The sequence below is a fragment of the Mesorhizobium sp. P170090 genome, assembly GCF_057786115.1.
The window spans coordinates 1,117,763-1,174,420 of record NZ_JBYNWH010000001.1 but is presented as its reverse complement, the minus strand read 5'-3'; the positions used below and the strand labels follow the sequence as shown (position 1 = coordinate 1,174,420).

At 64.4% G+C, this 56,658-nt stretch carries 50 protein-coding genes and 1 tRNA gene (1 of these 51 running past the window's edge); 15 read left to right on the top strand and 36 right to left on the bottom strand.

Translation table 11 applies throughout. The annotated features are described in order from the left end of the window. Positions 1 to 1,135, top strand: the 3' portion of a protein-coding gene (locus AC3EML_RS05900; RefSeq protein WP_023671330.1) for a cytochrome P450. Its footprint begins 236 nt before the window's first position; only the last 1,135 of its 1,371 coding nucleotides appear in the window; its start codon lies beyond the left edge, outside the window; its stop codon occupies positions 1,133 to 1,135. A gap of 15 nt (positions 1,136 to 1,150) precedes the next feature. Here the strand turns inward: AC3EML_RS05900 and AC3EML_RS05895 are convergent, their stop codons facing one another. From AC3EML_RS05895 to AC3EML_RS05860, 8 genes are all read right to left on the bottom strand, one after another. Beyond that, the gene (locus AC3EML_RS05895; RefSeq protein WP_023671329.1) at positions 1,151 to 2,131 is read right to left on the bottom strand and encodes a complex I NDUFA9 subunit family protein; all 981 of its coding nucleotides are present in this window, start codon (positions 2,129 to 2,131) and stop codon (positions 1,151 to 1,153) included. A gap of 104 nt (positions 2,132 to 2,235) precedes the next feature. Next, complete coding sequence (locus AC3EML_RS05890) at positions 2,236 to 2,688, bottom strand: DoxX family protein (protein ID WP_023671328.1); 453 nt, start codon at positions 2,686 to 2,688, stop codon at positions 2,236 to 2,238. A gap of 197 nt (positions 2,689 to 2,885) precedes the next feature. Next, a complete protein-coding gene (locus AC3EML_RS05885) occupies positions 2,886 to 3,167 on the bottom strand; it encodes a hypothetical protein (protein ID WP_023671327.1) in 282 nt (93 codons plus the stop codon). Positions 3,168 to 3,404: 237 nt separating this feature from the next. Next, positions 3,405 to 4,406: an Ldh family oxidoreductase gene (locus AC3EML_RS05880; protein ID WP_023714560.1), complete on the bottom strand. Its 1,002-nt coding sequence runs from the start codon at positions 4,404 to 4,406 to the stop codon at positions 3,405 to 3,407. Between the two features lie 112 nt (positions 4,407 to 4,518). Further along, a complete protein-coding gene (locus tag AC3EML_RS05875) occupies positions 4,519 to 5,328 on the bottom strand; it encodes an ABC transporter permease (protein WP_023703668.1) in 810 nt (269 codons plus the stop codon). After that, on the bottom strand, positions 5,328 to 5,993 hold the full coding sequence (locus AC3EML_RS05870) for an ABC transporter permease (RefSeq protein WP_031253443.1): 666 nt from the start codon (positions 5,991 to 5,993) through the stop codon (positions 5,328 to 5,330). The genes AC3EML_RS05875 and AC3EML_RS05870 overlap by 1 nt, the downstream gene beginning before the upstream one ends. A 208-nt stretch (positions 5,994 to 6,201) precedes the next feature. Then, the gene (locus AC3EML_RS05865; protein WP_023671323.1) at positions 6,202 to 7,002 is read right to left on the bottom strand and encodes a transporter substrate-binding domain-containing protein; all 801 of its coding nucleotides are present in this window, start codon (positions 7,000 to 7,002) and stop codon (positions 6,202 to 6,204) included. Between the two features lie 54 nt (positions 7,003 to 7,056). Further along, a complete protein-coding gene (locus AC3EML_RS05860) occupies positions 7,057 to 7,872 on the bottom strand; it encodes an ABC transporter ATP-binding protein (RefSeq protein ID WP_023693139.1) in 816 nt (271 codons plus the stop codon). 226 nt (positions 7,873 to 8,098) lie between these two features. Between AC3EML_RS05860 and AC3EML_RS05855 the strand changes: the two genes are divergently transcribed. The 4 genes from AC3EML_RS05855 to AC3EML_RS05840 all read left to right on the top strand — a co-directional run bounded on the left by AC3EML_RS05855 (position 8,099) and on the right by AC3EML_RS05840 (position 12,081). After that, complete coding sequence (locus AC3EML_RS05855; protein ID WP_023742302.1) at positions 8,099 to 8,971, top strand: dimethylarginine dimethylaminohydrolase family protein; 873 nt, start codon at positions 8,099 to 8,101, stop codon at positions 8,969 to 8,971. Then, positions 8,941 to 9,609: a TetR family transcriptional regulator C-terminal domain-containing protein gene (locus tag AC3EML_RS05850; protein WP_352520586.1), complete on the top strand. Its 669-nt coding sequence runs from the start codon at positions 8,941 to 8,943 to the stop codon at positions 9,607 to 9,609. Before AC3EML_RS05855 ends, AC3EML_RS05850 begins: the two co-directional genes overlap by 31 nt. After that, positions 9,606 to 11,186 carry a 5-guanidino-2-oxopentanoate decarboxylase gene (locus tag AC3EML_RS05845; protein WP_352520587.1) on the top strand — a complete coding sequence of 527 codons (1,581 nt, stop codon included), beginning with the start codon at positions 9,606 to 9,608 and terminating at the stop codon, positions 11,184 to 11,186. The genes AC3EML_RS05850 and AC3EML_RS05845 overlap by 4 nt, the downstream gene beginning before the upstream one ends. A gap of 187 nt (positions 11,187 to 11,373) precedes the next feature. Further along, entirely contained in the window at positions 11,374 to 12,081 is a 708-nt protein-coding gene (locus tag AC3EML_RS05840; protein WP_352520588.1) for an SDR family NAD(P)-dependent oxidoreductase, read from the top strand. 135 nt (positions 12,082 to 12,216) lie between these two features. Here AC3EML_RS05840 and AC3EML_RS05835 read toward each other — a convergent pair whose 3' ends face one another. The 4 genes from AC3EML_RS05835 to aroA all read right to left on the bottom strand — a co-directional run bounded on the left by AC3EML_RS05835 (position 12,217) and on the right by aroA (position 17,446). Then, complete coding sequence (locus AC3EML_RS05835; RefSeq protein WP_352520589.1) at positions 12,217 to 13,038, bottom strand: MOSC domain-containing protein; 822 nt, start codon at positions 13,036 to 13,038, stop codon at positions 12,217 to 12,219. Between the two features lie 247 nt (positions 13,039 to 13,285). Beyond that, positions 13,286 to 14,983, bottom strand: a complete 1,698-nt coding sequence (rpsA, locus tag AC3EML_RS05830) for a 30S ribosomal protein S1 (RefSeq protein ID WP_023671316.1) — start codon at positions 14,981 to 14,983, stop codon at positions 13,286 to 13,288. A 204-nt stretch (positions 14,984 to 15,187) separates the two neighbouring features. Then, complete coding sequence (cmk, locus tag AC3EML_RS05825; RefSeq protein WP_352520870.1) at positions 15,188 to 15,838, bottom strand: (d)CMP kinase; 651 nt, start codon at positions 15,836 to 15,838, stop codon at positions 15,188 to 15,190. 249 nt (positions 15,839 to 16,087) lie between these two features. Continuing rightward, positions 16,088 to 17,446: a 3-phosphoshikimate 1-carboxyvinyltransferase gene (gene aroA / locus AC3EML_RS05820; RefSeq protein ID WP_352520590.1), complete on the bottom strand. Its 1,359-nt coding sequence runs from the start codon at positions 17,444 to 17,446 to the stop codon at positions 16,088 to 16,090. A gap of 206 nt (positions 17,447 to 17,652) precedes the next feature. Here aroA and AC3EML_RS05815 point away from each other — a divergent pair, with 206 nt between their 5' ends. From AC3EML_RS05815 to AC3EML_RS05805, 3 genes are all read left to right on the top strand, one after another. Then, positions 17,653 to 18,045, top strand: coding sequence for a TIGR02300 family protein (locus AC3EML_RS05815; RefSeq protein WP_023683538.1), 393 nt, complete (start codon positions 17,653 to 17,655; stop codon positions 18,043 to 18,045). A 173-nt stretch (positions 18,046 to 18,218) separates the two neighbouring features. After that, a tRNA-Ala gene (locus AC3EML_RS05810) sits at positions 18,219 to 18,294 on the top strand. A gap of 102 nt (positions 18,295 to 18,396) precedes the next feature. Then, a complete protein-coding gene (locus AC3EML_RS05805; RefSeq protein WP_023683541.1) occupies positions 18,397 to 18,786 on the top strand; it encodes a hypothetical protein in 390 nt (129 codons plus the stop codon). A gap of 48 nt (positions 18,787 to 18,834) precedes the next feature. Here the strand turns inward: AC3EML_RS05805 and AC3EML_RS05800 are convergent, their stop codons facing one another. The 5 genes from AC3EML_RS05800 to msuE are packed head-to-tail and all read right to left on the bottom strand — an operon-like array spanning position 18,835 to position 23,527. Further along, on the bottom strand, positions 18,835 to 19,599 hold the full coding sequence (locus AC3EML_RS05800; RefSeq protein ID WP_023671311.1) for an ABC transporter ATP-binding protein: 765 nt from the start codon (positions 19,597 to 19,599) through the stop codon (positions 18,835 to 18,837). Positions 19,600 to 19,623: 24 nt separating this feature from the next. Then, positions 19,624 to 20,622, bottom strand: coding sequence for an ABC transporter substrate-binding protein (locus AC3EML_RS05795; protein WP_023732650.1), 999 nt, complete (start codon positions 20,620 to 20,622; stop codon positions 19,624 to 19,626). Between the two features lie 42 nt (positions 20,623 to 20,664). Next, positions 20,665 to 21,513 (bottom strand): ABC transporter permease, encoded by an 849-nt coding sequence (locus tag AC3EML_RS05790; RefSeq protein ID WP_023711343.1) that lies wholly within the window; start codon positions 21,511 to 21,513, stop codon positions 20,665 to 20,667. 24 nt (positions 21,514 to 21,537) lie between these two features. Then, positions 21,538 to 22,914: an LLM class flavin-dependent oxidoreductase gene (locus AC3EML_RS05785; RefSeq protein WP_023683544.1), complete on the bottom strand. Its 1,377-nt coding sequence runs from the start codon at positions 22,912 to 22,914 to the stop codon at positions 21,538 to 21,540. 55 nt (positions 22,915 to 22,969) lie between these two features. Then, positions 22,970 to 23,527, bottom strand: a complete 558-nt coding sequence (msuE, locus tag AC3EML_RS05780) for an FMN reductase (protein WP_352520591.1) — start codon at positions 23,525 to 23,527, stop codon at positions 22,970 to 22,972. Positions 23,528 to 23,866: 339 nt separating this feature from the next. Between msuE and AC3EML_RS05775 the strand changes: the two genes are divergently transcribed. Next, a complete protein-coding gene (locus AC3EML_RS05775) occupies positions 23,867 to 24,886 on the top strand; it encodes an LLM class flavin-dependent oxidoreductase (RefSeq protein WP_023689211.1) in 1,020 nt (339 codons plus the stop codon). An 81-nt stretch (positions 24,887 to 24,967) separates the two neighbouring features. Here AC3EML_RS05775 and AC3EML_RS05770 read toward each other — a convergent pair whose 3' ends face one another. From AC3EML_RS05770 to AC3EML_RS05750, 5 genes are all read right to left on the bottom strand, one after another. Then, positions 24,968 to 25,813 carry a fumarylacetoacetate hydrolase family protein gene (locus AC3EML_RS05770; protein WP_352520592.1) on the bottom strand — a complete coding sequence of 282 codons (846 nt, stop codon included), beginning with the start codon at positions 25,811 to 25,813 and terminating at the stop codon, positions 24,968 to 24,970. Between the two features lie 146 nt (positions 25,814 to 25,959). Beyond that, the gene (locus AC3EML_RS05765) at positions 25,960 to 26,691 is read right to left on the bottom strand and encodes an SDR family oxidoreductase (RefSeq protein ID WP_023745837.1); all 732 of its coding nucleotides are present in this window, start codon (positions 26,689 to 26,691) and stop codon (positions 25,960 to 25,962) included. Between the two features lie 293 nt (positions 26,692 to 26,984). Further along, entirely contained in the window at positions 26,985 to 29,357 is a 2,373-nt protein-coding gene (locus tag AC3EML_RS05760) for an aldehyde dehydrogenase family protein (RefSeq protein ID WP_352520593.1), read from the bottom strand. A gap of 226 nt (positions 29,358 to 29,583) precedes the next feature. Further along, a complete protein-coding gene (gene deoC / locus AC3EML_RS05755; RefSeq protein ID WP_023806231.1) occupies positions 29,584 to 30,633 on the bottom strand; it encodes a deoxyribose-phosphate aldolase in 1,050 nt (349 codons plus the stop codon). Positions 30,634 to 30,850: 217 nt separating this feature from the next. Beyond that, positions 30,851 to 31,678, bottom strand: a complete 828-nt coding sequence (locus AC3EML_RS05750; RefSeq protein ID WP_023683551.1) for a ferredoxin--NADP reductase — start codon at positions 31,676 to 31,678, stop codon at positions 30,851 to 30,853. Between the two features lie 221 nt (positions 31,679 to 31,899). Here AC3EML_RS05750 and AC3EML_RS05745 point away from each other — a divergent pair, with 221 nt between their 5' ends. Further along, positions 31,900 to 33,984: a hydantoinase/oxoprolinase family protein gene (locus AC3EML_RS05745; RefSeq protein ID WP_352520594.1), complete on the top strand. Its 2,085-nt coding sequence runs from the start codon at positions 31,900 to 31,902 to the stop codon at positions 33,982 to 33,984. A 1-nt stretch (position 33,985) separates the two neighbouring features. Beyond that, a complete protein-coding gene (locus AC3EML_RS05740; RefSeq protein ID WP_352520595.1) occupies positions 33,986 to 35,668 on the top strand; it encodes a hydantoinase B/oxoprolinase family protein in 1,683 nt (560 codons plus the stop codon). A 22-nt stretch (positions 35,669 to 35,690) separates the two neighbouring features. Here the strand turns inward: AC3EML_RS05740 and AC3EML_RS05735 are convergent, their stop codons facing one another. Further along, complete coding sequence (locus AC3EML_RS05735) at positions 35,691 to 36,581, bottom strand: SGNH/GDSL hydrolase family protein (protein ID WP_023671297.1); 891 nt, start codon at positions 36,579 to 36,581, stop codon at positions 35,691 to 35,693. Positions 36,582 to 36,835: 254 nt separating this feature from the next. Here AC3EML_RS05735 and AC3EML_RS05730 point away from each other — a divergent pair, with 254 nt between their 5' ends. Together AC3EML_RS05730 and AC3EML_RS05725 are read left to right on the top strand one after the other, a co-directional pair. Next, complete coding sequence (locus AC3EML_RS05730; RefSeq protein ID WP_488505167.1) at positions 36,836 to 37,606, top strand: ABC transporter substrate-binding protein; 771 nt, start codon at positions 36,836 to 36,838, stop codon at positions 37,604 to 37,606. Positions 37,607 to 37,676: 70 nt separating this feature from the next. Beyond that, entirely contained in the window at positions 37,677 to 38,792 is a 1,116-nt protein-coding gene (locus AC3EML_RS05725; protein WP_023832562.1) for an aminomethyl transferase family protein, read from the top strand. Position 38,793: 1 nt separating this feature from the next. On the opposite strand, the gene AC3EML_RS05720 is transcribed toward AC3EML_RS05725, so the two are convergent. Genes AC3EML_RS05720 through AC3EML_RS05695 form a run of 6 tightly spaced genes read right to left on the bottom strand, consistent with a single transcriptional unit; the run spans position 38,794 to position 46,089 of the window. Beyond that, the gene (locus AC3EML_RS05720; RefSeq protein ID WP_023711349.1) at positions 38,794 to 39,255 is read right to left on the bottom strand and encodes a MarR family winged helix-turn-helix transcriptional regulator; all 462 of its coding nucleotides are present in this window, start codon (positions 39,253 to 39,255) and stop codon (positions 38,794 to 38,796) included. Further along, complete coding sequence (locus AC3EML_RS05715; RefSeq protein ID WP_023832561.1) at positions 39,252 to 39,836, bottom strand: amino acid synthesis family protein; 585 nt, start codon at positions 39,834 to 39,836, stop codon at positions 39,252 to 39,254. Before AC3EML_RS05715 ends, AC3EML_RS05720 begins: the two co-directional genes overlap by 4 nt. Then, complete coding sequence (locus tag AC3EML_RS05710) at positions 39,829 to 40,713, bottom strand: UPF0280 family protein (protein WP_023832560.1); 885 nt, start codon at positions 40,711 to 40,713, stop codon at positions 39,829 to 39,831. Before AC3EML_RS05710 ends, AC3EML_RS05715 begins: the two co-directional genes overlap by 8 nt. Then, positions 40,713 to 42,254: a hypothetical protein gene (locus AC3EML_RS05705; RefSeq protein WP_023695902.1), complete on the bottom strand. Its 1,542-nt coding sequence runs from the start codon at positions 42,252 to 42,254 to the stop codon at positions 40,713 to 40,715. Before AC3EML_RS05705 ends, AC3EML_RS05710 begins: the two co-directional genes overlap by 1 nt. Then, positions 42,251 to 45,214: a molybdopterin-dependent oxidoreductase gene (locus AC3EML_RS05700; RefSeq protein WP_031193907.1), complete on the bottom strand. Its 2,964-nt coding sequence runs from the start codon at positions 45,212 to 45,214 to the stop codon at positions 42,251 to 42,253. The genes AC3EML_RS05705 and AC3EML_RS05700 overlap by 4 nt, the downstream gene beginning before the upstream one ends. 11 nt (positions 45,215 to 45,225) lie before the next feature. Continuing rightward, on the bottom strand, positions 45,226 to 46,089 hold the full coding sequence (locus tag AC3EML_RS05695) for an FAD binding domain-containing protein (protein ID WP_352461893.1): 864 nt from the start codon (positions 46,087 to 46,089) through the stop codon (positions 45,226 to 45,228). A 385-nt stretch (positions 46,090 to 46,474) separates the two neighbouring features. Between AC3EML_RS05695 and pncA the strand changes: the two genes are divergently transcribed. After that, positions 46,475 to 47,089, top strand: a complete 615-nt coding sequence (pncA, locus tag AC3EML_RS05690; protein WP_352461895.1) for a bifunctional nicotinamidase/pyrazinamidase — start codon at positions 46,475 to 46,477, stop codon at positions 47,087 to 47,089. A gap of 85 nt (positions 47,090 to 47,174) precedes the next feature. Next, positions 47,175 to 48,542 carry a sodium:proton antiporter gene (locus AC3EML_RS05685; RefSeq protein ID WP_352461896.1) on the top strand — a complete coding sequence of 456 codons (1,368 nt, stop codon included), beginning with the start codon at positions 47,175 to 47,177 and terminating at the stop codon, positions 48,540 to 48,542. Between the two features lie 162 nt (positions 48,543 to 48,704). Here AC3EML_RS05685 and AC3EML_RS05680 read toward each other — a convergent pair whose 3' ends face one another. The 7 genes from AC3EML_RS05680 to pncB all read right to left on the bottom strand — a co-directional run bounded on the left by AC3EML_RS05680 (position 48,705) and on the right by pncB (position 56,556). Beyond that, positions 48,705 to 49,442: an ABC transporter ATP-binding protein gene (locus tag AC3EML_RS05680; RefSeq protein WP_023736901.1), complete on the bottom strand. Its 738-nt coding sequence runs from the start codon at positions 49,440 to 49,442 to the stop codon at positions 48,705 to 48,707. Beyond that, a complete protein-coding gene (locus tag AC3EML_RS05675; RefSeq protein WP_023695898.1) occupies positions 49,439 to 50,164 on the bottom strand; it encodes an ABC transporter ATP-binding protein in 726 nt (241 codons plus the stop codon). The genes AC3EML_RS05680 and AC3EML_RS05675 overlap by 4 nt, the downstream gene beginning before the upstream one ends. Beyond that, positions 50,161 to 51,123, bottom strand: coding sequence for a branched-chain amino acid ABC transporter permease (locus AC3EML_RS05670; RefSeq protein ID WP_352510614.1), 963 nt, complete (start codon positions 51,121 to 51,123; stop codon positions 50,161 to 50,163). The genes AC3EML_RS05675 and AC3EML_RS05670 overlap by 4 nt, the downstream gene beginning before the upstream one ends. Continuing rightward, positions 51,120 to 52,001 (bottom strand): branched-chain amino acid ABC transporter permease, encoded by an 882-nt coding sequence (locus AC3EML_RS05665; protein WP_023683565.1) that lies wholly within the window; start codon positions 51,999 to 52,001, stop codon positions 51,120 to 51,122. Before AC3EML_RS05665 ends, AC3EML_RS05670 begins: the two co-directional genes overlap by 4 nt. Before the next feature lie 159 nt (positions 52,002 to 52,160). Continuing rightward, complete coding sequence (locus tag AC3EML_RS05660; protein ID WP_023671283.1) at positions 52,161 to 53,465, bottom strand: ABC transporter substrate-binding protein; 1,305 nt, start codon at positions 53,463 to 53,465, stop codon at positions 52,161 to 52,163. 152 nt (positions 53,466 to 53,617) lie between these two features. After that, a complete protein-coding gene (locus AC3EML_RS05655; protein WP_027049172.1) occupies positions 53,618 to 55,060 on the bottom strand; it encodes a hypothetical protein in 1,443 nt (480 codons plus the stop codon). A 191-nt stretch (positions 55,061 to 55,251) separates the two neighbouring features. Continuing rightward, positions 55,252 to 56,556 (bottom strand): nicotinate phosphoribosyltransferase, encoded by a 1,305-nt coding sequence (gene pncB, locus AC3EML_RS05650; RefSeq protein WP_023683568.1) that lies wholly within the window; start codon positions 56,554 to 56,556, stop codon positions 55,252 to 55,254. Between the last annotated feature and the right edge of the window lie 102 nt (positions 56,557 to 56,658).

Below are 56,658 nucleotides of genomic sequence, written 5' to 3'. Positions count from 1 at the left end.
GACGGTGCGCCAGATGATCCTGCGACCGATCTTGCGCGACGGGCTGTTGACCGCCGAAGGCGAGGTGTGGAAGCGCTCGCGCAAGGCGATGGCGCCGGTGTTCACGCCGCGGCATATCTTCGGCTTCGCCGAGCCGATGCTGCGCCGCACGATGCAGTTCGTCGCCCGCTATGACGAAGGCGGCATGACCGATGTCGCCCATGACATGACGCTGCTCACCTACGATATCCTGGCCGAGACGCTGTTTTCGGGCGAGATTGCGGGCGAGCCCGGCAGTTTCGCGCAGGAGATCGACCGCCTGTTCGAGACCATGGGCCGCGTCGATCCGCTCGACCTGTTGCGCGCGCCCGAATGGCTGCCGCGGCTGACCCGCATCCGCGGCCGCAAGACCATGGCCTATTTCCGCAAGATCGTCACCGATACGGTCAAGATGCGCGAGGAGCGGCTGAAGCGCGACCCCGACACCGCGCCGCAGGATTTCCTGACGCTTCTGCTGCGCGCCGAAGGCCCCGACGGGCTGACGCGGGCGGAAGTCGAGGACAACATCATCACCTTCATCGGCGCCGGCCACGAGACCACCGCGCGGGCACTGGGCTGGACGATCTACTGCCTCGCCGAAGCGCCGTGGGAGCGCGAAAAGGTCGAGCGCGAGATCGAGGCCGTGCTGGCGCGCGAACCCGACCCAACGAAATGGCTCGAGGCAATGCCGTTCACCCGCGCCGCCTTCGAGGAGGCGCTGCGGCTTTATCCGCCGGCGCCGTCGATCAACCGCGAGCCGATCGAGACGGAGACCTGGAACGATCTGGTGCTCCCCAAGCGCGCGGCCGTACTGGTGATGCCTTGGGTCGTCCACCGCCACAGAAAACTGTGGGACATGCCCGACGCCTTCATGCCCGAACGCTTCCATCCGGGAAACCGCGAGAAGATCGACCGCTTCCAGTATCTGCCGTTCGGCGCCGGTCCGCGCATCTGCATCGGCGCCAGCTTCGCCATGCAGGAGGCGATCATTGCGCTGGCCATCATGCTGTCGCGCTTCCGCTTCGATGTGACCGCCGAGACCAAGCCGTGGCCGGTGCAGAAACTGACGACACAGCCGCAGGGCGGCCTGCCGATGCAGGTCACGCGGCGCGTTTAACGGCGCAACGCCTTGTTACGCGATACCGGCGGGCTTGCGCTGGAACTGGCCTGCGGCGCGGAAGCGCCAGAGATAGCTGGGCAGGATGGTGCCGATAGACTGCGGCTGGATGTCGAGGCCGGCAAGGTTCCGGTTGGCCTTGTTGGCCTCCTCCGACACGATGTTGGGCTGGCGCAGCAGCAGCACCTGGTCCTTGGTCAGCAACGGGTTGGGCAGCAGGCCGAGGATCGAGGCCTGCAGATTGGCCATCCACCACGGCACCGGTACCAGGAGCCGCTTGCGCTCGATGACGGTCAGCAGCTCTTCCATGCACTGCTTGAAGGTGAGCACTTGCGGCCCGCCGAGTTCATAGATCTGGCCACCCTTGACCTTGCCCTCGACCGAACGCGCCACGGCTTCGGCGACATCGCCGACATAGACCGGCTGGAACTTGGTCTGGCCGCCGCCGATCAGCGGCAGCACCGGCGAATAGCGCGCCATGTCGGCGAAGCGATTGAAGAAACTGTCCTCCGGTCCGAAATTGATCGACGGACGGAAGATGACGGCGTCCGGGATCGTCTCCAGGACGGCCTTTTCGCCGAGCGCCTTGGTGCGGGCATAGTCGGATTCGGCGTTGAGGTCGGCGCCCAGCGCCGAGATGTGGGTGAGCCCTGCGCCGACCGAGCGTGCGGCTTCGGCGACGGCGCGGGCGCCGAATTCGTGCACGGTGTTGAATTTCTGCCGGCCGCTTTCATGCGGGATGGCGACCAGATTGATGACATGGTCGGCGCCCTGCACGGCGCGGTCGACCGACCAGCGCACGCGCACATTGGCCTGCACCGGCTGGATCTGGCCGACATTGCCGAGCGGCTGCAGATGTCCCGCCAGATCGGGCCGGCGCACCGCCACCCTGATGCGGTAGCCGCGCTTGGCCAGCGCCCGCACGATGTGGCGGCCGACGAAGCCGGAGCCGCCGAAGACGACCACGAGCTTGGGGATCTGCAGGATTTCGGTCATGGCTGGCTCCGGCGCTCGAAAGCTTGGCTGAAGCCGTTTCATAGTCCGTTTTGGGCCAAAGGCAAAGGGTGACGCGTCGTCGCTGCCACCCTCTTATAGACCCTTCAGAACGCCTTGCCGAGGCGCGCGTCGACCGACTGGCGGTTGCCGCCGCGGATAACGAAGAACAGCAGGATCGCCGCCCATAGAAGCGACTTTTCAGCGCCGGAAAAGCCCTGGCCGACAGTGATCCAGTGGAACCAGACGGTGACCAGCAGCACGATCATGCCGGCAAAGGCGGCGGGCCGAGTCAACAGGCCGATGGCGATCAGAATGCCGCCGAAGAATTCGGTGCAGGACAAAAGCAACGACCAGAACGCGCCGGGATAGAAGCCGAGGCCTTCGACCATCTCGGCGGCGCCGAAAGGGTTGGTGATCTTCTGCGAGCCGTGAATGGTGAGAAACCCGCCGGCGACGACGCGCAGAAGGGTTTCGGCGCCGTCATGCAGCGACGAGTACAGGCGGCCAAACACCGGAATGATCAGTCTGCCGCGGGAGGCGTCGGTGGTTGCGGACATCGTAGCTCCTGTTGTTGTGATGACCTCTCGCAAACGCCCGATGGTCCCATCAAGTCAAGTTAACAAAAGTTAACTTTCACCGTCATGTTTATTGCTCACGGAGGGATGAAACGCAGAAAACCCCGCCGAAGCGGGGTTTTCCGGGCAGCATCAGGACGAAGCCAGGGGCCGACGGAGCGGCCTGACCTGAGACGGTATCAGGAGGGCGTGAAGCAAGTACGCCCACCCCAGCCCTGGACATCCGACATGGTGCCGCCGACCTGCTTGCAGGCCGCGATGAAGTCGGCGCTGCAATTGGCAAATTTGGCGTGGCCGTTCTTGCAGTAATGGTCCTCGGTTGCACCGCCGCTCGGAGCCGTGATGACGCCGGCCGAAGATGGCTTGACCGGCGCGGCCTTCAGGGAGGCCGCCTGGGTGGCGCCCATGAAAGAACCGAGCAGAAGGACTGCTATCAGCAGGGTGGTCTTGGTGTTGGTCATGATGATTTCCTTTGATTGCGGTTGATGTTTCCGGAGCGCAAAGGGCACACCCTTCGCGTGAAGCAGGCTTTCGATTTGGTTGGGTGTTTCCTCCGGTCTGGTTCGGGCAAGCTCACCTTGCCCTGGACAAGGATGGGTCGCCGCAAGACGCAAGAAGGTTCAGCAGGCGGCGCAAATGCGCGCCTGCCCGTCGCCAACCGGAAGGTCAGTTTAAATTGTTTGATAAAGAAGGATTCTTCAGCCCGAATAGCGCTCGGCGAATTCGGAAATGCGCTGCACCACGGCTTTGGGGGCGTTGATGCCGCGCGCCTGCGCCTTCTCCGCCGCTTCGGCCCGCGCCCGGCCCGGCACGTGCACGCCAAAGCGCCGGCGCAGCCGGTCGAGCTGGTCCTTCATGCGCTGCTCAAAATCCGGGTCGAGCAGCTTGGGCTCGACGGCGAGCACGAACAGGCCGGTTCCCGGGCTGTCCGGTCCGCCGGAGAACCAGGGCGCGTCGAGCGACCAGTTGGCGCCCGACAGGCCAGCCGCCAGCACTTCGACCATCAGCGCGATGTTGGCGCCGCGCTGGCCGCCGAAGGCCAGCATGGCGCCCTTCATGGCCGCGGCCGGATCGGTGGTCGGGTTGCCGCTGGCGTCCAGCGCCCAGCCTTCGGGGATCTTCTTGCCGTCCTCGGCCGCCTTGCGGATGTTGACGAACGCCGTGGCGCTCGACGACTGGTCGATGACCAGCGGCGCGCCATCGGCGGCGGGTGCCGCAAACGACATCGGGTTGGTGCAATAGACCGGCTTGACCGAGCCCGAGCCTGCCAGCACCGCCGGCCCGTTGGTGGCGGCGAAGGAGACCAATCCCAGCTGCGCCAGACGCCCGGTGAAATAGCCGAGCGCGCCGCAGGTATAAGCGTTCTTCTGCGAGAAGATGGCGACGCCGAACAGCTTTGCCGCCTTGGCAAGGTCATCGATGGTGCGGTCGAACCCGGTATGGGCGAGGCCGCCACGCGCATCGGAGAGATAGACGGCGAGCGCCGGCCTGGTGATCACCGGATCGGCATTGCCGTCGATGCGGCCGGCTTCCAGCGCTTCGAGGTAATCGATGAAATGGGTCAGCCCGACGGTCGAAAGCCCTTCCGCCTCGGCGGCAATGATCGAGGCGGTGAGCGACCGCGCCGCCTCCTCATTGGCGCCGGCGCCGAGCGCCGCCATCCGGCACAGCCCTGTTGCCTGATCGAGAGAGAGTTGCATGTTGCGGACCCGATTGGTGGTGAGTGAGTAGGGAGTAGTCAGTAGGGAGTAGCGAAAGCAAGCGGTTTCCCGGTCATATGCTGACTACTCACTACTGCCTACTCACTATTCCCTAGCCCACCTTGTTCGGTATGCGCGCCTCGATCTTGCTGAATGCAAACACCAGAAGGCCGGTGATGATCATGTAGATCAGCGCCAAAAGCAGCAAGGGTTCGTAGGTGAGGTAGGTGTCCTGCCGGACCTTGGACGAGACTGCGAAGATGTCGATGACGCTGATCGTCGCCACCAGCGGCGTCGACTTCAGCTGCAGCACGGTTTCGCCGGTCAGCGTCGGCAGCGCCCGGTAGATGGCCTGCGGCAGCCAGATGCGGCGGAAAATCTTCCAGCGGCTCATGCCGAAAGCGCGGGCCGCCTCTAACTGCCCCTTCGGCACGCCGGCAAAGGCGCCGCGCATCACTTCGCCCTCATAGCCGGCGAAGGACAAGGTCAGTGCCAGCACTCCATAAGGCCAGGCTTGCCTCAGATACGGCCACATCCAGGATTCGCGGATCCAGGGAAATTGCGGAAACAGCGAGCCTAGCCCGTAATAGAGCAGCCATAGCTGGATCAGCAGCGGCGTGCCCCTGATGACGGTGCAGAATGTCCTGGCGGGCGCGGAAAACCAGAAAGAGCCGGCGGCCTGCGCCAGCCCGAGCGGCACGGCGAGCAGGAAGCCGAGAAAGCAGGTGACGGCCAGGATCCACAGCGAGCGCCAGATGCCGATCAGTCCCATTTCATAATATTGCGGAAGCCAGTCCCAGCGCATGAAAAAGGCGGCACCGAAAACCAGCGCGATTGCGACCAGGATCAGCACGATGCGATGCGGCTGCAGCCACAGCGACGTCCGCGCGGCAGCGTTGATGATGGTCGCTTCTCCGGCCATCAGCGCGCATCCTTGAGCGACGGCATACCGCGCCGCGACCAGGCCTCGACGCGGCCGATGAGCAGGTTGGAAACCAGCGACAAGATGAGATAGAGCACGCCCGCGGCGAAAAAGAAGGTGAAATAGGCTTTGGTGACCCCCGCAGCCTGCCGCGTCGCCAGCGCCAGCTCGTAAAAGCCGACGACCGCCAGAAGGGCTGTGTCCTTGGTGGCGATCAGCCACAGATTGGCGAGCCCGGGTATGGCGAAGGGCAGCATCGCCGGCAAGGTGATGCGCCGCAGCATGAGCCCGGGTGACATGCCATAGGCGCGGGCGGCTTCGATCTGGCCCTGCGGTATGGCCAGGATGGCGCCGCGGATCACTTCGGTCGAATAGGCACCCTGGACAAAGCCGAGCACGGCGATGCCCGCGGCAAGGCCGCTGATGTCGACGCGCTGGTAGCCCATTGCCGTCAGCGCCTGGTTGATCAGGTCTGTTCCGGCATAATAGAGCAGCAGGATCAGCACCAGTTCGGGCACGGCGCGCACGATGGTGGTGTAAACCGCCAGCAAGTCGCGTACGACCGGCCCGCCGTAAAGTTTGCCAAAGGCGCCACCGGTGCCGATCAGGAGACCAAGGACCGTGGCGCCGAGCGCGATCTCGATCGAATGGAGCAGCCCAAGCAACAGCGTGCCGCCCCAGCCCGGCGGATTGGGCGAGAGAAGTTCTATGATGCCGGCCGCCGAGGCCGAAAGAAGTGCGTCGATCAGCGTCGCCCCCGGATTGCTGGCTTCAACCACCGCCGACGGCAGCGTCGGTGGCAGCATGTCTGGGAAAGGTCGGGCAGGAGGGGCATGGCGTTGGCGCCATGCCCCTCAGCTCATGCGAGGATCGTCAGTTCGACTGCGCGCCGCCACCACCGTAAATGTCGAAATCGAAGTATTTCTTCGATATCTCGTCATATTTGCCGTTCGAGCGGATCGCCTTGATGCCGGCGTTGATCTTGGCCTTAAGGTCGGTGTCTTCCTTGCGCACGCCGGCGCCCACGCCCGGTCCGAGCACTTCATCGTCCGGAGCCACCATGCCCTTCAGATCGCAGCAGGCCTTGCCCTGGTCCGACTTCAGAAATGCGTCGAGCGCGATCGAATCCGCCTGGACGGCGTCGAGGCGGCCTGCGGCCAGATCGTTGTTGGCTTCGTCCTGCGTCTGGTATTCCTTGATCTCGGCAGCCGTGGGCCCGAAATGCTTCTTCGCATAGGCCGAATGGGTGGTCGACACCTGCACGCCGAGCACTTTGCCCTTGAGATCGTCCGGCGTGGCGCCGAATTTCTGGTCCTTCGGTCCGATGATGGCGGTCGGCGTGTTGTAGTACTTGTCCGAGAAGTCGATGGTCTTCTCGCGTTCGGCGGTGATCGACATCGAACTGGCGATGACGTCGATCTTCTTGGTCGTCAGCGCCGGGATGATGCCGTCCCAGGCGACAGGCGTGATGACGCAGTCGAGCTTCTCCTCGGCGCAGACGGCGTCGATGAACTCGATTTCCCAGCCAACCCATTTGCCGGAAGCGTCCGGCGAGGTGAAGGGCGGATAGGGCTCGGCGGCGACGCCGATCTTGACCGGATCGGCCTTGGCCACGCCCATGGCGGCGACGCCGAGCAGCAGCGCTGCGGCGAATGTTTTCAGAACAGTCTTCATGTCACGACTCCCAGTTTGTTGTTGGTTCCCGGTTTTCTTCCGTCCCGGCTTGTCCTAGCCGATGTTGCGGATGAACTGCTTCAGCCTTTCGGATTTCGGTGCGCCGAATATCTGCTCCGGCGGCCCCTCTTCCTCGACCAGCCCGTTGCAGAGGTAGACGACATGGGTCGCGACCTCGCGGGCGAACTTCATTTCATGCGTGACCAGCACCATGGTGCGACCCTCGCGCGCCAGGTCGCCGATCACCTTCAGCACCTCGCCGACCAGCTCCGGGTCGAGCGCCGAGGTCGGCTCGTCGAACAGCATGACGCGCGGGTTGATGGCCAGGGCGCGGGCGATCGCCGCGCGCTGCTGCTGGCCGCCCGAGAGATAGGCCGGATAGACGTCGCGCTTTTCGGCGAGGCCGACGCGCGCCAAAAGCTTTTCGGCTTCCCTGATCGCCACGTCGCGCCTTACGCCCAGAACATGCACCGGAACCTCGATGACGTTCTCGATCAGCGTCATGTGGCTCCACAGGTTGAAGTTCTGGAACACCATGCCGAGCTTGGCGCGGATGCGTTCGATCTGCCGGCGGTCGGCGGGCACGGTGTGGCCGTGGCTGTCGGCCTTGAGTTTGATCTCCTCGCCATTGACGCGGATGATGCCGCTGGTCGGGTTTTCCAGGCAGTTGATGCAGCGCAGCAGCGTCGACTTGCCGGAACCCGAGCCGCCGATAATGGCGATCACCTCGCCGTCGCGCGCCGACAGCGAAACGCCTTTCAGCACATGCAGCTGGCCGAATTTCTTGTGCAGGTTCTCGACATGGATGGCTTCGGCGGCGCCGTCCTGCGCCTTGCCGGATTGGACTGCGGCGGTTCCCGCCGCGCTCACCGGGGAACCTCTGCCACAGGGTCCACGGCAGATCGTCGAACGTCTATCCGGCTAATCAACATACGCTGTAATGCCCACTCCAGACTTCAGCATGGACCCAACAGCGCGAGCCCGTCAATCCCGCTCATTACGGCACTTGCGGCCTTATTGTGCAAGTGTATAAATAGCCTCCGATGAAATTTCTTCCATTTTTTTCACCCTGAACACGGCATTGAAAAGGGCACCGATGAGCGCTTTCGGATCACAGTCCATGGCGGCGCCGTTGCGGCGCGTGCTGATGCGGTCGGCGGCCAATGCCATGCGCGGTGCCGACCGGGCTATCTGGCACTATGGCCCGGGTTTCGACCCGGCGAAAGCGGCGGCGCAGCACGCGGCTCTCGCTGAGCTGGTGACGGCGTCCGGCGCCGAAATCGAATGGATCGATGACAAGGCCGACGGGCTGTCGGATTCCGTATTCACCCACGACCCGTCGCTGATGACCGACCGCGGCGCGCTGATCCTGTCCATGGGCAAGCCATTGCGCGCCCGGGAGCCATCGCTGCATGAGGAAACCTACACACGCCTGGGTATTCCTATCCTCGGCCGCGTCGAGGCGCCCGGCCAGGTCGAAGGCGGCGATTGCGTATGGCTGGATAAAAACACGCTGGTAATCGGGCGCGGGGTGCGCTCCAACCAGGAAGGCATACAGCAGGTTTCCAACCTGCTGACGCCGCTCGGCATTTCCGTCTACGGCTTCGATCTGCCGCTGTGGCAGGGCGAGGAGGCGTGCCTGCATCTGATGTCGGTGATCAGCCCGCTGGCCGACGACCTGGCCCTGGTCTATTCACCGCTTTTGCCGGCGCCGTTCTATCAGTTGCTGAAGGCGCGCGGCATCCGGCTGGTGGAAGGCGACGCCGAAGAGTTTGCCGCGTCCAACGGCCTCAGCCTGAACGTGCTGCCGACCAGCCCGCACAAGGTCATTGCCGTCGCCGGCTTTCCCAAGACCAAGGCCGCGATGGAAGCCGCCGGCTGCACGGTTCAAATCTTCGAGGCGGATGCGCTCTGCATCGCCTGCGAAGGTGGGCCGACATGCCTGACGCGGCCCATCCTGCGGCAATGAATGAGCGCCGCAAGTTCCGCCGCGAGGGCGAGGAGCGGCGGCGGCAGGATCTGATCGACGCGACCCTGGACAGCGTGGCCGAACATGGGCTGGAGGGCGCCAGCCTGCGCACCATCGCATTGCGCGCCGGCGTCACCGCCGGGCTGATCCGGCACTATTTCCCCGGTAAGGAAGACTTGCTGCAGGAAGCCTACGCGGCGCTGATGGGCCGCATGATCGAGCAGGCGAAGGCGGCATTGCTCATGGAAAACGCCTCGCCGCGCCAGCGCCTTGCGGCCTTCGTTACTGCCAACCTCAACGCGCCGATCATCGATGCACGCGTGTTTTCGCTGTGGGCAACCTTCATCGGCCGCGCCGGCGCGGATCCGAGCCTGGCTCGCGCCCACCGCGAAGGCTATCTTGGCTTTCGCAACGAGGTGGAAGCAGTCGTTGCCGAAGTGCTCGGCGCCGAGCAGCGCAGGCCAAACGCAAATGAACTGCGCCGCCATGCCATTGCCATCAACGCGATCATCGACGGGCTCTGGATCGAAGGCTGTCTGGCCGCAGAGATGTTCTCGCCTGGCGAATTGGCGGCGATCGGCGTCAAAGCCATAGAGGCCGAGCTCGGCCTCGCGCCGCAAAAGGGAGAGAAGCTATGACCACCATCGGCGAAGCGCTGATCACGCTGCTCGAAGCGCATGGCGTCGACACCGTTTTCGGCATTCCTGGCGTCCACACTGTCGAGCTTTACCGCGGGCTGGCGCGTTCAAAGATACGCCATGTCACGCCGCGTCACGAACAGGGCGCCGGCTTCATGGCCGACGGCTATGCCCGTGCCAGCGGCCGGCCGGGCGTTGCCTTTGTCATCACCGGACCGGGGCTGACCAACACCATCACCGCAATGGGCCAGGCGCGCGCCGATTCGGTGCCGATGCTGGTGATTTCGGGCGTCAACGCGATGCCGACGCTGGGAAAGGGGCTGGGCTTCCTGCACGAACTGCCGGACCAGCGCGGCATGATGGAGAAGGTGGCGCTGTTTTCGCAGCGTGTCACCGAGGCCAGCGAATTGCCGGGCGCTCTGGCGCGGGCCTTCGCGCTGTTTTCGTCGTCGCGGCCGGGCCCCGTCCATATCGAAATCCCGACCGACGTCATGGTCAAACCGGCCGACGGCATCGCTGCTTCGCTCACCAATGCGGCGGCGCCCGCGCCGGATGGCGCGGCCATTGCCGAGGCCGCCAGACTGATCGCAGCCGCGCGCCGGCCGCTGATCCTTGCCGGTGGCGGTGCCAAGCGCGCTGAACAGCCACTGCAGCGCCTGGCCGAGCGGCTCGGCGCGCCTGTCGTCCAGACCGCCAATGCGCGCGGTCTGCTGCACGCGCATCCGCTTTGCGTGCCGGCCAGCCCCAGCCTGAAGGCGGTGCGTGCGCTGATCGCAGACGCCGATCTGGTTATCGCCGCCGGCACCGAATTCGGCCCGACCGACTATGACGGTTACAGCGACGGCGGCTTCGTGCTGCCCGCCAATCTGATCCGCATCGATATCGGCGCCGACCAGCTCGCCCGCCGCCCGGTGAGCGTCGGCATCCAGGCCGATTGCGCGGAGGCGCTTGGTGCACTGCTAGGCGCGCTCCACCCTGATCATGCCGCAGCGAAGGACGGCGAGAGCCGCGCAGCCGCGTCGAGAAAGGCGGCCTTTGCCGAGCTCAGCCCGGCCTATGCCGCGCAGGTGCGTGCGGTGGAAACCATCCGCGACGCACTGCCGGGCGCCATCATCGTCGGCGATTCCACGCAGCCGATCTACGCCGCCAATCTCTATTACGACCATGACCGGCCAGGCGGCTGGTTCAACGCCGCCACCGGTTTCGGCGCGCTCGGCTACGGGCCGCCGGCGGCGATCGGCGCAGCGCTCGCCATGCCCGGCGTGCCGGTGGTTTGCCTCACCGGCGACGGCGGCTTCCAGTTCACCTTGCCGGAGCTGGGCGCGGCGCTCGATGCACCCGCACCGGTCATCTTCGTCGTCTGGAACAACAGAGGCTATCGCGAGATCGAAACGTCGATGCTCGATGTCGGCGTCGAGCCGGTCGGCGTGTCCCCGGCGCCGCCGGATTTCTGCAAGCTGGCCGAGGCCTACGGCATATCAGCCGAGCGGCTTGCCGGTACTGCCGGTCTCGCCGATGCGCTCAAACGCGCACGCGCAACCAGACTGCCGCACGTCATCGAAATCACCATCGACTGACGCCTGGCCGCGCGCCGTACGTCCATGCGCGGGGGTCGGAAGGGGCGGTCGGCGGCTTCGAGCGATGCAAAGACGCAACAACTGCCATGTCGAGATGTCGGTTGAGTGATCGTGCAAAAGGCGCGACGCTCTGCGTCGGCGCGGCACGACAAGCGACATAATATAAGAAACGACAGGAGCGTCCAGGATGACGGAAACAGTTCAGGGCAAGCATATCGTGGTGACCGGTGGCACCGGGGCGCTGGGTGCCGCGGTCGTCGGCAAATTGCTGGCGGACGGCGCGATCTGCCATGTGCCCAATGCCCACGCGTCGGCCCCCTCGCATTTCCCCTTCGCGGCCCATGATCGCGTCCGGCTGGCGCATAATGTCGATCTCGCCGATCCTGCCAAGGTCGATGCCTTCTATGACAGCGTTCCCGAATTGTGGGCCTCCATCCATCTGGCCGGCGGCTTTGCCATGGCCCCCGTCGAGAAAATCGAATCCGCATCCTTTGCCGAAATGATGGACACCAACGCCCGCACCGCCTTTCTGTGCTGCCGCGCGGCAGTGCGCTCCATGCTTGGCTCGGCCACTGCAGGCCGCATCGTCAATGTCACGGCGCGTGCTGGGCTCGACCCGCGCCGAGGCGCCGGCATGGTCGCCTATTCTGCCAGCAAAGCGGCGGTGGCGGCGATGACCGTGGCGATGGCGGAAGAGCTGAAGCACAAAGGCATACTGGTCAACGCGGTGGCGCCCTCGACGCTCGATACGCCGGCCAACCGCGCCGACATGCCGGATTCCGATTTCGGCAGATGGGTCAGCCTCGAAGCCGCCGCCGAGGCAATCGCCTATCTGGCATCACCGGCCAATCTGGCAATGAGCGGAACGCTGGCGCCGCTCTACGGCCGCGCCTGAAGTTCCGCCGCGCAGGCGACTCATTTGGTTTGGCTTCCGATGGCGGCCTTTGCCGACCTCGCCTGATCTACAGCGGAGGTTGGCCATTCAATCATGGCGACCGCCGACGCCTCCACGGCATTAGAAGACCTGCGACTACGTCAGGTTCGAGACGCCTGCCTCCACGACCTCGACTGCGTCGCCGATGGCGATCGTGCCGGCGTTGTTGGGAATCGCATTCTGGCCGAAGATGATGCCGCCCTTGGCGGAGCGGTGGATTTTGCCAAGCGTCTGCAACGGCTCGCGCGGGTCCGGCTGCTCGCCGCTCAACGGATCGCGGGTGGTGATGACACATCGCGAGCAGGGCTTCGCGATCCGCAACTCCACCGTGCCGATGCGGATCGTCTTCCAGCTGTCTTCAGGCCATGCGCCTTCTGCGTCGAGGACGATGTTTGGCCGGAACCGCGCCATTTCGATGGGCCTGGCAAGATGACTGTTCAGATGGTTCAGCGAGCCCGTCGTGGCGATCAGCAGCGGAAAACCATCGGCAAAGCCGACGAAATCGCCGGGCTGGCCGAATTCCGCATCGACCGGCCGGTTTTGCGGATCGTCGAAATAAACGAGGCCGACGGGCCGGCCAAAAATAGCCGAGAGATATGCACCGGCGGCCGGATCGCCCGGCCGCGCGGCAACCATATCCTTCCAGATCTTGACTTGCCGGAGCGCGGTGCCGGGAGCCGGTGCCTCGACGAAGTGCGAGCCATGCCTGTCATGTTTCAACAGGATGCCCGTCCCGCGATGCTCGACGTCGATCGTCGTCATATCAGGTATCTGGCGAATGGTGAGGAACTGCCCATCCTTGTCGACGACCATCCAGCGGCGGTCGCCTTCCATGCCCATTGTCTCGATGTCGGCGCTCGGCACGGCATGGCCGCGCAGGCTCTTGACCGGATAGCGATAGAGTTCGACGACCTTCATCGCGCATGCTTCTCCGTTGCCGAAGGGCCGGACTTCCGTGTTTACGTCTGCAACGACAGCCGAGCCTACAGCCGCGCATGCGGAATTGAAGGGGTTCCGCCGTCTTTGTCTTGTGCCAACCGCGTCGCCGAGCATGAAAAAACCCGCGAGCCTTGCGGCCCGCGGGTCTTCTTGTTCAAGCCGCGCGTGAGGCGCAGCCGAGGTTTACGCTTGCGCGAAGCGGCTTACGCGCTGCGCGCGAAGCGGCTTAGCTGCCCTGCTTCTTCAGCGCGGCGCCAAGGATGTCGCCCAGCGAAGCGCCGGAGTCGGTAGAGCCGTACTGTGCGACGGCTTCCTTCTCTTCCGCGATTTCCAGCGCCTTGATCGAGACCTGCAGCTTGCGGGTCTTCTTGTCGAAGGCGATGACGCGGGCGTCCAGCTTCTGGCCGACCGAGAAGCGCTCGGGGCGCTGCTCGTCACGGTCACGGCTGAGGTCGTTGCGCTTGATGAAGGTCTCGATGCCGCTGTCGACCAGCCGCACTTCCAGACCGCCATCCTTGATGCCGGTGACTTCGCAGGTGACCACCGCGTTCTTGCGCAGTTCGCCTGAAGTCGCGGCTTCGCCGACCGTGTCCTTGGCCAGTTGCTTGATGCCGAGCGAGATGCGCTCCTTGTCGATGTCGACGTCGAGCACCTGCGCCTTGACCATGTCGCCGCGATTGTACTCTTCGATGACCTGCTCGCCCGGACGGGTCCAGTCGAGGTCGGAAAGGTGCACCATGCCGTCCACGTCGCCTTCGAGGCCGATGAACAGGCCGAACTCGGTCTTGTTCTTGACCTCGCCCTCGACCTGGCTGCCGACCGGATGGCTCGCGGCAAAAGCCTGCCACGGGTTTTCCAGCGTCTGCTTGAGGCCGAGCGAGATGCGGCGCTTGGCCGGATCGACCTCGAGCACGACAACGTCGACTTCCTGCGTCGTCGACAGGATCTTGCCGGGGTGCACGTTCTTCTTGGTCCACGACATTTCCGAAACGTGGATGAGGCCTTCGATGCCCGGCTCCAGCTCGACGAACGCGCCGTAGTCGGTGATGTTGGTGACGGTACCCTTGATCTTCTTGCCGATCGGGAACTTGGTGCCGATCTCGGACCACGGATCGCTCTCGAGCTGCTTCATGCCGAGCGAGATGCGGTGGGTTTCCTGGTTGATGCGGATGATCTGCACCTTGACTGTCTGACCGATGTTGAGGATTTCGGTCGGATGGTTGACGCGGCGCCATGCCATGTCGGTGACATGCAGCAGGCCATCGATGCCGCCGAGGTCGACGAACGCACCGTAGTCGGTGATGTTCTTGACGACGCCTTCGACAACCTGGCCCTCTTCGAGGTTCTGCACGATTTCCGAACGCTGTTCGGCGCGGCTTTCCTCGAGCACGGTGCGGCGCGACACAACGATGTTGCCGCGGCGGCGATCCATCTTGAGGATCTCGAAGGGCTGCGGGTTGTGCATCAGCGGGGAGACATCGCGGATCGGGCGGATATCGACCTGGCTGCGCGGCAGAAAGGCCACGGCGCCGTCGAGGTCGACAGTGAAGCCGCCCTTGACCTGGTTGAAGATGACGCCTTCGACGCGCTCACCCTTGGTGAACTTCTCTTCGAGCTTGACCCAGCTCTCTTCGCGGCGGGCCTTGTCGCGCGACAGGACGGCTTCGCCCAGCGCGTTTTCGATGCGCTCAACCATGACCTCGACCGTGTCGCCGACCTTGAGCGTCGAGTCCTTGCCCTTGACGCCGAATTCCTTCAGCGGCACGCGGCCTTCGACCTTGAGGCCGACATCGATGATGGCCATGTCTTTTTCGATCGCCAGGATCGTGCCCTTGACGACCTGACCTTCGCCGGAGTGACCGGTGGTAAATGATTCTTCGAGCAGGCTCGCGAAATCGTCGCGAGTGGGATTTGCAGCTGACATATTTTCTCCTGGAGTGCCCCGCATCTGAAGCGGAACGGGCGCCGTGGGTTAGCGTTGCGTTGGCCTGCCGGCGTTCCGGGCTACAAAAGCCCTGGGCCGCCTAAGCGGCAATTCCGGCGCATGAAGAATGCTGGCAGGCTGGTTCGTGCCCGATATGGGTATTTTCTTCGCTTCCGGCAATCGGTGGAGCGGGAAAACCCTGGATCAGGCTTTGTCTCTCTTAGCCAGGGCGTCGTCGATGATCGCTTTGGCCGCTAGAAACGCGGCCTCTATAGCCATTTCGGAGGTATCAAGCAAGTGCGCGTCCGCCGCCGGCTTCAGCGGCGAGTCGGCGCGGCCCATGTCGCGCTCGTCGCGCCGCACGATATCGGCAAGGATTTCGGCGTAATCGGCAGTGCCGCCAATGCTCTCGATCTCCGCCAGCCGGCGCTGCGCGCGCACCTGCGCGCTCGCTGTCACATAGAGTTTTATGTCGGCATCGGGGCACACGACGGTGCCGATATCGCGCCCGTCGAGCACCGCGCCCGGCGGCGTCCTGGCGAAATGGCGCTGCTTTTCGACCAGGATGCGCCGAACGGTAGGGTAAACCGCTACCTTCGAAGCCGCTTCGCCGACAGCATGCGCCGACAAGACCGCCCGGTCGAGCTTGGCTAGATCGACCTGGCGGGCAGCGGTTTCGGCGGCCGAGACATTGTCGAGCGGCAGCGCATACTGAAGCAACGCATAGGCGACGGCGCGGTAGGTCAGGCCAGTGTCGAGCAGGTTGAGGCGGTAGTGGTCGGCGAGACGCCGGGCCAGCGTGCCTTTGCCGGCGCCGGCGGGGCCGTCGATGGCGATGGTGAAGGTTGGGGTCATTGTAGGGCCGACGAGAGACGCGATGAACACGACAAGCGCCGCGATCCTTCCCACCCCCCTCTGTCCTGCCGGACATCTCCCCCGCAAGGGGGGAGATTGGCGGCTTTGGCGCTCCGCTCAATTTTGCAACGTTGGTGATTGGCGAAAGCCAAGAAGATAGCTGATCTCCCCCCTTGCGGGGGAGATGTCCGGCAGGACAGAGGGGGGTGCTGTCCCGCAAGCGTTCCAGTTCGGCTCAAGCCCATCAACCTACCCGATCTCCGCGCCCAGCCCCGTCATCAGCCCCATGAACTCCGGGAAGCTCGTCGCGATCATTGCGGCGTCGTCGATGGTCACCGGCTTTTCCGTTGCCAGCCCCATTACCAGGAAGCTCATGGCGATACGATGGTCGAGATGCGTCTGCACCGTCGTGTCCTGGCCATTGGGATGGCCGCCCAGCCCCTTGCCGCCGGGCTTTCCGCGCACCGCGAGCGAAGCTTCGCCTTCGGTGCAGTCGACGCCGTTGAGCTTCAGCCCATTGGCAACCGCTGCCAGTCGGTCGGATTCCTTCACCCGCAACTCTTCCAGCCCCTGCATAAGCGTCTCGCCCTCGGCGAAGCTCGCAGCAACGGCCAGCACCGGGTATTCGTCGATCATAGACGGCGCCCGCTCGGGCGGCACGGTGACGCCCTTGAGCTCGGAGTAGCGCACGCGCAGATCGGCGACATCCTCGCCGCCGGCATTGCGCGGGTTCAAGATGTCGATCTGGCCGCCCATTTCCTGCAGCGTTAAAAGCAGCCCGGTGCGGGTCGGGTTCATCAGCACGTTCTCGATGACGATGTCCGAACCCGGCACGATCAGCGCCGCGACCAGCGGGAAGCCGGCCGAGGAGGGGTCGCCGGGCACGGCGATGGTCTGCCCCGTCAATTTGCCCTGGCCCTCGATGAAGATGTGGCGCACGCCGCGCTCGTCGGTCTCGACCGAGAGATTGGCGCCAAATCCCCTAAGCATCTTTTCGGTATGATCGCGCGTCATCACCGGCTCGATCACGGTGGTGATGCCGGGCGTGTTTAGGCCTGCCAGCAGCACGGCCGACTTCACCTGCGCCGAGGCCATCGGCACGCGGTAGGTAATGGGTGCCGCGTGTTTCGGCCCATGCAGCGTGATCGGCATGCGGTCGCCCGGCGTCGCCTTCAGCACCTGCACGCCCATCTGGCGCAAGGGTTCGAGCACGCGGCCCATCGGCCGTCCCGACAGCGATGCGTCGCCGATGAAGGTCGTTTCCATGTCGTAAGTGCCGACGAGGCCCATTGTGAGGCGGGAGCCGGTGCCGGCATTGCCGAAATCGAGCGGGCCTTCCGGCTGCAGCAGCGCGCCATTCCCGGTGCCGCGGATCACCCACTCGGCGCCGCGCTTCTCGATATGCGCGCCCATCGCCTTCATGGCGGCCGCCGTGCGCATCACATCCTCGCCTTCGAGCAGGCCGGTGACGCGGGTTTCGCCGGAGGCAAGGCCGCCGAACATCATGGAACGGTGCGAAATCGACTTGTCGCCCGGCACGCGAGCGGTGCCGGAAAGGGCGGTTGATTTGCGGGCGGTGGCCGGCTTGGCAGCGGCGGCGTGAGACATGGAATTTCCCTGGACGGAATGCCGGCGCACCGGCGCTTTTCATTTGTTGCGGCGGTCTCGTATCACGGCGGGCACGAATGGTCATCCCCATGGTCGTCGCTTGGCGCGAGGCCTTTCAGTGCTTGGTTTTGTGACGCCGGCTTTTCGCTTTGACAGCGCGGTAAACTGTGGTTAAGGGGACCACTCTTTTACTGACGAGGCTTGACGTGGCAAAAAACGAACTTGGCACAAAGCGTGTCGACCCTGAAACGGGCCGAAAATTCTACGACCTGAACAAGGACCCTATCGTCTCGCCCTATACGGGCAAGACGTATCCGCGTTCCTATTTCGAGGACGGCAAGATCGCCGCCCTCGAAGAGGAAGAGGAAGTGGCCGAGAAGGAAGTGGACGCCGAGGAAGAAGAAGGCGTTGAAGTCGTCTCGCTTGAAGAGGCCGACGAAGACGTCAAGGCCGGCGACGAGCTTCCCGACCTGGGCGACGACGAGGACGATGTCGATCTAGGCGACGATGAGGACGATACTTTCCTTGCCGACGAAGAGGAAGAAGACGACGACGTCGCCGACATGATCGGCGTCGGCGACGACGACGACGAAGTCTAGGAACGCTTCGAACGCATGCATTTAGCGGCGTTCACGGGCTATGACGAAAAAGCGGCCCTCGAAGGCTTGATCTTCAGGGAAGGCGGGGTTAGAAGCCGCCTGCACTAAACGGCGCGGTCCTGAAACCCGCGCCGGACCTCTCGCCGGCAACGGCGACGGCTGACTGCCGGAGTGGGGCCATAGCTCAGTTGGGAGAGCGCTTGAATGGCATTCAAGAGGTCGTCGGTTCGATCCCGATTGGCTCCACCAAACAGTCTTTTTCCGACGCTCGGTTTCGCGGCATTCGTGCTTGTCGCCTGCCAGTCGGCGCCTGAACCATCATCGCCGCCGCCAGCGCCCGCACCTCAGCCCATGGCGCCTGCCGCGATCTCTGCTCCTGATGGTGCGGCGGTCCTCGATCCATCCGTGCGGGTTATGCCGCCCGGCGAAGGCGTCCCGGCCAAATATGTCGCGTTTTCCGGCATATGGGGCGGACAGCTGGACGGGATGTATGACGGCAAGCTCGCCGTGCTGACGATTACGCGCGGCGGCAATGTCACCGCCACCTATGCCTGGGGCGATGTCGCCGACAACAAACCGGGCGTGGCCGACGGCGAAGGCAAGATTTTCGGCAACACGTTGAAACTGCGGCGCCTTCCCAATGGCGCGGACGTCAGCGCGGTCATTCAGGCGGACGGAACGCTGGCCGTCACCTATGGGCTTGCCGACCGAACCTATACGGGCACGTTCACCAAGCAATAATCGCGAGAGCTAATCTTCCGGGGGAGCCACGGCTGGCCCCTTCCCCGATCAGTGCAGGCCGAATTCGCGCAGCAGTTCTTCGCGATAGCGCACGAAGCGGCTCTCGCTGCGCTCGCGCGGGCGTGGCAGGTCGATGTCGATCAACCGCGCCGCGCCGCCTTTCTCCTTGGGCAGGATCAGCACCCGGTCGGCAAGATAGATCGCCTCCTCCAGATCGTGGGTGACCATGACCATGGTGACGTTCTCCTCGCTCCAGATGCGCGCCAGTTCCTCCTGCATGCCTATCTTGGTCATGGCGTCCAGCGCCCCCAGCGGCTCGTCGAGCAGAAGGATTTCGGGCTGCACGGTGAGCGCCCGGGCGATGCCGACGCGCTGCGCCATGCCGCCGGAAAGCTGGCTCGGAAAAGCATCCGCGAATTCAGCAAGACCGACCAGTGCGACGTAGAAGCGGGCGCGTTCCTCGGCCTGCCTCTTGGGAACACCGCGCACTTCGAGGCCGAACGCGACATTGCCGAGCACGCTGAGCCACGGCAGCAGCCGCGGCTCCTGGAAAATCACGGCACGCTCGGCGCCGACGCCATGCACCGGCTGGCCGTCGATCGCGACACCGCCGCTGTCGGCCGCCTCCAGCCCGGCCAGAATACGCAGCAGCGTGGTCTTGCCGGAGCCGCTGGCGCCGACGATGACCAGGCATTCCCCCGAACGAATGTCGAGGTTGAGCGTCCGCAGCACGGCAAGCTGGCGCCCGCCGAGGCTGAAGGATTTGGACAGGTCGCGGATCGAGACCTCTCCGCCACGGTTGGAACCGGCCATCTTGTCTCTCAGCTATTTCAAAGCTCAGTTGATCTTGGTTTCGCCGGGCCGGTACAGGATGTCGGCGGCTTTCAGCTTGCCCTTGGCCAGACGGCCGTCGCGCTCCAGCACGGCGACCCAGAAGTCGATGTCGCGATCGGTCGCCTGCGCACCTTCGCGCAGACCAAAGCCGGTCCAGTAGCGGGCGAGATCGCCGTTTTCGCCGCGCTTGTCGAGGATAGTGGCCAGCACCTTGCGGGCTTCGTCCGGGTTCTGGCGCGACCAGTCCGAGGCGCGCGCCGACTGTTCGACGAAGTTGCGCGCCGCATCCGGGTTGGCGGCAATGAAGTCGCGCCTGAGTACGACGAAGCCGCCGGCGAGTTCGCCGAGCACCTGCGTGTCGTCGAACACGCCGCGCACGCCGCCATTGGCGACCAGCGCGCCGGCAAAGGTCGCCTGCCAGTAGCCGAGGCCGGCAATGTCGACCTGGCGCGAGCGCAGCGTCTGCTCAAGCTGCGGGCCGGGCACGACAATGAGGTTGGCGGCGGTCGGCGGCAGGCCGACGCTGTGCAGGGCCTCACGCACCGTATAGTCGAGATGAGCGCCGAGCGTGTTGACCGAGATGGTCTTGCCGGCAATGTCGGCGATCGATTTGATCGGGCTGTCTTCCAGCACGTAGAAGACGCTCTTCACATCCTTGTTGATGCCGTTGCTCGGATACGCCGCGACGAAGTCGTTGCCGCCGGAGATCGAGTTGATCACCGCCGCGGTGGCGGCCGAGCCGATGTCGACGCTGCCGGAAGACAGCGCAAACAGCGATTCCGGTCCGCCCGAGGAATAGCCGACATTCTCCAGCTCGACGCCGAGCCCTTTGAAGTAGCCAAGCTCGTCGGCCAGCTCGTGCGGGGAGATGCTGCCACGGCTGGCGAGGTAGCGGAACTTGACGGCTGCGGCTTGCGCAAAGGCCATGCGCGGCAGGCCGGCGGCGATGAGGCCGGCGGCAAGCGGCGCGCCGGCAAGCAGCGAACGGCGGGTGATTTTCATGATCGGGTCCTTCCTGGAGGTAAACGGTGAGGGGCGGACTGCTCAGTTAACAGGATTGCTCCAGCGACAGAGCCGCCGCTGCAGGGTGACCAATGCCTGGTTGGCGATCAGGCCAAGCCCGGCGAGGATGACGATTGCCGCAAACATCAGCGGGATCTGGAAATTGTACTGCGCGTTCATCACCTGGAAGCCGATGCCCTTGTTGGCACCGATCATCTCGGACGCGATCAGCAGCAGCAGCGCGGTGGTGGCGCTCAGCCGCAAGCCGACGAAGATCGACGGCACGGCGCCCGGCAGTACGACGCGGCGAAACACGGTGAGCCGGCTCGCACCATAGACGCGCGCCATTTCAAGCAGCTTGGGATCGACTTCCTTGACGCCGCTGGTGGTGTTGAGCAGCAGCGGAAACAGCGTCGCCCAGAAGATGACGAAGATCTTCGAGGTCTCGCCAAGTCCCAAGAGCAGGATGAACACCGGATAGAGCGCCAGCGCCGACGTCTGCCGGAACACCTGCAGGATCGGATCGAGCGCGGTTTCGACCGGGCGCACCTGGCCCATGAACAGGCCGAGCGGAATGGCAACGGCGACAGCCGCCGCAAAGGCGATGCCGGCGCGTTGCAGGCTGATGGCGATGTCGCCGAGCAGGCTGCCGCCGGCAAGCCCCTTCCAGAGTGCGACGACGATCATGTCGATCGGCGGCAGCACCGCCGCGTTGACCCAGCCGACGCTGCTCGCCACCTGCCAGAGCGCCAGGAAGCCGGCAAGCACGCCGTAGCGCTTCAGGAAGCGAACAGCCGCCTTGCTGCCGAGGTTCAGGAAGTCGGTGCCGAGCCCAGTTTCGCCACCACTGCGGCGAACCGTGATCTGCCGATCGATGTGCTGCAGCGTCATTGCTTCACCCCTTCGATGCCAAGGTCATTCGGCGGCAAGGACGGTCGAGCGGGCGACGGTCCATGGATTTTCCGGGCGCCTGAGGCCGAGATTCTCGCGCAGCGTGCGGCCTTCGTAAGCCGTGCGGAACAGGCCGCGCCGTTGCAGTTCGGGAATGACCAGGTCGACGAAATCGTCGAGCGCGCCGGGCAGCCAAGGCGGCAGGATGTTGAAGCCGTCGGCCGCCTCGCTGGTGAACCATTCCTCCAGCTGATCGGCGACCTGCGTGACGCTGCCGACGATGGTGTAGTGGCCGCGCGCCGTCGCTACCCATTGGTAAAGCTGGCGGATGCTGAAATTGTGCTCGTCGGCAATCTGCCGGATCAGCGCCTGGCGGCTTTTCATGCCTTCGGTTTCCTTGCTCGGCGGCAACGGGCCGTCGAGCGGATAGCCCCTGATGTCGAGCGTCTGGCCGGCAAGACCGTTGAGGAGCGCAACACCGTCCTCGGGCAGGATAAGGTCGTTAAGCTGTTGGTATTTGGCACGGGCCTCGTCCTCGGTGCGGCCGACGAAGGGCGCGACGCCCGGCATGATCAGCACCTGGTCGGGATCGCGGCCGACTTCAGCCACGCGCGCCTTGATGTCGCGGTAGAATTCCTGCGCCGTCTCGAGCTTCTGATGGGCGGTGAAGATGACCTCGGCCGAGTGCGCGGCAAGCCCACGGCCGTCTTCCGACTGCCCCGCTTGTACGACAACCGGATGTCCTTGCACCGGGCGCGGCACGTTGAGCGGACCCTTGACGCTGAAATGCTCGCCCTTGTGGTCGATGTCGTGCAATCTGTCCTTGTCGTAGAAACGGCCCGACTGCTTGTCGCGGATGAAGGCGTCATCCTCCCAGCTGTCCCACAGCGCCTTCACCGTCTCGACATGCTCATGCGCCCTGGCATAGCGCTCGGCATGGCTGGGCTGGACGTCGCGGTTGAAATTGCGTGCCGTTTCGTCGCCGGCCGAGGTCACCACGTTCCAGCCGGCGCGGCCGTTCGACAACAGGTCGAGCGAAGCGAATTTGCGCGCCAGCGTGTAAGGCTCCTCATAAGTGGTGGACGCCGTTGCGATAAAGCCGAGATGCGTCGTCAGCGGCGCCAGCGCCGCAAACAGCGTCACCGGCTCGAAGCCGGCGATCTTGGCGTTGCCGCCCTCGCGGGCGCCGAGGCCGACGGTCAGGTTGTCGGCCAGGAAATAGGCGTCGAACAGGCCGCGCTCGGCGGTCAGCGCCAGCTGCTTGTGGAACTCGAAATTGGTGGCGCCGTCGGCCGGCGCATCGGGATGACGCCAGGCGGCGATATGCTGCCCGCCGCCGGGCAGGAAAGCGCCGAGCTTGATCTGCCGCGGCCTGCTATCGGACTTGCTGGCTCGAGTCATTGCAGGCGTCCTTCTGGTCTATGCGGGATGGAATATTGCGTCGCGGATCGTGGTTTCAGGCGGCAAGGACGACGCTGTAGGGCACGCCGGCCACCCGGCATGCCTCGGCGACCGCCTGCCGGGCTCGCGCCTTGACTGCCTCTGACACCAGCACGCCATCTGCAAAGTCCTTGTCCGAGGCGTAGATCGCGGTCGGCAGGGTCTGCGCCTCGAAGAAGCCGAACAACGGCCGCAACTGGTGTTCGACGACAAGCGAATGACGCTCGCCGCCGCCTGTTGCCGCCAGGATGATCGGCTTGCCGCGCAGCGACGACGGGTCGAGCAGGTCGAAGAAGTGCTTGAACAGCCCGGTGTAGCTGCCCTTGAAGGTCGGGGAGCCGACCACCAGCACGTCGGCGCCGAGCAGCTGCTCAATAACACCGCGCGCCGCCGGATCGAGATCGCCAAGCTGTCTTGCAGGCGCAAAGGACGGGCCGAGATCCTCGATGTCGAAAACGCTCAAAGCCGAGCCGGCCCGGCTCGCCACCTCACCGGCGATGTGGCTGACGAATGCCTTCGTCTTGGACGGACGGGTCAGGTTGCCGGACAACCCCACCACCAGCTTTTTTGACATCCGAGGCTCCTTCTCGCAAACGCACTATCCGCATTAAGCCTACCGATTTTGTAGAATTAAATGAGCGAGAAGATTTCAAAACCGGGCTCTGAAGCGAATGGAGTTTGCGGTACATCGCCTTTGGTTGGTTCATTTGGCCCCAAAAGCGCCGCGGCAGATGCTGACCCGACCGCACAAGGCATCGCCGGGGACCATGGCCTGGTCCTTTGCGCACTGATGGGTAACGTTGCGAAACCGTCAAGGGCCGGCGGCATTGACACTGCGTTGTGTCAGTGTCGATTGAACCCAATCGCGTGGGCGACGAAGTAGGCAACTGCAATCAAAGAACAGGATACGCGCATGAAGAAGATCGGCTTTCTTTCCTTCGGCCATTGGTCGCCCTCGTTGCAATCGCAGACGCGCTCGGCGTCCGACGCGCTGCTGCAGTCGATCGACCTGGCCGTCGCCGCCGAGGAGCTGGGCGCGGACGGCGCCTATTTCCGCGTCCATCATTTTGCCCGCCAGCTCGCTTCGCCGTTTCCGCTTCTGGCCGCGGTCGGCGCCCGCACCAGCCGCATCGAGATCGGCACCGCCGTCATCGACATGCGCTATGAGAATCCGCTGTATATGGCCGAGGATGCGGGTGCTGCCGACCTGATCGCCGGTGGCCGGCTGCAGCTTGGCATCAGCCGCGGTTCGCCGGAGCAGGTGATCGACGGCTGGCGCTACTTCGGCTACGTGCCGCAGGACGGCAAAAGCGATGCCGACATGGCGCGCAATCATGCCGAGGTTTTCCTGAATGTGCTGCGCGGCGAAGGTTTCGCGCAACCTAATCCGCGGCCGATGTTCCCCAATCCTCCGGGAATGCTGCGGCTCGAGCCGTTCTCGGCCGGCCTGCGCGACCGGATCTGGTGGGGTGCCGCTACCAACGCCACCGCCGAATGGGCGGGCAAGCTCGGCATGAACCTGCAAAGTTCGACGCTGAAGTTCGATGAGGGCGGCCAGCCGCTCCACATCCAGCAGGCCGAACAGATCCGCGCTTATCGCGCGGCGTGGAAGGCGGCCGGCCACACACGCGAGCCGCGCGTGTCGGTCAGCCGCAGCATCTTTGCGCTGGTGAACGACCGCGACCGCGCCTATTTCGGCGGCGGCAGCAGCGAAGATCATTTCGGCTATATCGAGCCTGAGAAGCTTGCCGTCTTCGGCCGCTCCTATGCCGCGGAGCCCGATGTGCTGATCGATCAGCTGAAAGAGGACGAAGCGATCGCCGAGGCCGACACGCTGCTTCTGACCGTCCCCAACCAGCTTGGCGTCGAGTACAACGCCCACGTCATCGAGGCGATCCTGAAGCACGTCGCGCCGGCTCTGGGCTGGCGCTGACAAGAGGCGCCAGCCGCCCGGCAAACAAAGAGATAGACCGTTTCGCCGGCAAACGGTGAAACGCTCTAAGGGAAGAGGCGGCTAGGCATCCGCCTTGAAGGTCTGCTTCTGCTGGCCTAGCCCCTCGATGCCCAGTTCCACCACATCGCCGGGCTTCAGGAACACGGGCGGCTTCATGCCCAGCCCAACGCCGGGCGGGGTGCCGGTGGAGATGATGTCGCCAGGATGCAGCGACATGAACTGGCTGAGATAGGAAACGAGATAGGCGACGCCGTAGACCATGGTCCTGGTCGAGCCGTTCTGCATCGTCTTGCCGTTGACCGTCAGCCACATTTTGAGGTTCTGCGGATCGGCAACCTCGTCCTTGGTGACAAGCCACGGCCCGGTCGGACCGAACGTGTCGCAGCTCTTGCCCTTGGTCCACTGGCCCTGGCGCTCGGCCTGGAAGGCGCGCTCGGACACGTCATGGGCAACGGCATAGCCGGCGACATAATCCAGCGCCTCGGCTTCGCTGACATATTTGGCTTTTCTGCCGATGACCACGGCGAGTTCAACCTCCCAGTCGGTCTTTTCCGAACCGCGCGGGATCAGCACATCATCGTCGGGGCCGACAATGGCCGAGCTCGCCTTCATGAAGATGATCGGCTCCGGCGGCACGGTGGCGCCGGTTTCGGCGGCATGGTCGGAATAATTCAGGCCGATGCAGATGAACTTGCCCGTGCCTGCGACGCAGGCGCCGAGGCGCGGCTTGCCGGAAACCGCCGGCAGCGAGTTCGGATCGAGCTTCGACAATGTCTCGAGCGACGCCGGATCGAGCGCCTTGCCGGCAATGTCGGTGACATGACCCGAAAGATCGCGGATCGTTCCATTCGCATCGAGCAGGCCGGGGCGTTCGCTCCCTATCTCGCCATAGCGCAGCAGTTTCATCTTGCTCTCCAAATTGCGGCCCAAGGCCGTTTTCAACTCACTCTGCCAAAGCGACGAGGACTGGCCGACTCTGGCTAACGGATCCGACCTGGGGCAAGCCGGACTTTAGGACTGGTCGACCCGGAACCTGCGTATCGAGACTATGCTCAGATCGACCAGCCGCCGTCGATATTATAGGCCTGCCCCGAGGTGTAAGTGGCGCCGGCGAGGTAGACGGCAAGGTCGGCGATTTCCTCGGGCGTGCCGAGACGGCCCATCGGCTGGCGGGCAATGAAGGCTGCGCGGGCCGCCTCGTAATCGCCCTGCGCATGCATGCGGTCCTGCAGCGACGGGCTCTCGACGGTGCCGGGGCAGATGGCGTTGCAGCGAATGCCCTTGGCGACATAGTCCGCGGCAACCGCCTTGGTGAGACCGATCACGGCCGCCTTGGAGACGCCATAGGCGAAGCGGTTGGGCACGCCCTTGCCGGCGCCGGCGACGGACGACATGTTGATGATCGAGCCATCGCCGCGCTCCAGCATGCCGGGCAGTACCGCCCGAATGGTGCGGATCATGGCGCGGACATTGAGGTTGAAGGCGAAGTCGAGATCGGCATCCTTCATCTCGAGGATGGACCCGGAATGGACGAAGCCGGCGCAGTTGAACAGCACGTCGACGCGGCCGATTTCGGCGAAGCCGGATGCCACCGCATCGTCGTTGAGAACGTCGAGCTTGCGGGTCTTGATGCCGGAGGTCTTGGCGAGTTCGGCCAGCAGCGCCTCGTTGATGTCGGTGGCGTGCACGACGGCACCTGCCTTGGCGAAGGCCAATGCGCTCGCTCTGCCGATGCCTTGTGCCGCCGCGGTGACGACAACGACCTTGCCTGCTAGATCCGCCATGCGTTTCTCCTCGCCCTCTTTGGCCACTGCTCGGCCCGATTTACTGCCGGCTGACTGGGGCGTCCTGTGCCAGACAGGCGCGACTATGCGGCCTGCACAATCCATCAGTCCTTAAATAACAAATGTTTTTTCTGGTTAAAGAACACATGTCCAAGCGTCAAGCCCGAACGCGATCACCTTCGCGACGGCTGATGTAATGCACATCGCTTGCTCTGATGCAACAACATGTATGACAACCGGACAACGAGTCACGCTGCCATGGTTCACTCAAGCACAGCGCGTTTCAGGCGGCATTAGTCGCCGTATGGCACCCAGACGTTCTTCACTTCGACGGCGCGGCGCAGCAGGGCATCGCCGGCGGCCTCGTCGGACGCCCAGTCGAGGCTGCGGCCGTTGCCGGTCCAGACGCGCTTGAGATTGCCGACGGAATCGGCCTCCGCTTTGGCGCAAGTGTCGGCATCGGCAAACAGCCAGAGCCCGTCGACATCGTCATGCTTGGCCAGCACGCCGGCAAGCTCCGCCGTGCGGCCGGTGATGATGTTGATGGCGCCTGCCGGAACGTCGGAATATTCGATCACCTGGTAGAGATCGGTGGCAAGCAGCGGGTATTTTTCCGACGGCACGGCCACCACCGTGTTGCCCATGGCAAGCGCAGGTGCGATCAGGGAGATCAAGCCGAGCAGCGGCGCGCTGTCCGGGGCGACGATGCCGAGGACGCCGACCGGCTCGTGCAAAGCGAGCGTGACGGCGCGGGCCGGTGGCTGATGCACCCTGCCCTCATACTTGTCGGCAAGGCCGGCATAGAGGAACAGGCGCTCGATCGATTGTTCCACTTCCTCCCGCGCGGCCTTGGCGTTGGCGCCGGTCAGTTCGGTCAAGCGTGCGGTAAATTCGCCGGTGCGGCCGGACAGGTTTTCGGCGAGATAATAGAGCACCTGGGAACGATTGTAGGCGGTCGCCTCCGGCCACGCCTTGCAGGCGCGGGCGGCGGCAACGGCGTCGCGGATGTCCTTGCGGCTGCCGAGACCGACTTCGCCGGCGAGCTTGCCCTTGGCAGTGGCTATCGCCAGCGAATAATTGCCGTCGGGCCGCACCTGCTTGCCGCCGATGAACAGTTTTGCCGTGCGGTCGATGGCCCCGCCATCCGATTGCTCGACCGGTTGCGTGGACGACGTCGCCGGCTTGATAACCGGGCCGAGCGGCAGCTTTGCAGAGAGATATTCGAACATGCCCTCCCGGCCGCCTTCACGGCCAAAGCCGCTTTCGCGATAGCCGCCGAAGCCGCAGGCGGCGTCGAACATGTTGGTGCCGTTGACCCAGACGACGCCGGCCTTCAGCTGCGGCGCGACATGCAGCGCGAGGTTGATGTTTTCGCTCCACACCGAGGCGGCCAGCCCATAGCGCGTGTTGTTGGCAAGCTCGATCGCTTCCTCGGTGTTGCGGAAGGTCATGGTGGCCAGAACCGGGCCGAACACCTCTTCCTGCGCCAGTATGTTTGCCGGCGAAACACCGGTGGCGAGCGTCGGCAGGTGGTAGTAGCCGGAAGACGGCAGCACCGCATCGGGCTGCCAGCAGACGGCGCCCTGCCTGGCGCCTTCGGCGACCAGACCCTTGACGCGGTCGAGCTGCGTGGCGTCGACCAGCGGGCCGACATCGGTGTTCTTGTCGAGCGGGCTGCCGACGCGAAGCCGGCTCATCCTGACCTTGACCTTGGCGATCAAGGCATCGGCAATGCCTTCCTGCACCAGAAGCCGTGACCCGGCGCAGCAGACCTGGCCCTGGTTGAACCAGATGCCGTCGACCAGTCCTTCGACGGCGCTGTCGAGATCGGCGTCCTCGAAGACGATGAAGGCCGATTTGCCGCCAAGCTCCAATGACAGCTTCTTGCCCGATCCAGCCGTGGCTTTCCTGATGATCTTGCCGACCTCCGAAGAGCCGGTGAAGGCGATCTTCTGGATGCCGGGATGGTTGACGATGGCGACGCCCGCTTCCGGCCCGCCCTGGACGATGTTGACGACGCCCTTGGGCACGCCGGCACGCTCGCAGATCTCGGCAAACAGGATGGCGGTGAGCGGCGTGAACTCGGCCGGCTTCAGCACCACCGTGCAGCCGGCGGCGAGGGCCGGCGCGATCTTCCAGGCCAACATCAGCAGCGGGAAATTCCACGGAATGATCTGGCCGACGACACCGACGCCCTTGTGGCCGGGGAAATCCTTGTCGAGCGCCTGCGCCCATCCGGCATGATGGATGAAATGGCGGATGGCCAGCGGCACGTCGATGTCGCGGCTTTCGCGGATCGGCTTGCCGTTGTCGATTGACTCAAGCACTGCGAACAGGCGCTGATGACGCTGCATCGCGCGGCCGATGGCGTAAAGCACCTTGGCGCGCTGGTAGCCGGAGGACGCCGACCATTTCGGCAACGCCTTGGTGGCTGCGGCAACGGCTGCGTCGATATCGGCGGCGCCGGCATCGGAGATCTTGGCCAGCACCTTGCCGGAGGAGGGTTCGCTGGTCTCGAAAGTCTTGCCGCTGGCGGCCGCCTTCCAGCCGCCATCGATGAACAGCGACTTGCCGAAATCGCGTCCGGCAAGCCAGGCATCGGCCTCGGTGCGGGCTTCCGGCGCCGGGCCGTATTCCATGGCGTGATAGCGTTCGAGAATGTTCATGACGCGCTCCAGATAATCGTCTTGGCAGGCGCTCTGTGGCGCCCCCTTCTGTCCTGCCGGACATCTCCCCCACAAGGAGGGAGATTAGCCTTCGCGCCTGTCGGCTCTGAAACGTCGACAATTGGCGAAATCGCCGACGTTAGCCAATCTCCCCCCAAGTGGGGGAGATGTCCGGCAGGACAGAGGGAGGCGCGAAGGAACACGACGTTCAAGGCCTTCATCCGCCTCACGCCATTGCGTGGCGGTGATTGGCCGAATAATGCCCGGTCAGATGGTGCTCGAGCTGGCGCTCGATGTCGGTGAGGAGGCTCGAGGCGCCGAAGCGGAACAGGTCTGGCTCCAGCCATGGCCGGCCGAGCTCCTCCTTAATCAGCACCAGCCAGTCGAGCGAAGCCTTGGCTGTAGAGATGCCGCCGGCCGGCTTGAAGCCGATGAGAAAGCCGGTCTCCTCGAAATAGGCTCGGATGGCGCGCACCATGGCAAGGCCGACGGGCAGCGTGGCGTTGACGCTTTCCTTGCCGGTCGAGGTCTTGATGAAATCGGCGCCGGCCATCATCGCCACCATCGAGGCCAGCATGACATTGCGCAGCGTGGCGAGGTCGCCGGTGCCGAGAATGACCTTGAGATGCGCATCGCCGCAGGCTTCGCGCATCGAGACGATCTCGTTGTAGAGCTCCTGCCACTTGGCGCCGAAGACCAGGCCGCGCGGGATGACGACGTCGATCTCGTCCGCGCCGTCGCGCACCGATGCCTCGATCTCCTGCAGGCGGGTCGACAGCGGCGCAAGGCCGTGCGGGAAAGCGGTGGAGACGGCGGCGACATGGATGCCGGTGCCGCGCACGGCATCAACAGCCGTCGCGACGAATGGATGATAGACGCAGACCGCCGCCGGGCGGATTTTTTCGCCCTCGATCCCAAGCCCCTCGACGATGTCGCGGCGGAACGGGTTGATCGCCTTGGCGCACAGGCGGCGGACGCGCTCTTCGGTGTCGTTGGAATTCAGCGTCGTCAAATCCATGCAGGAGACGGCGCGCAGCAGCCATGCCGCCTGGTTGTCGGCCTTGATCGAACGACGCTTGGTCAGGCTGGCGACGCGGCGCTCCAGCGCCGAGCGATTGACCGAGCGCACCGATTCCATGAAGCCGAGATCGAGCCGCATGCCGGTGTTGCGGGCGATGCCATGCGATTGCGGAACGGGCGTGTTGGCTGCGGCACGCGCCGGCAGCGGCGTGACCTTGGACCCGCCGAGATCGGCTTCGCGGATTGTGCTGCTCATCTCCTGCCCTTTCGCTCGACGATTTTACGTCGTGGTGCGTGTCGTTGCTCCCGGACCGCACGGCGGCTTTAGGCGACGCACACCGAAGATAGCCCGTGAAGCATCGCTTCACGAGTCCTTCAAGCGGTCATAGCGGAAAAAGGCGGCGAAAGCAGCTGAATCTGACCGCATGGTCAAAATTCCAATCGAGAAGCAGGCGCCGAGGCGCCTGCTGATGTCAGCCGACGAAAGCGCGCTCGACGACGAAGGTCGAGGGATGGCTGAGCGAGCCCTCATGGAAGCCGAGGCTTTCGGCCATTTCCTTGACGTCCTTCAGCATATGCATCGAGCCGCAGATCATGATGCGGTCCGTCTCCGGATTGAGCTTCTCGATGCCGAGGTCGGCGTAGAACTTGCCCGAGCCGATCAGCGCCGTGATGCGGCCCATGCGCGCCGATTCTTCGCGGGTCGTCGAATTGTAGAGGGTGACGCGGCCGCCGGTCAGTTCGCCGATCAGGGGATCGTTCTCGAGCGCGGCCACCAGTTCCTGGCCATAGGTCAGTTCGGCATTGTCGCGGCAGGTGTGGGTCAGGATGACCTGATCGAATTTTTCGTAGGTATCGGGGTCGCGCAGAAGGCTGGCGAAGGGCGCAATGCCGGTGCCGGTCGAGATCATGAACAGGCGCTTTGCCGGGGTCAGCGCGTCGACAACCAGCGTGCCGGTCGACTTCTGGCGCATGATGACGGTGTCGCCGACCTGGATCTTCTGCAGTTCGGAGGTCAGCGGACCATCCGGCACCTTGATCGAGAAGAATTCCAGCTCCTCGTCCCAGGCCGGGCTGGCGACCGAATAGGCGCGGTACACCGGCTTTTCGGCATTGGGCAGACCGATCATGACGAACTCGCCGGAGCGGAAGCGCAACGACTGCGGGCGGGTGATGCGGAACGAGAACAGGCGGTCGGTGTAATGCTTCACCGAGACGACGGTTTCGGCATAGACATTGGCCGGAATCGGGAACTGCAGCGGACGGGCGCCGGCGGTGTTGAGTGCGGATGTGGTGTTCATCGATCCAACTCTGTCTTGCCCAAGCCACTACGCGGGCGCCAAACCGTTTCCTGCGCGCCCAGACCCTTCAGGTCCCGGCGTGCCGTTCACACACTCCAAAGCAGTGAGCTCTTGTGTCCCAAATTTATTAGTATACAAACGATATTTGTGTCAAGATACCACGCTAAAACAGCTTTCCAAACTGCGGCATATTCGTAGTTCCGCCATTTCGGATTTCGACAATGAAAGAGAATTTTTCGGTGCAACAACCGGATTCCCTGGGTCACGTCGTTGCCGGCATCGATGTCGGCGGAACCTTCACCGACCTCATTTTGATCGACGGCAAAGATGGCGGAAAGGTGCATATCGCCAAGACGCCCACCACCGTCGACAACCAGGCTTTCGGCGTGGTTTCAGCGCTCGGCGCCACCGGCTTTGCCATAGACGGCATCGACCTCATCGTGCATGGCACGACCACCACCACCAATGCGGTTCTGGAACGCCGGCTGGCGAAAACCGGCATGATCACCACGCGCGGTTTTCGCGACGTGATCGAGCTTGGCCGCCGCACACGGCCGCAGCCCTACGGCATGACCGGAAGCTTCGTTCCGATCATCCCGCGCGATCTCCGGCTCGAAGTGTCGGAGCGCGTCGAGGCGTCGGGCGCGGTGCGCACGCCGCTCGACGAGGCCGAGATGCGCGACGCCGTGAAGACGCTGATCGGGGCCGGCTGCGAGTCCCTGGTCATCCATTTCCTGCATTCCTACGCCAACCCTTCGCATGAGCGGCGCGCGGCCGAAATCGCCGCCGAGCTTTGGCCGAACGGCTACATCACGACTGGCCATGCGCTGCTGTCGGAAGCCCGCGAATTCGAGCGCGGGGTGACCGCCGCGGTCAACGCCTCGGTGCAGCCGATCCTCGAGCGTTATGTCGAGCGGCTGCGCAAGGAATTGGCTGCCAAGGGCTATGCCCGCGACTTCCTGATCATGAACGGCAATGGCGGCATGATCTCGGCCCGTTTCGTCACCCGCGAATCGGCCAAGACCGTGATGTCCGGCCCGGCCTCCGGCGTCATCGCCGCCGCCTATACGGGCAAGCGCGCCGGCTTTGAAAACCTCGTCACCTACGACATGGGCGGCACCTCGACCGACGTGGCGCTGATCCGGAATGCGGAGCCCGCCGTCTCGAACGAGATCGAGATCGAATATGCGATGCCGATCCATGTGCCGATGGTGGCGGTGCATACGGTCGGTGCCGGCGGCGGCTCCATCGCCCGGGTCGATGCCGCCGGGCTGATCCAGATCGGCCCGGAAAGTGCCGGCGCCAATCCCGGCCCGATCTGCTACGGCCGCGGCGGCCTGGAGCCGACCATCACCGACGCCAATCTGGTGCTCGGGCGGCTGGCGCCGAAGAAGCTGCTGGCGGTCGAAAATCCGGTCACCGTCGAGCGCGTCACCGGCATCTTCGAAGACAGAATAGGCAAGGCCGCCGGCCTCTCCGGCGTCGAGGCGGCGGGCGCGGTGCTGCGCCTCGGCAACATGAAGATGGCCGGCGCCATCCGCATGGTCTCGGTGTCGCGCGGCCATGATCCGCGCGATTTCGCGCTGTTCGCCTTCGGTGGCGCCGGACCGTTGCATGCCTCCGCGCTGGCGCGCGAACTCGGCCTGCCCCGCGTGCTGGTGCCGGCCCGTCCGGGCATCACCAATGCGCTCGGCTGCGTCGTGGCCGATCTGCGTCACGACTTCGTCAACACCATCAACCAGCCGGTCGCCGTGCTCGATGAAGCCCGGCTTCGCGAGGTGCTGGAACGTCACCGCGGGGAAGGCGAGGAACTGATCGGCAAGGAAGCGGTGAAGCCGGAAACGATCCGCGTTACGCACTCTGCCGACATGCAGTTTGTCGGCCAGACCCACATCATCAACGTGCCGTTGCCGTCTTCATCGGTGACAAGGCAGGAGTTGCAGGCGCTGTTCGAAAAAGCCTATTTTGCCCGCTTCAAGGTCGAGTTGCCGGAGATCCGCGCCAATCTGGTCAACCTCAACACGTCGGTGACGGGCGTGCGGCCGGCAATCGACCTGTCACGGCTGATCGACCCGGCCGGACGTACAAAGACGCTAGACGAGGCGCTGCGCGAAACAAGGCCTGTCTGGTACGCAGGACGCTGGCACGATACGCCGATATACGCACGCGAAAAGCTGCCGCCCGATGCCGTCATCGAAGGGCCGGCGATCCTCGAACAGATGGATGCGACCACCGTGCTCGAACCCGGCGACCGCGCAAGATCGGACGCCGACGGCAACATCATCATCGACATTGGCGAGGCCTGAGATGCAAAAGCTCGACGCCATCACGCTTTCGGTCCTGCAGGCAGCCTTGCAGCAGGTCTGCGACGAGATGGATCTCACTTTCTCCCGCGCGGCCTTCTCGCCTGTCATCGCCGAAGCCAATGACCGCTCCGACGGCATCTACTCGGCCGTCGACGGTTCGTTGATCGCACAAGGCAGCCAGGGCCTGCCGGTGTTCGTCGGCGTCATGCAGTATTCGACCAGGACGGTGATCGAGATGATCGCCAACGGCCGTTGCCTGTCGCCGGAACCCGGCGACATCTACGTCGTCAACGATCCCTATCTCGGCGGCACGCATCTGATGGACGTGCGCTTCGCCATGCCGGTCTACCGCGACGGCAAGATATTTTGCTGGCTATCGAATACCGGCCACTGGCCCGATATCGGTGGCTCGGTGCCGGGCGGCTTCTCCGCTTCCGCGACCGCCGTCGAGCAGGAAGGCCTGCGGCTGCCGCCGGTCAAGCTGTTCAAGAAGGGCGTGCTGGACACGGAAATCTACGCCATCATCTGCTCCAACATCCGCGTCGCCGACCAGCGCATCGGCGATATAAGAGCGCAGGCCGCCGCATTGCTGATCGGCCAGGACAGGCTCAATGGAATCCTGAATCGTTACGGGGACGAAACCGTCGTCGGGGCGATCGCCGAACTGCGTCGCCGCGCCGCCGAGCAGATGCGCGCCAACATCTCCGCCATTCCAGACGGCACCTATAGCTCGAAGGCCTTTGTCGACTCGGACGGCGTGGTCAACGAGCCGCTGACCATCGCGCTCGCCGTCGAGAAGCAGGGCGACACGCTGACCTTCGATTTTACCGGCTCGTCAAAACCATGCGCGGGGCCGATGAACAGCGTGCTGGCGACGACATTGTCGTCGGTCTATCTCGCCATGCGCCATATTTTCCCTGATGTGCCGATCAGCGCCGGCGCTTTCGAGCCGCTGATCGTCAAGCGGCCGGAAGGCACGTTCCTCGACGCCAAATACCCGCGTCCCGTCTCCGGCTGTGCGGCTGAAGTCTCGCAGCGCATCGCCGAGGCGGTGTTCGCGGCGATGGTGCAGGCGCTGCCGGAAAAGGTGACGGCCGCGCCCGCCGGCTCCAGCGGCAATTTCGCGCTGGGCGGCAACGATCCGGCGCGCGGCCGCGACTATGTGATGTATCAGATCTCCGGCGGCGGCTATGGCGGCAATTCCGGCCATGACGGCCTGACCAATGGCTGCTCGACCATCGGCATTTCGAAATCGCCGCCGGTCGAGATCATGGAGCAGGCGTTTCCTGTGCTCTACCGCCACTATGCCTTGCGCGAAGGCTCGGGCGGCGCCGGCAAGCAGCGCGGCGGCTTCGGCCTCGCCTATGAGGTCGAGATCTTGCGAGGCGAAGCGCGCGCGTCCTTCGTCATGGACCATGGCCGTTTCGGCCCGCAAGGCGCGCTCGGCGGCAGGGACGGCGCGGTCAACACGGTGACCGTGTTCCGCGCCGGCGAGGCACATGTGCCGCCGCATCTGTCCAAGGAGCAGGACATCGCGCTCAAGGCCGGCGACCGCGTGCGCGTCGGCACGCCGGGCGGTGGCGGCTATGGCGATCCGCGTCAGCGCGACCCGAAACTGGTCGCCGAAGACATCAGGCTTGGTTACTACACCGATGAACAAGCCAAAGAGCTGTTCGGAACCTGACAGCCGACACGCCCGAGCCGCGTCAGGTCTGCAGCTTGGCCTTCAGCGCATCGGCGAATTTTTGCGCGATCTTCTTGAAGCCGGCGGGATCGGGATGCAGTTCGTTGGCCCAGTCGGCCACCTTCAACGTTCCCTGCGTGTCGACCAGATGGAAATTGTTGTTGGGATCGTCGGCCAGGCGCTTTACCACATCGCGGAACGCCGCCAGCGCGTCGTGAACGATGACCGTGCCCTTGGCGACCGTCCAGTTGCAGAAATCGAGCGACGGTTTCAGCCACGGGCCGACACAGGACGGATGCGCTCCGTTCGGGATCGGGAAATCATAGCAATGGCCAAAGATCGGCACGCCTGGCGCGACGCGGTCGCGCAGCGCGAACAAATCGAGATAGCAGGCCTCGACCATGCCGAGCGCCTTGGTGAAGCGGTTCTTGTTCAGCCCGGGGGCGTGGCCGTCATTGAAGTCGAGGAAGATGCAGAACTGGTCGCCGGCAATGTCGTTGCCACCGGCAGAGAACAGGATGGCATCGGGCTTGCCGTCCAGCCAGTTGGCCTTGTTGCGCAGGGCGGCGATCATGCGCTGCTGCTTGGGCAGCGACATCTCGTCGGTCGCCGCATCGCCATGATGGGCAAGGTTGAGGATGGTCGGCGGCATCGAGCCGATGCGGCGCAGCTGCGCGATCACGTCGGTGTCGACGAACGGAAAGCCGTTGCCGGTGAGCGGATAGTCGAACCAGGAATCGCCCTGCGCTAGCATCACCAGCGGCCGGTTGGCGACGGCCGCCTCGAGATTGCCGGCGCTTTCCCTTGCGGTTTCGAGCCGCTCGATGTTGGCCTGGTGAACCTTGATGCGCTTGGCGATGTCGTCGTCTATGCGCCGCTGCGCGGCTTCCTGCACGAATTCCTGCTGGTCCATCCCCAGGTCCCTCCCACGACCGTCTACTTCCAGCTGAGCATGCGCCCATGTCCATGATCGGTCTGTAATTTAGATCACAGTAAGATTCCTGGGGAAGGACGGCTTGCCGCGCCGTGATCGCCGCAGAGCATGTCGTTTCCGTCTCCGTGGGGCCTGCAAAAGACCATAGACTTCTATCCTTGTTTTCGCGCAATTCCGGACGGGAAACCGCCAACACCTTCCCTGGAATTGCTTAGTCAACGGAGATCAGGAACATGCGTCTTTTCGGTCGTTTCGTGCTTGCCGCTTCCGCCGCCCTGCTGCTTGGGACCGGTGCTGCCTCCGCCGAGAAACTCAGGATCGGGACCGAGGGCGCCTATCCGCCCTTCAACTATGCCAATTCGGACGGCACGCTGGGCGGCTTCGACATCGACCTCGGCAAGGCGCTGTGTGCCGAGATGAAGGCCGAGTGCGAATTCTCCGTGCAGGATTTCGATGGTTCCATTCCGGCGCTGCAGGCCGGCAAGTTCGACGCCATCATCAACATCACCATCACGCCGGAACGGGCCGAGAAGGTCGAGTTCACCCACAAATATTACCAGACGCCGCCGGCCATCGCCGTGCCGAAGGATTTGACCATCGCCGGCACATCGCCGGACGATCTGAAGGGCAAGGTGCTGGGCGTGCAGAGCGCAACCATCCACCAGAATTTCGCCGAGCAGAAATACTCCGGCTCGACCGTGAAAGCGTATCCGACCGGCGACGACGCCCGCACCGACATGGCCAATGGCCGGCTCGACGCGATGATGGATGGCTCGATCATCCTGACCGAATGGCTGAAGAAGCCCGATGGCGCCTGCTGCAAATTGCTCGGCACGCTGACCGCCGATCCGGCCATTCATGGACCCGGCGTCGGCATCGCCCTGCAAAAGGGCAACAAGGAACTGGCCGACAAGTTCAATGCCGCCATCGACGCCCTGCGTGCCAACGGCAAGTACAAGGAAATCAACGACAAATACTTCTCGTTCGACGTTTACGGAAGTTAACCCCTTCACCGCTCCTACCTCGGCAGCGCCATCAGGCGCTGCCGTTTTCATGAGATGACGGAGAAGTTTCTTGGTTGAGCGGCGCTCCCCTTTCTACACCAGCATCGTTGGCCTCGGCGCCACGATGGGCCGGGTCGGCGGCGACTTCGTCTCGGCCAAAACTTATTCCGGCATCGCCGACGAGCATCTGAACACGCGCAAGAATGTCGGCGTGCAGGATCTCAGCACCATGGGCAAGATGGACATCAAGGGGGCGGAAGCCGAGGCGCTGGTCAACCACATAATCGCCAACGATGCGGCCGCGATGAGCCCCGGCCAGGTGCGCTATTCCACCGTCTGCCGCGACGATGGCGGCATCATGGACGACCTCACCGTGTTCCGGCTGGCGCCTGAGCATTTCATGCTGGTGACCGGCTCGGTCAACCGGCTGAAGATGCTGCCCTGGCTGCAACATCATGCTGAAGCGCGAAAGGCCTATGTCACCGACATCACGGCGGCCGTCGCCTTTCCGACGATACAGGGGCCGCGTTCACGCGAGCTGCTGAAAGCACTGGTTTCGGATGCCGATCTCGATGAGTTGAAACGCTGGGCGTTCACTTCAGGGCGCGTCGGCGAGACCAAAGTCCTGATCTCACGCACCGGGGTGACCGGCGAGCTCGGCTTCGAACTGTTCGTGCCGGCGGACGAGGCCACTTCCGTCTGGGACGCGCTGATGCGGACCGGTAGCGATTTCGGCCTGAAGCCATACGGCGTGCTGGCCATGTTCACGCTCGGGCTGGAAAAGGCCTATCCGGCGCATGGCATCGACATGGACGAGAGCCGTACGCCCTTCCATGTCGGGCTCGATCGCTGGATCAAGTTCGACAAGGGCGAGTTCATCGGCCGCGAGGCATTGCGCACAATTCGCGACAAGGGGCTCGACGAACGCTGGACCGGGCTGATTCTCGACGGTGACAAGCCGGCCGCGACGGATGCCAGGGTTTTCGCCGACGGCGAGGATGCCGGCGTCGTCACCTACAGCGATCACGGCTATTCCTTAGGCAAAGTTCTGGCGACGGCGCATTTGCGGCTGCCGTTCACCGCCATCGGGACCGAACTCAGCATCGACATTGACGGCAAGCCGACCCGCGCGGTGGTGGCGCCGATGCCATTCTTCGATCCTGAAGGCGCTCGGCTGCGGGCCTAAATCAGGCTAACTTCGCTAGCAGCCGCATAAACGTGGCCGCTTCCTTGGCCGTCAGCGGCGCCAGTGTCTCCTGGGTGATGGCGCGGGCCAACGGGATCAGCCGTTCGATCGCCTCGCGTCCCTCTGGCGTGAGACTGACCAGCAGGCGCCTTTTGTCGACCTCATGCTTGGTCAGGTCGACCAGGCCACGCGCCTTCAGCCGATCGATCACGCCCTTGACGGTCGCCGCATCCATGGCGATCAGCGTTCCCAACTGGTTCTGCGAGGTCTCGCCGACATCGTGCAATTTGGCGAGCGCTGCGAATTGCGGCGGCGTCAGGTCGCTGATCTGGGCGGCAAAGATCGAGACATGGCGCTGATGCGCCTTGCGCAGGATGAAGCCGACCTGCTCCTGCAGGCGGTAGTCATGATCGTCAGGCTCTTCGGCCTCGACCAGTTTCAGAAGATTGTCACCGCCGCTCATCGCAAGCCGTCCCAAGCCTTGATATCGCCAACCGCGAGGCCGCCCATACGGTCGTGCACGCGCGGGCCGCAGCTCATCGCGAGGCAGAACAGGATTTCGTCGGCACGCGGCCCGTCGCTGATGCCGACTTCCATGGCGTCGAAATGGCTGCGGACATAGGCAGCGTTGGTGTGGCCGAGCGGCACGTCAAGCCGCGAGCCGAAGGCGCCGACCTTGGTTGCCGACGGCACGATCGCCTTGGCGTCGCCGAGCCGCTCGCGCATGGCGTAGCCGCCAGGAACGTGCCACAGCGCGCCGTGCTCCAGCTCCCCCGACGAGCCGACAATGGTGCCCTTGCCGTAGGCGTCGATCTGCTTGATGTCGCCGCCCAATGCGGCAATGAGCTTGCCGGTGAGCAGCAGGCCGAGCGGCTTCAGATCGTCCATGGCGCTCTGCAGTTCTTCGACGTAGCGGCCGGCGAACGGGTTCTTCACCAAGGCCACGGCTGCAGCGCGGCGGCGCGGCAGAGCAGCGACCGGCCCGCCATCGTGAAAGATCTCTTCGGTCAGAACCGCGATTTTGCGGATCGGAAACTCAAGCATGGGCAACTTCCTTCCCTGGATTTTTGTTGGGCGCGGCAAGCGCCATGGAACCACTGATGCGCGCTTCCCCACCTAGAAACAGCGCCGATGCGGCAATCAGGCCGCGCCGGCGAAAATCTTCGGCGACGGCAAGGCCATTGTCCAGCGCCCGCTCCACATCGCCACGCACGAGCATGCCGACGGCTTGTGTCACCAGCCGTGCACCGAGATCGCTGTCGGGCGCCAGTTCTTGCGCGGCAATGCGCTTGATGGCGGGATTGCCGGGCAGGTCGACGGCGTTGGCGATGAGTGTCGCCGCCGCATCGGCCTCGGCGCCGGTGCGGGCCAGCACGGTGACGGCGTCGGCAATGCCAAGCGAGAACGAACGGCCGCGCCAGCCGCTGGTGGCGACGCCGCGCACGCCGTCCGCCGAGCGAATGGTGAGGCGGTCGGCCATGCCGTTGCCGGTGCCGGCGATCGCCAGGTTCATCGACTGGCCCTTGCCGATATGGAGGGCGCTGTCGCCGCCATTGTTGACATAGGCCCGGTCGAGCTTGCGACCGGCAAGCAATGCCGAGAGCATTTCGTCGGCTACCGATCCGGCGACGGCGGCCATCGGCGTGATGAAGCATTCCGCCAAGGGCATGACGGCTGCTTCCATGCGCCGCGCCGTCGGGCCGGCGAAGGTGCGCGGCGCCAGGAAAAATGCCGGCAGCCGCAATTCGGGAAGCTCCTCGACCAACTCGATCAGGATCGTCTGGAAGCGCTCGATCGCCTGCTCGTAGGCGGCACGACACTCATCCGCCTCGCCAAAGGCCTGGACGATCAGGTCGATCGGCCCGTGGTTGAGATGCAGCCGCTTGCCGTCCTGCAGCCAGTTGACCTGCGGGCGTTGCATCACCCGGCCCCATTCGAGCCGGCGCGGCGCAATTGCGCCAGCGGCGGCCATGGGTTTTGAGCCTCGGCGGCTGAACCGCGACGCGGGTTGAGATACTCGCCGCCTTTGGCAACGATATCCTCGACGCTTCGTATCTCGGCCTCGTAGCCGCCCAGCCGGACATAGTCGTCGCGACGCAGCGTGAATTCGATCGGCGCCACCAGTGCCGGGGTCGGGACATAACCGAACGCGCCTTCCGGCACGCGCATGACGTCGACCATCAGCGTGATGCCGCCGCCCGGCCAGACATAGACCGGCGCGCCGCCAACGGTAACATAGGTCTTCAAGCCCTGCACCGAGCGGGTGAGATTGACCGGGTTTTCGGTGACGCCGGCGCGCAGCGAACCGCCGGCGCCGCCGATGAACAGCACGGTGCAGAGCGCCGGCTCGCAATTGTCCTCGATCAGGCCGACCGATTTCTGCAGCCGCTCGGGGAACGGTTTTTCAACCGGCTTCAACTCGTCGTCGAGTTCGTAATAGGCGAACTGCTCGCCGGTGGTCGACACCATCAGCAGCGACAGGCCGGGGCGGGCGCCCTTCTTGGCGTTCCATCCGCCGAGGATCGACAGCGGGTCGGAAATCGAGGTGCCGCCCCAGCCAAGGCCGGGCTCGGAGACCTTGAAATAGCGGCCCGGCGTCGAGCGGCGGCCGATGATCTTGATGCCGGTGTCCTGCCAGCCCAGCACCTTGCCGGCCTGATGCTCGGAGACAACGCCGGTGATATGGTCGTCGACCACCACCACCTCGTCGACTAGGCCGCGCCATTGCGTGGCGAACATGCCGATCGTGGCCGAGCCGCAGCCGACCCGCATACGGTGTTCCTGCTTGCCGTCGATGACAGGTGGTTTGCCGGCTTCGACGATGATGGTGGCGCCGCCATCGATGGTCAGTTCGACCGGCTTGCGATTGCACAGACTGAGCATCGCGTCGCAGGTTGCCCGGCCTTCGGCCTTAGAGCCACCGGTCAAATGATGCACTCCGCCGAGCGACAGCATCTGCGAGCCGTATTCGCCTGTCGTGACGTGGCCGATCGGCTCGCCTTGCGCGCGCACGATTGCCGTTTCGGGACCGAGATGGCGGTCGGTGTCGATCTTCACCTTGACGCCGCAGTACGAAAAAATGCCTTCGGTGACCACGGTCACCAGATCGACCCCCTCGACCTCCTGGCTGACGATGAAGGGAGCCGGCTTGTAGTCGGGATAGGTGGTGCCGGCGCCGATTGCAGTGACGAAGCGGCGGCCGGTGTTGACCAGTTCGCCGTCCCATTGCTCGCCCTCGGCAGTGAAAGGCACGACCGCGGCGCCGCTCTCTGCCGCATGGTCGAGGATGGTCAGCGGGTCCATACGCACGATGCGGCCACCGACATTGCCGTAGCGGTCGCAGGCGCCGGTGCGGCCATCGGCGATGTAGCACATCACCGGACAGGCATCGCAGCGGATCTTTTCCGCCACCAGCTTTTCGCCCGGATCGTGGGTTTCGAAGCGTTCGGCAAGCTCGCTCATCGGCGTGCCTCCTTGTCGCGGATGCCATCTTTTTCGCGGATGGCGGCGCGGATGCGCGCCGGCGTCGCCGGAACCTTGGTGATGAGAACGCCGGTGGCGTGGCGTATGGCGTTGAGGATGGCGGGTGCGGTCGGGATCAGCACATGCTCGCCCAGGCCCTTGGCGCCGAACGGTCCCTCCGGATCGGGAACCTCGATCAATATGTGCTCGATCTCAGGCACATCGCCGATGGTCGGGATGAGATAGTCGTGCAAATTCTCGGTGCGACCGGGGATGTATTCCTCCATCAGCGCCATGCCGATGCCTTGCGCGATGCCACCTTCGATCTGGCCTTCGACCAGCAGCGGGTTGATAGCCTTGCCGACATCGTGCGCGGCGGTGATTTTCAAGAGCTTCACCGTGCCGAGCTTGAGATCGACTTCGAGTTCGGCGATCTGCGCGCCATAGCCATAGACGGCGTAAGGCTTGCCCTGGCCCTTGGCATCGAGCGGCAGCGTCGGCGGATCGTAGGTCTCCTCGGCGCGGAAGACGAAACCGCCCGCATCGACATCGAGGGCGGGGAGATCGATGCGCCGAGTGGCTTCGCCCTCGCGAATGACGATCACCGGACCGTCCAATTGCAGGGCAGCTTTCTCCGAGACATTGGCAAAACGCAGGATCTTTTCGCGCAAGGCGCGGCCGGCTTTTTCGGCCGCCTTGCCGGTGACAAAAGTCTGGCGCGAGGCCGATGTTTTGCCGGCGTCCGGGCTGATCGCGGTGTCGGCGCTTCTCAGCTTGAATTTTTCCAGCGGCAGGCCGAGTGCGTCGGCGCAGATCTGGGCGATGACGGTGTTGGAGCCCTGGCCGATATCGACGGCGCCCTGGTGCAGGATGACGTCGCCGTCTGGCGAGATACCGACCCTTATGGTCGACGGATTGGGCAGCGAGGTGTTGCCGCAGCCATACCAGCAGGACGCGATGCCGACGCCGCGCCTTTTGCTCGTATTGGCATTGTTGAATGTATCTGCGTCGACCTTCGCGCGAGCCCAATGCGGCCGCAAGGAGTCGAGGCACTCGAAGATACCGACTCCCGACTCCAGTCGCTGTCCGGTAACCGTTTCGGATCCGTTCCGAAGGCAGTTTCTCAGGCGAAAATCGAGCCGGTCCATGCCGAGCTTGCCGGCAAGCTCATCATAGAGCGTTTCCTGCATGATCGTCGCCTGCGGCACGCCGAAGCCACGGAAGGCGCCGGAAATCGGCCCGTGGGTGTGGATGGCGCGGCCTTCGGCGCGGTAATTCGGCGTCGCATAGGGACCGGAGGCATGCACCGGCACGCGGTTGGCGACAGTCGGCCCCCAACTGGCATAGGCGCCGGTGTTGAAATCGCCGGAAAAGATCATGCCGGTGACATGGCCTTCGGCGTCAGTGCCGATGGTCGCCTTCATCTCGGCGGGGTGGCGCTTGGTGGTCGACATCATCGATTCGGTGCGGGTGTAGGCAAGCGCCGCCGGCCGGCCGGTTTTCAGTGCCACAAGGCCGATGAGCGGCTGCAGCGACACGTCGAGCTTCGAGCCGAAGCCGCCGCCGGTCGCGGTCGGCACGATGCGCACCTTGTCGACGGCAAGACCGAGCACCTTTGCCGTTTCGTCACGGTCCATATAGGGGGCCTGGGTGCAGGCGACGACGACCAGCGTGTCGCCGTCCATGTAGGCATGGCCGGCTTCCGGCTCGATATAGGCGTGCTCGACATAGGAGGTGTCGATGGCACCGGACACCGTGTAAGCAGCCTCGCCAAGCGCCGTCTCGGGGTCGCCGCGCTCGACAAAGCCCTTGGTCAACAAATTGGCCGGGCGGTTCGCGTGGATGAGCGCAGCCCCTTCTGCCTGCGCGTCGCCGGGCTGCAGAAAATGCGGCAGCTCGGTCCAGCGGACCGGGAAATCCTGGAGGTCGAGATCGAGCATGGCCTCGCGCTCGCCGGCGACCAGCGCCACTGCCTCGCCGCGCAGCCGCGCAAAGCCTTCGGCCAGCGCCGGCTGGTCGGCAAACGGACCGATGACGCCGAAACAGTTTTTTCCCGGGATGTCGGCGGCGGTGAAGACGCCGGCGATGCCGGGATGCGACTTCACCCAGCCCTCCAGGTCGCCGAAGGCGAAGCCGGCATGATAATGCGGCGAGCGGACCACCAGCACAGCCAGCGCATCGGCGGGAAAGGCATCGCCGCCGAATTTTTCAGCGCCGGTGATTTTTGGCACGCCGTCGAGCCGGACCGGGGAGGCGCCTACAGCATTCCCTGTGGTTGGCATTCTACGTTCAAAGTTGAATTCCAACGAATGACGTTGGCGCTGCCCCTCACCCTTACCCTCTCCCCGTGAAGAACGGGGAGCGGGGAGCGTCGGCGCTGGAGCACTTCCCTTCTCCCCGTCACTATACGGGGTGAGGGTGCCGGCAGGCGGATGAGGGGCAGCGCCGTCGGTCGACGTCTCGAACCGTCCCGCATCCATCACTGCCGCGATGATCTTTCTGTAGCCGGTGCAACGGCAGAGGATGCCGCCCAGCGCATCCTGCACCTCGGTCTCGGTCGGATTCGGCGTGCCATCCAGCAGCGCCGTTGCCGCGACCAGCAGCGCCGGCGTGCAGATGCCGCATTGCGCGGCGCCATGCGCCAGGAAGGACGCCTGCAGAGCCGAGAGCCGGCCATTGGCGAGGCCTTCGACGGTCGTTACGGACGTCCCGGCTGCGGAGGCCGCCGGCATCAGGCAGGCGCAGACGGCGTCGCCGTCGACCAGCACCGTGCAGGCGCCGCAATCGCCGGCATCGCAGCCAACCTTGGTGCCCGTCAGCTGCAATTCGTCGCGCAAAACCTGCGACAGACGGCGCAGCGGCGGCACATTGACCGAGACGGCGGCGCCATTGACGGCGAAGGCGATCTCGGCGCGATCGAGGCCGACGCCCGGCACGAGGTCGGGCAGGGCTTCAATCATCTCGGAGTGGCTCATGCCGCCACCATGCTGTTGTCGTTCGTCAGTCCGCAAGCCCCCAGCACGGCGCGGGCGACAAGCTCGCGCGCTGCGTCGAGCCGGTATTCGGCGCTGCCGCGCACGTCGGCAATCGGCGAGAGCTCGGCCATCGGCGCGGACAGGAGCGCATCGGCGAGTGCCGGGCCGACAGGCTTGCCCACCAGCACGGCTTCGACAGCGGCGAGCCGCCTGGCGACGGCCGAGCAGGACCCGACCGCGACAGCGGCTTCCATGACTACGCCATCCTCGGCAACGAGGCGCGCCGCCACCATGGCGATGGAGATGACGAGGTAGCGCCGCGCACCGAGCTTGACGAAGGCCGACGTGCCGGTGGCCCTGGGCTTCGGCACCCGGATGGCGGTAACCAGCTCGCCCGGTAGCAGGGCGGTGCGGCGGTTGCCGAGAATGAACTCCTGCAGCGGCAGATAACGCGTCGCGGTTGCAGAGCGCAGCTCGACCTCGGCGTCCAGCACCAGCAGTCCCGGAACGCCATCGGCGGCAGGCGAAGCATTGCAGAGATTGCCGGCGATCGAGGCGACATTCTGGATCTGCAGGGAGCCCACTTCGCGCGCGGCCTGCTTCAGCGCATCGAAAGCCGCCGGCAATGGATGGCGGACAAGGTCGGTCCAGGTGGTGCGGGCGCCCAAAACCCAATGGGTTTCGGTCTCGGCAATGCCGCGCAGCGAGACCAGGCCGTTAATATCGAGAACATTGTCGCGGAACGGTTTGGCGCCCTGCGCCGGATAGAAATCGGTGCCGCCGGCAAGCACGCGCCAGGCGCCCTCGCCCAGCAGAGCGAGCGCCTCGTCGAGCGTGGCGGGTTTCGCGTAACGGATCACGCTTTGCCTTCCAAAAAAATAGGCCTTCCCATTGGGACCTTCAAAAGGTGGGGTCTTCCCGAACCCCGCCAATGTCTGATCAGGCCAAATTCATTCGTATGCAAATGATATCAAGCTGGCGGAAATTGTCAAAGCCGGAGTTTAAGGGAACCCGGCCGCCATGCATTTGTTACGTCCGCGCACGATCCCCAAAAATCGGAATCGATTTTCGGAAAGGATCCTGCGCAAAGTAAAGTGCTACAGCGTCCTTTGCGCGTCCGAAGGGGACGCGCGGCGCTGTAGGAGGTTGACGCAGGCGGCCATCCGGTCGAGTTTCTGCATCCGGTCGCATCAGCGGCGTATTTCACTCGATCCCCCGTTCGAGACGTAGAAGAGGAGAGGCGCCATGGCCGACGAAGCGCTTGTTGTCATCGACCTGCAAAACGACTTCTGCCCCGGCGGCGCACTGGCGGTTGCCGGCGGCGACGAAATCGTGCCGCTGGTCAACGATCTGATCCGGCATGCCGAGCATGTCGTGCTGACGCAGGACTGGCACCCGGCCGGACATTCGAGCTTTGCCTCCAGCCATCCGGGGGCGCAGCCCTTCAGCGCAATCGAGATGCCCTATGGGCCGCAGACTCTGTGGCCCGACCATTGCATCCAGGGCAGCCTCGGTTCGGACTTTCACTCGGGGCTCGCCTGGACCAAGGCCGAGCTGGTGATCCGCAAGGGGTTCCGCCCCGATATCGACAGCTACTCCGCCTTCTTCGAGAACGACCACAAGACGCCGACCGGGCTCGCCGGCTACCTCAAGGAGCGCGGCATCGGCACCGTGACCCTGGTTGGCCTGGCGACCGACTTCTGCGTCGCCTTCTCGGCCCTCGACGCGGTCAAGCAAGGCTTCAAGACGACGGTGCGGCTCGACGCGTGCCGCGGCATCGATCTCAACGGTTCGGTCGAGGCGATGCTGAAGAGGATGCGCGATGCCGGGGTGAAGCTCGAAGACCCGATCTCGGAGTGACTGGATCGTGACGCATCGAGGGGGCTGCACACAGTTGGGGAAGGCTTTCGCGGCAGGTGTACTCGCTTCCGCTGTGTCTCCGCAAATGGCCTTCGCGGCCGAGGCCCGCGGTCTGCCCGATGCTGCCATGTCGCTGTCGTGGGCGCTGCCTTTCGCCGGCCTGCTGCTGTCGATCGCCACCGGACCGCTGCTGTTCCACCATGTCTGGGAGCATCATTACGGCAAGATCGCCGCCGGCTGGGCAGCGCTGGCGGTCATCCCGCTGATGGTTGCATTCGGCGTTCCGGTAGCCGGTGAAGCCGTGCTGCACACGCTGCTCACCGAATACATGTCGTTCATTATCCTGCTGTTCGCGCTCTACACCATTTCGGGCGGCATCCTTGTCGCCGGCAACATCCATGGCACGCCGCTGGTCAATGCCGGGCTGCTGCTCGTCGGGGCGATGCTGGCCTCGGTGATCGGCACCACCGGCGCCTCGATGATCCTGATCCGGCCGATGCTGCGCGCCAACGACAACCGGCAGTTCAACGCCCATGTCGTCATCTTCTTCATCTTCCTGGTGTCTAACATCGGCGGCTCGTTGACGCCCTTGGGCGACCCGCCATTGTTCGTCGGCTTCCTGCGCGGCGTCGACTTCTTCTGGACGTCGGCGAACCTCTGGCGCGAGACGCTGTTTACCGGCGGCCTGGTGCTGCTTGTCTTCCTGGCCATCGACATCATGCTGCATCGCCGTGAAGGCGGCGCGCCGAAGATCAAGGATCCGACGCCGGATACGAAGGTGCGCCTTCGCGGCCTGGCCAATCTGCCGTTGCTGGCCGGCGTCATTGCCGCGATCCTGCTTTCAGCTGCCTGGAAGCCGGGCGTGACTTTCTCCATCCTCGGCGTCGGCCTCGAACTGCAGAACCTGGTGCGCGATGCCATCATCCTGGCGCTCGCCGGGCTGTCGCTTGTCGTTTCCCTCAAGAGCCATCGCGAGGCCAACGGCTTCACCTGGGGCCCGATCGCGGAGGTGGCAAAACTGTTTGCCGGCATCTTCATCTGCATCGTGCCGGTCATTGCCATCCTTCGCGCCGGCCATGACGGCGCGCTGGCGCCGCTGGTGGCGCTGGTGACGTCACCCACCGGCCAGCCCAATGATCTCGCCTATTTCTGGCTGACCGGCGGGCTGTCGTCCTTCCTCGACAATGCGCCGACCTATCTGGTGTTTTTCGAACTCGCAGGCGGCGACGCGCGGCACCTGATGACGGAGGCGGCCTCGACGCTGGCCGCGATCTCGGCCGGCGCGGTGTTCATGGGCGCCAACACCTATATCGGCAATGCACCCAACTTCATGGTCTACGCCATCGCCCGACACCGCGGTGTGAAGATGCCGGGTTTCTTCGGCTACATGGCGTGGTCGGGCCTGGTGCTGATGCCGATCTTTGTGATTGCGGGTTTTTTGTTCTTTGCGTGATGCAAAGGGCGCTGGGCCCTTACCTACCCCGTGTGGGGAGGTCGGACCGAAGGTCCGGGTGGGGGTCGGTGCCGCCCCCACCCGGCTGCTTCGCAGCCACTTGCCGGGGCGAGCCACGGGTCTCGCCCGTCCTTCGGACCCCCACAAGGGGGAGGGTAAAGTCTATCCCACCCCTACATATCGGCGCACCGCCGACGGATCGGCGCGAAGCTGTTCGACATCGACGGTCTCGCGGTTGCGGCCGTTCTCGATGAAGCAGACGCGGTCGGCGACGGACAGCACGGCGTCGACGCGCTGTTCGACCAGAATGGTGGAGACACCTAGCTCACGCAGCTTCACCACCGTCTCGCGGATTTTGGCGATCATCGACGGCATCAGCCCCTCCGTCGGCTCGTCTAGCAACAGCACCTGCGGCTCCAGACAAAGCGCGCGGGCCATGGCCAACATCTGCTGTTCGCCACCGGACAAAGTGCCGGAGCGCTGCCGCAGCCGCTGGCGCAGCAACGGGAAGAGGTCGAGCACGCTCTCGCGCGTCGCTCTTCCCTTGCCGCGCGCCATCAGGCCGATCTCGATGTTTTCCGCCACCGTCATCTCGGCGAACAGCCGCCTGCCTTGCGGCACATAGGCGACGCCGGCCTTGGGCACCTCATGCGCCGGCAGGCCGGTCAACTCCTTGCCGGCGAGCCGGATCGAACCGGCGCTCGACCGAACCAGCCCCATGGTCGCTTTCAGCGTCGTCGTCTTGCCGGCGCCGTTGCGACCGAACAGGCACAGCACCTCGCCCTTGTTGAGCACGAGATCAAGACCGTAGAGCACCTGAACCTCGCCATAGAAGCAGTCGAGCCCGGAGATGGTCAGCGCTTCAGTCGTGTGGGTATCAGTTTTGGGGGCTTCGCTCATGCCGCCGTTCCCAGATAGGCTTCCTGCACCTGTGTGTTGGCGCGGACCTGTTCGGGCGTGCCTTCGGCCAGGATCCTGCCGGCGTTGAAGACGGTGATGCGGTCGGCCAGTTGCATGACGACAGGCATGTTGTGCTCGATCAAAAGCACGGTGGCGCTCTTGGCGATCTCGCGCACCAGGTCGATGAAATTGTCGATCTCGCTGTCGGCCAGCCCTTGCGTCGGCTCGTCGAGGATCAAAAGCCGCGGCTTCAGCGCCAGGCCCATTGCCACTTCCAGCAGGCGCTGATGGCCGTAGGAAAGCTGGCCGGCCGGCATATGGGCGCGGCCGGCCAGTCCGGTGCGTTCCAGCGCGGCCATGACGCCGGTGCGCACCGCACCTTTCGAGCGGGCATCGGTCAGCGTGCGCTGCACCGGCAGCGCGACATTATCGTAGGCAGAGAGGTTGGCGAAGACGCTGGTGATCTGGAAGGTGTAGGCGATGCCCCGGCGCACCCTGAGATAGGCCGGCTGGCTGGTGATGTCGGCGCCGTCGAAGACGATCATGCCGGACGATGGCTGAATGCGGCCGCTGACCAGGCTGACGAAGGTGGTTTTGCCGGCGCCATTGGGGCCGATGACGGCGCGGATCTCGCCCGGCATCAGCTGAAAATCGACACCGTCGACGGCGCGCAGGCCGCCGAAACTGCGCGCCAGGCCTTTGGTGGTCAGCAACGGCATCATGGGAGCCACCCGAGCCAGCGCTGGCGGATGGTGCCCAGAATGCCTTTGGGGAAAAACAGCACCAGCAGGATGAGCGCAATACCGACGATCAGGAGATAGGCGGAGGTGTAGCCGCTGGCGGTGTCGATGACATAGTACATGAACACCGTGCCGAGCAGCGCGCCCAGCGTCGTGGCGGCGCCGCCGAGCAGCACCCAGAGCAGCGGCAGGATGGAATACTGCACCGAGGCAAAGCTCGAGCCGACATAGCCGAACAGCAGCGCATAGGCCGCACCCGAGGCGGCGCAGATGGTGCCGGAGACGACGACGGCGATCAGCTTGTTGGAGAAGGTGTCGTAGCCCAGCATTTTCGTGCGCTCCTCGTTCTCGCGCACCGCGACCAGCACGCGGCCATAGCGGGAGCGGACGATGGCGAGGGTGATCAGCAGCACGACCGAGAACAGCGCCAGCGCGCTCATGTAGCGCACGGTCGGGTTGGTTAGGTCGAGCGATGTCGCGCCGAAGGCCAGAACCCGCGCCGGCTGCGGCACGACCAGACCCTGGTCGCCGCCGGTCCAGGCGGCGAAATAGAGGATGACGAGGTAAAACACCTGCGCGAACATCATGGTGACGATCATGAAGGCGACGCCGGTGGTGCGCAGCGCCAGCAGGCCGATCACCAGGGCCAGCAGCGCGCCGCAGGCGATGCCGGCGAGGAAAGCCAAAGGCACGCTCCAGCCGAGATGGATGACCGCGAGACCAGCGCCATAGAGCCCGGCGGCGAAGAACATGGCGTGGCCGAGGCTGAGCAGGCCGACATAGCCGAACAGCATGTTGTAGCCCATGGCGAACACCGCCAGCACCATGATGCGGGCCAGCAGGCCATGATGGTAGTCGGGCAGGACGAAGCTCAGCGCAAACAGTAGCGCGATGGCGCCGATATGCAATGCATACGCTTTTGCCGGCGAAGCTTCGCTCATCGCGGCGCCTGCCCGAACAGGCCTTGCGGCCTGAACACCAGCACCATGGCCACCAGCAGCGTGGCTATGATCTTGGCCAAAGTCGGCGAGAAGAACACCGAGATGATGCCATCGGACAGGCCGATCAGCACGGCGGCAACGACGGTGCCGCGCAGCGAGCCGAGGCCGCCGATGATGACGACGATGAAGGACAACAGCAGCGGGTCCTGCCCCATCAGGTAGTGCGCCTGACTGATCGGCACGATCAGCACGGCGGCGATGGCCGCCAGCATGGCGCCGAGCGCGAAGACGCCGGCATAGACGCGGGCGACCGGAATGCCGAAGGCCTGCGCCGTCTCGCTGTCATATTGGGTGGCGCGCATGATGAGGCCGATCTTGGTGCGCGTCAGCACCAGCCAGGTGGCGATGAGCAGAAGGGCCGAAGCGGCAATGATCGACAGCTTGTAGCCGGAATAGCCGAACCAGGGCAAAAGGATGCGGTAGCTGAAGGGCGGCTCCACCGGGCGGGCTTCCGGGCCATAGAAGCTCAACGCCAGCTGCTGGATGATGTAGAGCATGCCGATCGTGGCGACGATGGTGGCTTCCGGATTGTAATTGAGCCGCCGCAGCACAAGCCGCTCGGCTACCAGCGCAATGGCGCCGACAATCAGCGGCGCAATCACCAGCGCCGCCAGGAAGCCGAGCGTGGGATGGCCGGGTATCGCCGTCGAGATCGCCCAGGCCAGCACCGCGCCCAGCATGAAGAACTCGCCATGGGCGACGTTGACGACGCGCATGACGCCGAACACCAGCGACAGCCCAAGCGCCGTCAGCGCCAGCACGGCTGAGGTGACAAGGCCTTCGAGGGCGGCGAGGAGGAGATGGGGTCCGAAATGCATTCAGGGCGCCCTTACCCTCCCCTTGTGGGGAGGGTGACCGCGCAGCGGTCGGGTGGGGGTTGGGCACGGGCCGTCGCGACCCCCACCCCGTCTCGCAAGCTTCGCAAAAGTGCGAAGCTTGCGTGCCGACCCTCCCCACAAGGGGGAGGGTAAGGCGCCTCACAGCGCCTGCGTCGTATAATCCCCTTCGGCCTCGTAAAGCCCGTCCTCGATCTTGGTCTTGTGGACGACCTTCATCTTGCCGCCTTCGACCTTGGAGATGTTCTGGATGCCAAAACACTGGTGGATCTTGCCGTTGAAGGTCTTGGGGCCTTGCGGATGCTCCGGGCCTTCGGCGAATTCGGTCAGAGCCTCGGTCGCCTCGACCAGCTTGGCGCGGTCTTCCGGGCCCTTGTAGCCGGCATCTTCCATCGCCTTCTTGACGACATAGAGCGTCTCCCAGCAGCCGAACATGTGGGCGGCGGTGGAGACGTCCTTGGGGTCGCCAACGGCAGCCCCATTGTCGTCGATGCCGACAGCGGCGCGGTAGGCTTTCTGGGCGGCCGAGTCATTGGCCTGCGCATAGCGCGGCGAACCTTCCCAGAAATGGCTGCCGTCCAGGAATTCGAGGCCGGGGCTGTTGATGTCGGTGGCTTCGAGCGAATCGATGAAGCCGAACAGTTGCGGCCGGTTGGAGCCGTAGAACTCGCCGAGTTCCTTGACGAAGGTGAGCACGGCCGGGCCGACCATCACGTGGTAGATGACTTCGGTCTCGGCGGGTATCTGCGGGAAGTATTTCGTGAAAGACGACTCTGTCGGCGGGATGGCGATCTGGGCGATGACCTCGGCGCCTTGCGCCTTCAGCGCCGGCGGCAGGTAGTCGCGATGGTCGTAGCCGAAGGCGAAATCCGGGAAGATCTGCGTCACCTTCTTGCCGGCATTGGCCGCGATCCACGGCGCCATCGACTGGATCTGGCTCTTCACATCGGTGATGCCAGGCTGGAAGACGTAGCGGTTGAGCTTGGTCGAAGCGACGTGGTGGCCTTCGCTGACGACGAAATACGGGATCTTGTTTTCGCCGGCGGCCGGCGCCGAGCCGATCACCACATGCGAGAACAGCGTGCCGAAGACGATGTCGGTCTTGTGCTGGGTGGCGAACTTGCCGACCACCTCGGCGCCACGGCCGGGATCGGTGCCGTCATCCTCGATCACCAGTTCGACAGGCCGGCCGTTGATGCCGCCGGCGTCGTTGATCGCCTTGACCGCGGCGGCACTGGTCTTTTCATACCAGCGGCCATAGGCGGCGCCGATGCCGGTGCGGTGCGACTGGAAGCCGATCTTGATTGGCGCTGAACTCTGCGCCTGGCTGTAGCGGACGAAGCCGGGCGCGAGCGTCAGCCCGGCGCCGGCGGCGAGACCTTTCAGCGCGGTGCGGCGGCTAAGGGTGGATTTGGAGAGATCGAAAAACCCATTCTTGTCAGTCACGGCAGTTCCCCTGTTTTTGAGTTTTGACTGTCTGTAACGAGGCAAGGCCACTCCCTTGCAGGAGGGGCAGAAATTGCATGTGTACAAACTAAATCACCAAAGCACAGAGCTTGCAAGCGGGCTTTCCGCAAAGGCATGTGGATCAGCTTGTCTCATCCGGCCGTCGGCGTGGCAAGCAACCACAGGCCGAAGATCGTGTAGGCAATCATCAGCATGGTGAGCGGCAACTGGCTGAGGGCGGCGCGCGATGGCACCTGGTGCAGTCGCCAGGCCAGTCCATGGGCAACGAGCACCGCCAGCATGTGCCCGGCGATGATGATGCCGGCCTGCAGGTTCCACAGCCACCAGGCGGAGTCGGCCCCGGCGACGATACCGGCCTCGATCTGCATGTCGGCGGCGCCGAACAGGTTCCATCCCAGCGCGAACGGGTCGGACAGAGCGGCGATCGCATACTGGCCGTCGACCAGCAGCGCCGTCAGATAGTGCGCGACATGATAGGCGAGCGCGATCGGTACGATCGACCAGACCAGCAGCCCGGCGGCCTCGCCGTGGGAATGTCGGCTGCCGGCAAGGCGCTGACCGAGTATGACGGCCAGCAGGAATGCCGCCGCCAGCAGAACGAAGGTCAGCACGAGGCCGAAGCTGCTTATGCCGATGAGCGCGGTGCGGCCGGGATATTCCAGCGGGTTGATGCCGGACAGGCCGAGCCAGAAGAAGGTTTTCGACAGGCCGTCGAAGGACACCGATGACAGGCTGAGCAGCAGGAAAGCGATGCCGCTTGCCGGCAGGGGCGCTGCGCCGAGCAGTTTTGAGCCCGGCCAGCAGAGAGCGAGCCGCCCGTGTTCATCGCGCTCGACAAGGGCGAAGCGCGCCACCATGGCGAAGAACACCGTCAGGAATTCGCCGCGCCGGCTCCAATCGCGGTAGCCGAAGGCGAGCATGGCGATGAAGGTAAGCAACCAGTAGAGGCCGGCGGCATAGGCCAGCCGCGCCGGGTCGTCGGGCGCCGGGTCGATCAGCTCGAACCAGGCGAAGGCGAAGAACAGGATAACGGCTGGCCAGCAGCCGAGCCATGAAGGCAAACGCGATTCCTGTCCCTCACCGCCACGAAGCTTGAACAGGCGGCTTACGATCCGCCACGGGCCATACCACGGGTTCAGCCACGACCAGAGATCGCCGAACAGGCCTTGCGCGATGGCAAGGCCGACCCAGAGCAGCGTCCAGATGGTTAGCGGCAGCGGATTGGAGAGCGGATCGCGGCTGCCGAACAGGCCGGCGGCGTTGAGCGTTGCGAAGCCGGCAAAGGAGATGAGGCTGATGATTGTGCGAGGGGTGTCGGCGAATGGGAAGAGCGGCAGGCGGCGGCGCCAGAAGCGGTGGAGGGTTGCGGGTGGCAGCAGGGCGAGAACGAGGAAGCTTACCGCGACGGCAAGCGCGCCGCCGGCGATGTAGTAGCCGGTCGGCAGGAGGAGGACGTGACCGCGGTCGGAGGCGTGCGCGAGGGCGGGGGTGGGGAGGAGTGTGAGGGTGGTGGTGATAAGGGTTGGCCGGTGACGGCCGCGCTCTACGACGCCCCCCTCTGTCCTGCCGGACATCTCCCCCTCAAGGGGGGAGATTGGCAGTTGCCCTGCCGGCGCTTCCTTTGCAACGTCGGAGATTAGCGAAGGCGGAGATGACGGGGTAATCTCCCCCCTTGCGGGGGAGATGTCCGGCAGGACAGAGGGGGGTGGGCGGGAACTCACGCTATCGCGATTTCCATTTCGTCCAGCAAGGCACCCGCCGACCCTCAAACCTTGACCAGCTGCTCCACGCGATCCTTCGCCCCAAAAATCCGGAGATAGCGCTCGATCTCCTTCTTGTCGCCCGTCGCTTTCGCCGGATTGTCCGACAGCTTCACCGCCGGCCGGCCATTGGCCTCCGTCACCTTGCAGACCAGCGATATCGCATCCAGGCTGTTGGTTTCGGTCGGCGCGCAGCCTTCGAAATCGTTGGTGAGGTTGGTGCCCCAGCCGAAGGACATGCGCACCTTGCCCTTGAAGTGCCTGTAGGTCTCCTCGATGGTTTCGACCTCGAGACCGTCGGAGAAGATCAGCAGCTTCTGCCTGGGGTCCTTGCCCTTCTCGCGCCACCAGTCGATGATTTTTTCGCCGCCTTCGATCGGCGGCGCGCTGTCGGGGCGGAAGCCGGTCCAGTCGGCGACCCAGTCCGGGGCGTCGCGCAGGAAGGATGCGGTGCCGAAAGCGTCGGGCAGCACGATCAGCAGGTTGCCGCCGTAATAGCGCTGCCAGTCCTGCAGCACCTTGTAGGGTGATTCCTTCAATTCCTTTTCCGACTTGGCAAGGGCGGCAAAAACCATCGGCAATTCATGCGCGTTGGTGCCGAGCGCTTCGAGGTCGTTGTCCATCGCCAGCAGCACGTTCGAGGTGCCGGTGAAGGCTTCGCCAATGCCTTCCTTGAGCGCCTCGACGCACCAGCGCTGCCACAGGAAGGAATGGCGGCGGCGGGTGCCGAAATCGGAGATGCGGATGCCGGGCAGCGCCTTCAAGCGTTCGGTCTTGGCCCACATCTTCCCCTTGGCGCGTGCATAGAGCACGTCAAGCGCGAAGGGACCGAAGGCGCGCATGGCGGCGCGGGAACGAAGCTCATTGATGATCGCCAGCGCCGGGATTTCCCACAGGGTGGTGTACATCCAGGGACCGCTGAAGGAGAGCTCGTACTGACCGTCGCGCTTGGAGAGCTCGTAGTCGGGCAGCCGAAAACCTTCCAGCCAGGCGAGGAATTCCGGCTCGAAGATCTGCTTGCGGCCATAGAAATTGTTACCGCCAAGCCAGATCATCTCCTTTTTGGAGAAGCGCAGCGTGCGGGCATGGTCGAGCTGGTCGCGCAATTCGCCTTCGTCGATGTCGTCGGCAAGCCGCACCGAGGTAGTGCGGTTGATCAGCGAAAAGGTGGCGTCGACCTTGGGGTACATGCCCCAGATCATCTGCAGCATCAGAAGCTTGTAGAAATCGGTGTCGAGCAGGCTGCGGACGATCGGGTCCAGCTTCCAGGTGTGGTTGTAGACGCGCCGCGCTATATCAGTTCTTGCCATGTCCTGCCGTCGCCTTCGCTGCTCACGTCCTTCTTACGCAATTCCGGACGGGAAACCGCCGCACAGTTTTCCTGGAATTGCCCGGCAAGAGCTTATTAGCAT

Excerpts from the sequence above, each read along its gene's own strand:
- AC3EML_RS05895 (WP_023671329.1), bottom strand. The coding sequence starts at position 2,131 with ATGACCGAAATCCTGCAGATCCCCAAGCTCGTGGTCGTCTTCGGCGGC.
- AC3EML_RS05890 (WP_023671328.1), bottom strand. The coding sequence starts at position 2,688 with ATGTCCGCAACCACCGACGCCTCCCGCGGCAGACTGATCATTCCGGTG.
- AC3EML_RS05885 (WP_023671327.1), bottom strand. The coding sequence starts at position 3,167 with ATGACCAACACCAAGACCACCCTGCTGATAGCAGTCCTTCTGCTCGGT.
- AC3EML_RS05880 (WP_023714560.1), bottom strand. The coding sequence starts at position 4,406 with ATGCAACTCTCTCTCGATCAGGCAACAGGGCTGTGCCGGATGGCGGCG.
- AC3EML_RS05875 (WP_023703668.1), bottom strand. The coding sequence starts at position 5,328 with ATGGCCGGAGAAGCGACCATCATCAACGCTGCCGCGCGGACGTCGCTG.
- AC3EML_RS05865 (WP_023671323.1), bottom strand. The coding sequence starts at position 7,002 with ATGAAGACTGTTCTGAAAACATTCGCCGCAGCGCTGCTGCTCGGCGTC.
- AC3EML_RS05855 (WP_023742302.1), top strand. The coding sequence starts at position 8,099 with ATGAGCGCTTTCGGATCACAGTCCATGGCGGCGCCGTTGCGGCGCGTG.
- AC3EML_RS05850 (WP_352520586.1), top strand. The coding sequence starts at position 8,941 with ATGCCTGACGCGGCCCATCCTGCGGCAATGAATGAGCGCCGCAAGTTC.
- AC3EML_RS05845 (WP_352520587.1), top strand. The coding sequence starts at position 9,606 with ATGACCACCATCGGCGAAGCGCTGATCACGCTGCTCGAAGCGCATGGC.
- AC3EML_RS05840 (WP_352520588.1), top strand. The coding sequence starts at position 11,374 with ATGACGGAAACAGTTCAGGGCAAGCATATCGTGGTGACCGGTGGCACC.
- AC3EML_RS05835 (WP_352520589.1), bottom strand. The coding sequence starts at position 13,038 with ATGAAGGTCGTCGAACTCTATCGCTATCCGGTCAAGAGCCTGCGCGGC.
- rpsA (WP_023671316.1), bottom strand. The coding sequence starts at position 14,983 with ATGTCAGCTGCAAATCCCACTCGCGACGATTTCGCGAGCCTGCTCGAA.
- cmk (WP_352520870.1), bottom strand. The coding sequence starts at position 15,838 with ATGACCCCAACCTTCACCATCGCCATCGACGGCCCCGCCGGCGCCGGC.
- aroA (WP_352520590.1), bottom strand. The coding sequence starts at position 17,446 with ATGTCTCACGCCGCCGCTGCCAAGCCGGCCACCGCCCGCAAATCAACC.
- AC3EML_RS05805 (WP_023683541.1), top strand. The coding sequence starts at position 18,397 with ATGGCGCCTGCCGCGATCTCTGCTCCTGATGGTGCGGCGGTCCTCGAT.
- AC3EML_RS05800 (WP_023671311.1), bottom strand. The coding sequence starts at position 19,599 with ATGGCCGGTTCCAACCGTGGCGGAGAGGTCTCGATCCGCGACCTGTCC.
- AC3EML_RS05795 (WP_023732650.1), bottom strand. The coding sequence starts at position 20,622 with ATGAAAATCACCCGCCGTTCGCTGCTTGCCGGCGCGCCGCTTGCCGCC.
- AC3EML_RS05790 (WP_023711343.1), bottom strand. The coding sequence starts at position 21,513 with ATGACGCTGCAGCACATCGATCGGCAGATCACGGTTCGCCGCAGTGGT.
- AC3EML_RS05785 (WP_023683544.1), bottom strand. The coding sequence starts at position 22,914 with ATGACTCGAGCCAGCAAGTCCGATAGCAGGCCGCGGCAGATCAAGCTC.
- msuE (WP_352520591.1), bottom strand. The coding sequence starts at position 23,527 with ATGTCAAAAAAGCTGGTGGTGGGGTTGTCCGGCAACCTGACCCGTCCG.
- AC3EML_RS05775 (WP_023689211.1), top strand. The coding sequence starts at position 23,867 with ATGAAGAAGATCGGCTTTCTTTCCTTCGGCCATTGGTCGCCCTCGTTG.
- AC3EML_RS05770 (WP_352520592.1), bottom strand. The coding sequence starts at position 25,813 with ATGAAACTGCTGCGCTATGGCGAGATAGGGAGCGAACGCCCCGGCCTG.
- AC3EML_RS05765 (WP_023745837.1), bottom strand. The coding sequence starts at position 26,691 with ATGGCGGATCTAGCAGGCAAGGTCGTTGTCGTCACCGCGGCGGCACAA.
- AC3EML_RS05760 (WP_352520593.1), bottom strand. The coding sequence starts at position 29,357 with ATGAACATTCTCGAACGCTATCACGCCATGGAATACGGCCCGGCGCCG.
- deoC (WP_023806231.1), bottom strand. The coding sequence starts at position 30,633 with ATGAGCAGCACAATCCGCGAAGCCGATCTCGGCGGGTCCAAGGTCACG.
- AC3EML_RS05750 (WP_023683551.1), bottom strand. The coding sequence starts at position 31,678 with ATGAACACCACATCCGCACTCAACACCGCCGGCGCCCGTCCGCTGCAG.
- AC3EML_RS05745 (WP_352520594.1), top strand. The coding sequence starts at position 31,900 with ATGAAAGAGAATTTTTCGGTGCAACAACCGGATTCCCTGGGTCACGTC.
- AC3EML_RS05740 (WP_352520595.1), top strand. The coding sequence starts at position 33,986 with ATGCAAAAGCTCGACGCCATCACGCTTTCGGTCCTGCAGGCAGCCTTG.
- AC3EML_RS05735 (WP_023671297.1), bottom strand. The coding sequence starts at position 36,581 with ATGGACCAGCAGGAATTCGTGCAGGAAGCCGCGCAGCGGCGCATAGAC.
- AC3EML_RS05730 (WP_488505167.1), top strand. The coding sequence starts at position 36,836 with ATGCGTCTTTTCGGTCGTTTCGTGCTTGCCGCTTCCGCCGCCCTGCTG.
- AC3EML_RS05720 (WP_023711349.1), bottom strand. The coding sequence starts at position 39,255 with ATGAGCGGCGGTGACAATCTTCTGAAACTGGTCGAGGCCGAAGAGCCT.
- AC3EML_RS05715 (WP_023832561.1), bottom strand. The coding sequence starts at position 39,836 with ATGCTTGAGTTTCCGATCCGCAAAATCGCGGTTCTGACCGAAGAGATC.
- AC3EML_RS05710 (WP_023832560.1), bottom strand. The coding sequence starts at position 40,713 with ATGCAACGCCCGCAGGTCAACTGGCTGCAGGACGGCAAGCGGCTGCAT.
- AC3EML_RS05705 (WP_023695902.1), bottom strand. The coding sequence starts at position 42,254 with ATGAGCGAGCTTGCCGAACGCTTCGAAACCCACGATCCGGGCGAAAAG.
- AC3EML_RS05700 (WP_031193907.1), bottom strand. The coding sequence starts at position 45,214 with ATGATTGAAGCCCTGCCCGACCTCGTGCCGGGCGTCGGCCTCGATCGC.
- pncA (WP_352461895.1), top strand. The coding sequence starts at position 46,475 with ATGGCCGACGAAGCGCTTGTTGTCATCGACCTGCAAAACGACTTCTGC.
- AC3EML_RS05685 (WP_352461896.1), top strand. The coding sequence starts at position 47,175 with ATGGCCTTCGCGGCCGAGGCCCGCGGTCTGCCCGATGCTGCCATGTCG.
- AC3EML_RS05680 (WP_023736901.1), bottom strand. The coding sequence starts at position 49,442 with ATGAGCGAAGCCCCCAAAACTGATACCCACACGACTGAAGCGCTGACC.
- AC3EML_RS05675 (WP_023695898.1), bottom strand. The coding sequence starts at position 50,164 with ATGATGCCGTTGCTGACCACCAAAGGCCTGGCGCGCAGTTTCGGCGGC.
- AC3EML_RS05670 (WP_352510614.1), bottom strand. The coding sequence starts at position 51,123 with ATGAGCGAAGCTTCGCCGGCAAAAGCGTATGCATTGCATATCGGCGCC.
- AC3EML_RS05665 (WP_023683565.1), bottom strand. The coding sequence starts at position 52,001 with ATGCATTTCGGACCCCATCTCCTCCTCGCCGCCCTCGAAGGCCTTGTC.
- AC3EML_RS05655 (WP_027049172.1), bottom strand. The coding sequence starts at position 55,060 with ATGTCCGGCAGGACAGAGGGGGGCGTCGTAGAGCGCGGCCGTCACCGG.
- pncB (WP_023683568.1), bottom strand. The coding sequence starts at position 56,556 with ATGGCAAGAACTGATATAGCGCGGCGCGTCTACAACCACACCTGGAAG.